At 35.4% G+C, this 57,671-nt stretch carries 57 protein-coding genes, 3 tRNA genes, 3 rRNA genes, 1 pseudogene and 1 riboswitch (2 of these 65 running past the window's edge); of the genes and pseudogenes, 52 read left to right on the top strand and 12 right to left on the bottom strand.

Annotation, left to right across the window (positions count from 1 at the left end):
• The 17 genes from A9CBEGH2_RS08535 to A9CBEGH2_RS08455 form a co-directional block, all read left to right on the top strand.
• Positions 1-1,435, top strand: partial view of a glycyl radical protein gene (locus A9CBEGH2_RS08535; RefSeq protein ID WP_118277967.1) — the 3' portion only. The gene continues 917 nt to the left of window position 1, outside the view; the window shows 1,435 of its 2,352 coding nt (coding positions 918-2,352); its start codon lies off the left edge, out of view; it ends in the stop codon at positions 1,433-1,435.
• Positions 1,435-2,343, top strand: a complete 909-nt coding sequence (locus A9CBEGH2_RS08530; protein ID WP_118277968.1) for a glycyl-radical enzyme activating protein — start codon at positions 1,435-1,437, stop codon at positions 2,341-2,343. Before A9CBEGH2_RS08535 ends, A9CBEGH2_RS08530 begins: the two co-directional genes overlap by 1 nt.
• A 42-nt stretch (positions 2,344-2,385) precedes the next feature.
• Entirely contained in the window at positions 2,386-3,051 is a 666-nt protein-coding gene (locus A9CBEGH2_RS08525) for a transaldolase family protein (protein ID WP_115716551.1), read from the top strand.
• A gap of 73 nt (positions 3,052-3,124) precedes the next feature.
• Positions 3,125-3,679, top strand: coding sequence for a TetR/AcrR family transcriptional regulator C-terminal domain-containing protein (locus tag A9CBEGH2_RS08520; protein ID WP_118278059.1), 555 nt, complete (start codon positions 3,125-3,127; stop codon positions 3,677-3,679).
• Positions 3,680-3,794: 115 nt separating this feature from the next.
• Positions 3,795-4,946, top strand: coding sequence for a lactaldehyde reductase (gene fucO, locus A9CBEGH2_RS08515; protein ID WP_118362052.1), 1,152 nt, complete (start codon positions 3,795-3,797; stop codon positions 4,944-4,946).
• Positions 4,947-5,077: 131 nt separating this feature from the next.
• The gene (gene mutY / locus A9CBEGH2_RS08510) at positions 5,078-6,145 is read left to right on the top strand and encodes an A/G-specific adenine glycosylase (RefSeq protein ID WP_232057266.1); all 1,068 of its coding nucleotides are present in this window, start codon (positions 5,078-5,080) and stop codon (positions 6,143-6,145) included.
• On the top strand, positions 6,138-6,707 hold the full coding sequence (locus A9CBEGH2_RS08505; protein WP_163104585.1) for an NUDIX hydrolase: 570 nt from the start codon (positions 6,138-6,140) through the stop codon (positions 6,705-6,707). Before mutY ends, A9CBEGH2_RS08505 begins: the two co-directional genes overlap by 8 nt.
• Before the next feature lie 49 nt (positions 6,708-6,756).
• Positions 6,757-7,425, top strand: coding sequence for an N-acetylmannosamine-6-phosphate 2-epimerase (locus A9CBEGH2_RS08500; protein ID WP_118277940.1), 669 nt, complete (start codon positions 6,757-6,759; stop codon positions 7,423-7,425).
• An 85-nt stretch (positions 7,426-7,510) separates the two neighbouring features.
• Positions 7,511-8,233, top strand: coding sequence for an amino acid kinase family protein (locus A9CBEGH2_RS08495; RefSeq protein ID WP_115716557.1), 723 nt, complete (start codon positions 7,511-7,513; stop codon positions 8,231-8,233).
• A 46-nt stretch (positions 8,234-8,279) separates the two neighbouring features.
• Positions 8,280-8,480, top strand: coding sequence for a hypothetical protein (locus tag A9CBEGH2_RS08490; protein WP_232057334.1), 201 nt, complete (start codon positions 8,280-8,282; stop codon positions 8,478-8,480).
• A 363-nt stretch (positions 8,481-8,843) separates the two neighbouring features.
• A complete protein-coding gene (locus A9CBEGH2_RS08485; RefSeq protein WP_118277943.1) occupies positions 8,844-9,830 on the top strand; it encodes a LolA family protein in 987 nt (328 codons plus the stop codon).
• Positions 9,830-10,162: a type II toxin-antitoxin system PemK/MazF family toxin gene (locus A9CBEGH2_RS08480; RefSeq protein ID WP_115716561.1), complete on the top strand. Its 333-nt coding sequence runs from the start codon at positions 9,830-9,832 to the stop codon at positions 10,160-10,162. Before A9CBEGH2_RS08485 ends, A9CBEGH2_RS08480 begins: the two co-directional genes overlap by 1 nt.
• 118 nt (positions 10,163-10,280) lie before the next feature.
• A tRNA-Asp gene (locus tag A9CBEGH2_RS08475) sits at positions 10,281-10,356 on the top strand.
• 21 nt (positions 10,357-10,377) lie between these two features.
• Positions 10,378-10,453 (top strand) — tRNA-Asp (locus A9CBEGH2_RS08470).
• A gap of 10 nt (positions 10,454-10,463) precedes the next feature.
• Positions 10,464-10,537, top strand: a tRNA-Gly gene (locus A9CBEGH2_RS08465).
• Positions 10,538-10,681: 144 nt separating this feature from the next.
• On the top strand, positions 10,682-11,116 hold the full coding sequence (locus A9CBEGH2_RS08460; RefSeq protein WP_115716565.1) for a DUF6568 family protein: 435 nt from the start codon (positions 10,682-10,684) through the stop codon (positions 11,114-11,116).
• On the top strand, positions 11,086-11,904 hold the full coding sequence (locus A9CBEGH2_RS08455) for an AAC(3) family N-acetyltransferase (protein WP_118277944.1): 819 nt from the start codon (positions 11,086-11,088) through the stop codon (positions 11,902-11,904). The genes A9CBEGH2_RS08460 and A9CBEGH2_RS08455 overlap by 31 nt, the downstream gene beginning before the upstream one ends.
• Here the strand turns inward: A9CBEGH2_RS08455 and A9CBEGH2_RS08450 are convergent.
• From A9CBEGH2_RS08450 to A9CBEGH2_RS08440, 3 genes are read right to left on the bottom strand one after another with little or no spacing between them, the layout of a single operon-like run.
• Positions 11,882-12,346 (bottom strand): free L-methionine (R)-S-oxide reductase MsrC, encoded by a 465-nt coding sequence (locus A9CBEGH2_RS08450; protein WP_115716567.1) that lies wholly within the window; start codon positions 12,344-12,346, stop codon positions 11,882-11,884. The genes A9CBEGH2_RS08455 and A9CBEGH2_RS08450 overlap by 23 nt on opposite strands.
• A 53-nt stretch (positions 12,347-12,399) precedes the next feature.
• Positions 12,400-12,675: a spore coat protein gene (locus tag A9CBEGH2_RS08445; RefSeq protein WP_118277945.1), complete on the bottom strand. Its 276-nt coding sequence runs from the start codon at positions 12,673-12,675 to the stop codon at positions 12,400-12,402.
• Positions 12,672-12,893, bottom strand: a complete 222-nt coding sequence (locus A9CBEGH2_RS08440; RefSeq protein ID WP_118277946.1) for an oxidoreductase — start codon at positions 12,891-12,893, stop codon at positions 12,672-12,674. The genes A9CBEGH2_RS08445 and A9CBEGH2_RS08440 overlap by 4 nt, the downstream gene beginning before the upstream one ends.
• Before the next feature lie 98 nt (positions 12,894-12,991).
• Between A9CBEGH2_RS08440 and A9CBEGH2_RS08435 the strand changes: the two genes are divergently transcribed.
• The 8 genes from A9CBEGH2_RS08435 (at position 12,992) to tsaD (ending at position 21,124) form a co-directional block, all read left to right on the top strand.
• Complete coding sequence (locus tag A9CBEGH2_RS08435) at positions 12,992-13,549, top strand: DUF402 domain-containing protein (protein ID WP_115716570.1); 558 nt, start codon at positions 12,992-12,994, stop codon at positions 13,547-13,549.
• Between the two features lie 194 nt (positions 13,550-13,743).
• Positions 13,744-15,284 (top strand): 16S ribosomal RNA (locus A9CBEGH2_RS08430).
• 182 nt (positions 15,285-15,466) lie between these two features.
• A 23S ribosomal RNA gene (locus A9CBEGH2_RS08425) occupies positions 15,467-18,362 on the top strand.
• A 43-nt stretch (positions 18,363-18,405) separates the two neighbouring features.
• Positions 18,406-18,519, top strand: a 5S ribosomal RNA gene (gene rrf / locus A9CBEGH2_RS08420).
• The 16S, 23S and 5S rRNA genes sit together here, the layout of an rRNA operon.
• Before the next feature lie 98 nt (positions 18,520-18,617).
• A complete protein-coding gene (tsaE, locus tag A9CBEGH2_RS08415) occupies positions 18,618-19,058 on the top strand; it encodes a tRNA (adenosine(37)-N6)-threonylcarbamoyltransferase complex ATPase subunit type 1 TsaE (protein ID WP_115716571.1) in 441 nt (146 codons plus the stop codon).
• Positions 19,058-19,660, top strand: coding sequence for a tRNA (adenosine(37)-N6)-threonylcarbamoyltransferase complex dimerization subunit type 1 TsaB (gene tsaB / locus A9CBEGH2_RS08410; RefSeq protein WP_118277921.1), 603 nt, complete (start codon positions 19,058-19,060; stop codon positions 19,658-19,660). The genes tsaE and tsaB overlap by 1 nt, the downstream gene beginning before the upstream one ends.
• Position 19,661: 1 nt before the next feature.
• A complete protein-coding gene (rimI, locus tag A9CBEGH2_RS08405) occupies positions 19,662-20,111 on the top strand; it encodes a ribosomal protein S18-alanine N-acetyltransferase (RefSeq protein WP_115716573.1) in 450 nt (149 codons plus the stop codon).
• Entirely contained in the window at positions 20,108-21,124 is a 1,017-nt protein-coding gene (tsaD, locus tag A9CBEGH2_RS08400; protein WP_115716574.1) for a tRNA (adenosine(37)-N6)-threonylcarbamoyltransferase complex transferase subunit TsaD, read from the top strand. The genes rimI and tsaD overlap by 4 nt, the downstream gene beginning before the upstream one ends.
• Before the next feature lie 54 nt (positions 21,125-21,178).
• Here tsaD and A9CBEGH2_RS12355 read toward each other — a convergent pair whose 3' ends face one another.
• The gene (locus tag A9CBEGH2_RS12355; RefSeq protein WP_164503368.1) at positions 21,179-21,343 is read right to left on the bottom strand and encodes a hypothetical protein; all 165 of its coding nucleotides are present in this window, start codon (positions 21,341-21,343) and stop codon (positions 21,179-21,181) included.
• Positions 21,344-21,443: 100 nt separating this feature from the next.
• Here A9CBEGH2_RS12355 and A9CBEGH2_RS08395 point away from each other — a divergent pair, with 100 nt between their 5' ends.
• The 6 genes from A9CBEGH2_RS08395 to A9CBEGH2_RS08370 all read left to right on the top strand — a co-directional run bounded on the left by A9CBEGH2_RS08395 (position 21,444) and on the right by A9CBEGH2_RS08370 (position 28,542).
• Positions 21,444-22,217: an HAD-IIB family hydrolase gene (locus A9CBEGH2_RS08395; RefSeq protein WP_118277920.1), complete on the top strand. Its 774-nt coding sequence runs from the start codon at positions 21,444-21,446 to the stop codon at positions 22,215-22,217.
• 103 nt (positions 22,218-22,320) lie between these two features.
• Positions 22,321-23,586: a diadenylate cyclase CdaA gene (cdaA, locus tag A9CBEGH2_RS08390; RefSeq protein ID WP_118277919.1), complete on the top strand. Its 1,266-nt coding sequence runs from the start codon at positions 22,321-22,323 to the stop codon at positions 23,584-23,586.
• Positions 23,586-24,959 (top strand): CdaR family protein, encoded by a 1,374-nt coding sequence (locus A9CBEGH2_RS08385; RefSeq protein WP_118277918.1) that lies wholly within the window; start codon positions 23,586-23,588, stop codon positions 24,957-24,959. Before cdaA ends, A9CBEGH2_RS08385 begins: the two co-directional genes overlap by 1 nt.
• Before the next feature lie 17 nt (positions 24,960-24,976).
• On the top strand, positions 24,977-26,311 hold the full coding sequence (gene glmM, locus A9CBEGH2_RS08380; protein WP_118277917.1) for a phosphoglucosamine mutase: 1,335 nt from the start codon (positions 24,977-24,979) through the stop codon (positions 26,309-26,311).
• Between the two features lie 187 nt (positions 26,312-26,498).
• Positions 26,499-27,158: a response regulator transcription factor gene (locus A9CBEGH2_RS08375; protein WP_115716579.1), complete on the top strand. Its 660-nt coding sequence runs from the start codon at positions 26,499-26,501 to the stop codon at positions 27,156-27,158.
• Between the two features lies 1 nt (position 27,159).
• A complete protein-coding gene (locus tag A9CBEGH2_RS08370) occupies positions 27,160-28,542 on the top strand; it encodes a sensor histidine kinase (protein WP_115716580.1) in 1,383 nt (460 codons plus the stop codon).
• A gap of 297 nt (positions 28,543-28,839) precedes the next feature.
• On the opposite strand, the gene A9CBEGH2_RS08365 is transcribed toward A9CBEGH2_RS08370, so the two are convergent.
• The gene (locus A9CBEGH2_RS08365; protein ID WP_157964931.1) at positions 28,840-29,007 is read right to left on the bottom strand and encodes a hypothetical protein; all 168 of its coding nucleotides are present in this window, start codon (positions 29,005-29,007) and stop codon (positions 28,840-28,842) included.
• Here A9CBEGH2_RS08365 and A9CBEGH2_RS12710 point away from each other — a divergent pair.
• Both A9CBEGH2_RS12710 and A9CBEGH2_RS08360 read left to right on the top strand, forming a co-directional pair.
• Positions 28,939-29,238 carry a DUF6431 domain-containing protein gene (locus A9CBEGH2_RS12710; protein ID WP_408609167.1) on the top strand — a complete coding sequence of 100 codons (300 nt, stop codon included), beginning with the start codon at positions 28,939-28,941 and terminating at the stop codon, positions 29,236-29,238. The two genes, A9CBEGH2_RS08365 and A9CBEGH2_RS12710, sit on opposite strands and share 69 nt — an antisense overlap.
• Positions 29,239-29,332: 94 nt before the next feature.
• Positions 29,333-30,778 carry an ISL3 family transposase gene (locus A9CBEGH2_RS08360; RefSeq protein ID WP_118277609.1) on the top strand — a complete coding sequence of 482 codons (1,446 nt, stop codon included), beginning with the start codon at positions 29,333-29,335 and terminating at the stop codon, positions 30,776-30,778.
• Positions 30,779-30,868: 90 nt separating this feature from the next.
• On the opposite strand, the gene A9CBEGH2_RS08355 is transcribed toward A9CBEGH2_RS08360, so the two are convergent.
• Positions 30,869-31,915 carry an immunity protein Imm33 domain-containing protein gene (locus A9CBEGH2_RS08355; protein WP_158572258.1) on the bottom strand — a complete coding sequence of 349 codons (1,047 nt, stop codon included), beginning with the start codon at positions 31,913-31,915 and terminating at the stop codon, positions 30,869-30,871.
• 156 nt (positions 31,916-32,071) lie between these two features.
• Between A9CBEGH2_RS08355 and A9CBEGH2_RS08350 the strand changes: the two genes are divergently transcribed.
• The 10 genes from A9CBEGH2_RS08350 to A9CBEGH2_RS08305 all read left to right on the top strand — a co-directional run bounded on the left by A9CBEGH2_RS08350 (position 32,072) and on the right by A9CBEGH2_RS08305 (position 43,920).
• Positions 32,072-32,836, top strand: a complete 765-nt coding sequence (locus A9CBEGH2_RS08350) for a threonine/serine exporter family protein (protein ID WP_115716582.1) — start codon at positions 32,072-32,074, stop codon at positions 32,834-32,836.
• Position 32,837: 1 nt separating this feature from the next.
• Positions 32,838-33,293 (top strand): threonine/serine exporter family protein, encoded by a 456-nt coding sequence (locus tag A9CBEGH2_RS08345; RefSeq protein ID WP_118277395.1) that lies wholly within the window; start codon positions 32,838-32,840, stop codon positions 33,291-33,293.
• A complete protein-coding gene (locus A9CBEGH2_RS08340) occupies positions 33,290-35,575 on the top strand; it encodes a U32 family peptidase (RefSeq protein ID WP_118277396.1) in 2,286 nt (761 codons plus the stop codon). The genes A9CBEGH2_RS08345 and A9CBEGH2_RS08340 overlap by 4 nt, the downstream gene beginning before the upstream one ends.
• Complete coding sequence (locus A9CBEGH2_RS08335) at positions 35,568-36,884, top strand: MATE family efflux transporter (protein WP_198668177.1); 1,317 nt, start codon at positions 35,568-35,570, stop codon at positions 36,882-36,884. The genes A9CBEGH2_RS08340 and A9CBEGH2_RS08335 overlap by 8 nt, the downstream gene beginning before the upstream one ends.
• Positions 36,885-36,994: 110 nt before the next feature.
• A riboswitch (purine riboswitch) is annotated at positions 36,995-37,096 on the top strand.
• A 107-nt stretch (positions 37,097-37,203) separates the two neighbouring features.
• Positions 37,204-38,037, top strand: coding sequence for an ABC transporter permease (locus tag A9CBEGH2_RS08330; protein ID WP_115716585.1), 834 nt, complete (start codon positions 37,204-37,206; stop codon positions 38,035-38,037).
• Positions 38,030-38,812 (top strand): ABC transporter permease, encoded by a 783-nt coding sequence (locus tag A9CBEGH2_RS08325; protein WP_115716586.1) that lies wholly within the window; start codon positions 38,030-38,032, stop codon positions 38,810-38,812. Before A9CBEGH2_RS08330 ends, A9CBEGH2_RS08325 begins: the two co-directional genes overlap by 8 nt.
• Before the next feature lie 12 nt (positions 38,813-38,824).
• Complete coding sequence (locus A9CBEGH2_RS08320; RefSeq protein WP_115716587.1) at positions 38,825-39,850, top strand: ABC transporter ATP-binding protein; 1,026 nt, start codon at positions 38,825-38,827, stop codon at positions 39,848-39,850.
• A gap of 23 nt (positions 39,851-39,873) precedes the next feature.
• Positions 39,874-40,923 (top strand): ABC transporter substrate-binding protein, encoded by a 1,050-nt coding sequence (locus A9CBEGH2_RS08315; RefSeq protein ID WP_115716588.1) that lies wholly within the window; start codon positions 39,874-39,876, stop codon positions 40,921-40,923.
• Between the two features lie 13 nt (positions 40,924-40,936).
• A complete protein-coding gene (locus A9CBEGH2_RS08310; protein WP_118277397.1) occupies positions 40,937-42,616 on the top strand; it encodes an adenine deaminase C-terminal domain-containing protein in 1,680 nt (559 codons plus the stop codon).
• Positions 42,613-43,920: an amidohydrolase gene (locus A9CBEGH2_RS08305; RefSeq protein WP_163104583.1), complete on the top strand. Its 1,308-nt coding sequence runs from the start codon at positions 42,613-42,615 to the stop codon at positions 43,918-43,920. The genes A9CBEGH2_RS08310 and A9CBEGH2_RS08305 overlap by 4 nt, the downstream gene beginning before the upstream one ends.
• Before the next feature lie 205 nt (positions 43,921-44,125).
• Here A9CBEGH2_RS08305 and A9CBEGH2_RS08300 read toward each other — a convergent pair whose 3' ends face one another.
• The 4 genes from A9CBEGH2_RS08300 to A9CBEGH2_RS08290 all read right to left on the bottom strand — a co-directional run bounded on the left by A9CBEGH2_RS08300 (position 44,126) and on the right by A9CBEGH2_RS08290 (position 47,967).
• On the bottom strand, positions 44,126-44,284 hold the full coding sequence (locus A9CBEGH2_RS08300) for a hypothetical protein (RefSeq protein WP_157964912.1): 159 nt from the start codon (positions 44,282-44,284) through the stop codon (positions 44,126-44,128).
• Positions 44,274-45,674, bottom strand: a complete 1,401-nt coding sequence (locus A9CBEGH2_RS08295) for an ISL3 family transposase (protein WP_174766936.1) — start codon at positions 45,672-45,674, stop codon at positions 44,274-44,276. The genes A9CBEGH2_RS08300 and A9CBEGH2_RS08295 overlap by 11 nt, the downstream gene beginning before the upstream one ends.
• Before the next feature lie 118 nt (positions 45,675-45,792).
• Positions 45,793-46,272, bottom strand: coding sequence for a DUF6431 domain-containing protein (locus A9CBEGH2_RS12705; protein ID WP_353511641.1), 480 nt, complete (start codon positions 46,270-46,272; stop codon positions 45,793-45,795).
• A 216-nt stretch (positions 46,273-46,488) separates the two neighbouring features.
• Entirely contained in the window at positions 46,489-47,967 is a 1,479-nt protein-coding gene (locus A9CBEGH2_RS08290; protein ID WP_163104581.1) for an FAD-dependent oxidoreductase, read from the bottom strand.
• Positions 47,968-48,096: 129 nt separating this feature from the next.
• On the opposite strand from A9CBEGH2_RS08290, the gene A9CBEGH2_RS08285 reads away from it, so the two are divergent.
• The 5 genes from A9CBEGH2_RS08285 (at position 48,097) to A9CBEGH2_RS08265 (ending at position 52,662) form a co-directional block, all read left to right on the top strand.
• Positions 48,097-48,516 (top strand): MarR family winged helix-turn-helix transcriptional regulator, encoded by a 420-nt coding sequence (locus A9CBEGH2_RS08285; RefSeq protein ID WP_163104579.1) that lies wholly within the window; start codon positions 48,097-48,099, stop codon positions 48,514-48,516.
• Between the two features lie 25 nt (positions 48,517-48,541).
• Positions 48,542-49,963, top strand: a complete 1,422-nt coding sequence (locus tag A9CBEGH2_RS08280; RefSeq protein ID WP_115716593.1) for an MATE family efflux transporter — start codon at positions 48,542-48,544, stop codon at positions 49,961-49,963.
• A 283-nt stretch (positions 49,964-50,246) separates the two neighbouring features.
• Positions 50,247-50,459 carry a FeoA family protein gene (locus A9CBEGH2_RS08275; protein ID WP_115716594.1) on the top strand — a complete coding sequence of 71 codons (213 nt, stop codon included), beginning with the start codon at positions 50,247-50,249 and terminating at the stop codon, positions 50,457-50,459.
• A 65-nt stretch (positions 50,460-50,524) separates the two neighbouring features.
• Entirely contained in the window at positions 50,525-52,531 is a 2,007-nt protein-coding gene (gene feoB, locus A9CBEGH2_RS08270; protein ID WP_118277401.1) for a ferrous iron transport protein B, read from the top strand.
• Complete coding sequence (locus A9CBEGH2_RS08265) at positions 52,528-52,662, top strand: FeoB-associated Cys-rich membrane protein (RefSeq protein ID WP_163052100.1); 135 nt, start codon at positions 52,528-52,530, stop codon at positions 52,660-52,662. Before feoB ends, A9CBEGH2_RS08265 begins: the two co-directional genes overlap by 4 nt.
• An 805-nt stretch (positions 52,663-53,467) precedes the next feature.
• On the opposite strand, the gene A9CBEGH2_RS08260 is transcribed toward A9CBEGH2_RS08265, so the two are convergent.
• A complete protein-coding gene (locus A9CBEGH2_RS08260) occupies positions 53,468-54,031 on the bottom strand; it encodes a DUF3793 family protein (RefSeq protein WP_163052099.1) in 564 nt (187 codons plus the stop codon).
• Between the two features lies 1 nt (position 54,032).
• Positions 54,033-54,386 (bottom strand): class Ib ribonucleoside-diphosphate reductase assembly flavoprotein NrdI, encoded by a 354-nt coding sequence (gene nrdI, locus A9CBEGH2_RS08255; protein ID WP_118277403.1) that lies wholly within the window; start codon positions 54,384-54,386, stop codon positions 54,033-54,035.
• 158 nt (positions 54,387-54,544) lie between these two features.
• Between nrdI and A9CBEGH2_RS12620 the strand changes: the two are divergent.
• The 4 genes and pseudogenes from A9CBEGH2_RS12620 to A9CBEGH2_RS08230 all read left to right on the top strand — a co-directional run.
• Positions 54,545-55,123, top strand: a pseudogene (locus A9CBEGH2_RS12620) (putative immunity protein).
• A 95-nt stretch (positions 55,124-55,218) separates the two neighbouring features.
• Entirely contained in the window at positions 55,219-56,007 is a 789-nt protein-coding gene (gene murI, locus A9CBEGH2_RS08240) for a glutamate racemase (RefSeq protein ID WP_118277406.1), read from the top strand.
• Positions 56,008-56,059: 52 nt separating this feature from the next.
• Entirely contained in the window at positions 56,060-57,436 is a 1,377-nt protein-coding gene (locus tag A9CBEGH2_RS08235) for an aminopeptidase (RefSeq protein ID WP_118277407.1), read from the top strand.
• Between the two features lie 97 nt (positions 57,437-57,533).
• Positions 57,534-57,671, top strand: the 5' portion of a protein-coding gene (locus A9CBEGH2_RS08230) for a hypothetical protein (protein ID WP_158572256.1). The gene runs 36 nt beyond the window's last position; the window shows 138 of its 174 coding nt (coding positions 1-138); the start codon lies at positions 57,534-57,536; its stop codon lies beyond the right edge, outside the window.

Raw genomic sequence — 57,671 nt, 5'->3', positions numbered from 1 at the left:
GTTGAAATTTAATCAAATCGTATATTTAAGAAATAAGAACAGTGCAAAATATTTTGCTGGTTTCCCTATTGGTTTTAATATTGCGATTGGTGGAATGGATGCGCATGGAAATGATTACTCTAATACCTTATCACATTTGTTTTTAACTGCACAGGAACATTTAGGACTTCCACAGCCTAATCTTTCTGTACGTCTGCATAAAAAAACAAATGATGATTTGTTGAAACATGCGATTCGTGTAGTCGCAAAAGGAAGTGGTATGCCGCAGTTTTTCAATGATGAAAGTATTATTCCTGCTTTGATGAAAAGTGGTATTCGTGAAGAAGATGCGAAAGATTATGCGATTGTTGGATGTGTGGAGGTAACAACCCAGGGAAATAATCTTGGCTGGAGCGATGCAGCAATGTTTAATTTAAACAAGGCATTGGAACTTACTCTTCATCATGGAAAATGTCTTTTAACAGGAAAACAATTAGGACTTGATTTAGGAAGTTTATCTACTTATAAAACATATGAGGAATTGGAAGATGCTTTTGGAAAGCAAATTCAGCATTTTATGGAACGTATGGTAAAAGCTTGTGAGCAGGTTGAAAAAGCACACATTGATACACTTCCTTCTCCGTTTCTATCTAGTGTTATTGATGATTGCATGGAAAAAGGAATGGATGTTACGCAGGGAGGAGCACATTATAATTTAAGTGGTATTCAAATGATTCAGGTTGCAAATCTAGCGGACTCATTAGCTGCAATTAAGAAACTTGTTTATGAAGAACATCGAATTTCAGCAAAGGATTTGGAGTCTGCATTAGAAGATAATTTTGAACATCAGCAAGTTATTCGTACTATGCTGTTAAATAAATGTCCAAAATATGGAAATGATGAAAGCTGGGTTGATGAAATAGGTGCAAAATGGGCGAGATTTTTCCAGCAGGGATTAAAACAATATAAAAACTATCGCAATGGACCTTATAATACAGGAATGTATACCGTATCTGCTCATGTTCCTATGGGAGAACATGTTGGAGCTAGTGCAGATGGGCGTTATGCGAAAAGTCCATTGGCAGATGGAGGAATGTCACCAGTATATGGAAGAGATATAAAAGGACCAACAGCTGTATTAAAATCCGTTTCGAAAATGGATAATGTTCTAACAACCAATGGTGGACTTCTGAATATGAAATTTTTACCTGAATTCTTTAAAACAGAAAGCGGTATTGATAAATTTGCGATGTTTTTAAGAACCTTTGTGGATTTAGAGATTCCTCATATTCAATTTAATGTTGTGCGTAAAGAAGATTTGCTTGAAGCACAAAAGAATCCGGAACAGTATCGTTCTTTAACTGTTCGAGTTGCGGGCTATACAGCTTACTTTGTAGAATTGGCGCAAGAACTGCAAAATGAAATCATAGCTCGTACAAGTTATGAGGGTGTCTAATGAAAGGGAATATATTTGATGTGAAACGTTTTGCCATACATGATGGGCAGGGAATTCGTACAACCATCTTTTTTAAGGGGTGTCCTTTGCGTTGTGTATGGTGTCAAAATCCAGAAGGTTTGGAAGGGGATGCACAGGTTTTATATATGGAAAAAACATGTATTCATTGTGGAATATGTGTAAAAGAAAGCAAAGCTCATGGAGTAGAATTAAAACATGGAAATCTTCAAATCTTTCGAGATCGAAAGGAAGACTGGAGACATTTGGCAGGCAGTTGCCCTAGTGGAGCATTATGTTTAGATACAAAAGAATATACGAGTGATGCGCTGGTAGAAGAAGCTTTAAAAGATAAAATGTTTTTCCGCTATGGCGGAGGAGTAACCATCAGTGGAGGAGAACCCTTTTATCAAAGTGATTTTCTGATAGAAGTATTTCAGAAATTAAAAGAAAAAGGAATACATACAACGATTGAAACGTCTTTGTTTGTGAAAAGAGAAATATTAGAAAAAGCACTTCCTTATATTGACCATTTATATGTAGATATAAAATTATTTGATGCAGAAAAACATAAACAATATACTGGAGTAGACAATCATATAATATTAGATAATGTAGCATGGCTTTTGCATAGTGATAGAAAAAAAGATGTAACCATACGTACACCATTGATTCCAGGAATGAGTGCAACAGAGGAAAATATTACTGCAATTTCGAGGTTTATAACATCGAATTATAAAGATGCTGCATATGAGCTTCTAAATTATAATCCTTTAGCAAAAGCAAAATACGCACTAACAGGGAAACAGTATTGTTTTAAGGAAAATCCTGAATTATATACATCAAAACAAATGGAAGAATTTTATACAATGGCAAAAAACGGTGGTATAACAAATCTAATTATTGTATGAATTATAAAATAAAGATACAATGAAAATAGGAGGAAATGGAATATGGAATTAATATTAGATTCATCAAATATTGAGCAGATTAAAGATTTAAATGAATTGCTTCATGTAAGCGGAGTAACAACAAATCCAACAATCATTACAAAAAGTGGAAGAAGCTTTGAAGATGTTGTAAATGATTTAATTGCAGTTTTGGATGAAGAACAAATGCTTTTTATACAAGCTGTATCTACAGATGTGGCAGGAATTGTAGAAGAAGCGAAATACATCGCTTCTCTTCGCAAGAAAAACATGTACGTAAAAATTCCTGTGACACATGAAGGGCTAAAAGCAATCAAAGAATGCAAGAAATTAGGGATTGGTGTTTTGGCAACAGCAATTTATACAGCAGACCAGGCATTTTTAGCAGCAATGAATGGAGCTGATTATTTGGCACCATATGTCAATCGCATGGATAATTACGGTGATGGAGTAGAAAATGTAAAAGATTTAATTACGATGTTAAAAGTAAATAACATGAATGCGAAAGTCGTAGCTGCAAGTTTTAAAAATACTAGACAGGTACATGAGCTAATCAAAGCAGGAATTCAAGCAGTTACGATACCATGTGATGTAGCATACAATATGATTGATCATCCAGGAACTGCAATTGCGGTAGATGAATTTAGTGAAAACTGGAAAAAGGCATACGGAAAAACAACATTAAGATAAAAGAAAGCTCGATTTTATCGAGTTTTTTTTAGATGAATATGGTATTATGAAACGGTATGAAGGGAGTGTCGACATGCAATCATTCAATAAAACAAAATATCGATTTGCACATGCTATGCTTGAAGTGATGAAAAAAGAACCACTTGATAAAATTACAGTAAAAGACATTGTGAAAGAAGCAGATATGACAAGACAAACGTTTTATCGTAATTTTCAAGATAAATACGATTTGGTAAATTGGTATTTTGATGTGCTCGCTCAAAAATCGTTTAAACAAATGGGGATAAGCTGTACGTTAAAGGAAGGATTAATCAAAAAGTTTTCCTTTATTAAAGAAGAACGTCTGTTTTTCACAGAGGCTTTTCTGCACGATAATCAAAACTCGTTGTTTAACTATGATTATGAATGTATTTTACAGTTTTATAAGGATATTATTGAGAAAAAACTTCAACGTCCTATAGATGAAGAACTGTTTTTTCTATTGCGTATGTATTGTAGAGGAAGTATTTATATGACGGTGGAATGGGTAAGAAATGGAATGGGAATGTCTTGTGAGGAAATAAGTGAATTGTTAATTCAGGCACTTCCTAAACCATTAGAATCTTTGTTGCTGGATCTGCAAGGGTGAATGTTACAAATGTGAGAAGATGTAACAAATGTTACATTTTTTCTTTTGTGTAACTTTGAGGGAAAACGGTTTCATTCTAAAATATAAATAAAGATATGACAGGAGGAATCGATATATGGCAAATCGTTTTATTTTGAATGAAACCAGCTATCATGGAGCTGGAGCAATTAAAGAAATCGTAACGGAGGTAAAAGCACGTGGATTTCAAAAGGGTTTGATTGTTACAGATGCAGATTTAGTAAAATTTAATGTTGTAAAAAAAGTAACAGATTTACTTGATGAAGCAAATTTACCATATGCTATTTATGATAAAGTAAAAGCAAATCCTAGTGTAAAAGTTGTAAAAGATGGAGTAGAGGCATTTAAAGAAGCTGGTGCAGATTATATCATTGCGATTGGGGGAGGATCTCCACAGGACACTGGTAAAGGAATTGGAATTATCATTAACAATCCAGAATTTAGTGATGTAGTGTCCTTGGAAGGAACAGCTGCTACAAAAAATAAAGCTGTACCAATGATTGCGGTTGCGACAACTGCAGGAACAGCGGCAGAAACAACAATTAACTATGTTATTACAGATGAGGAAAAACGCCGTAAATTTGTTTGTGTAGACCCTCATGACATTCCAGTAGTAGCAGTTGTAGATCCAGATATGATGAGTTCTATGCCGAAAGGATTAACAGCATCAACTGGATTAGATGCATTAACACATGCAATTGAAGGTTATACAACACTAGGTGCTTGGGAATTGGCAGATACTTTAAATTTAAAAGCAATTGAATTGATTTCCCGCTCTTTAAGAAGTGCGGTAGAAAATGATCCAAAAGGTCGTGAAGACATGGCACTTGGACAGTACGTAACAGGTATGGCATTTTCTAATGTAGGACTTGGTGTTGTACATGGAATGGCACATCCATTAAGTGCTTTCTATGATACTCCTCATGGAGTGGCAAACGCAGTGCTTCTTCCTTATGTTATGGAATTCAATAAAGATTACACTGGTGAAAAATATCGCGAAATTGCACGTGTCATGGGTGTTGAAGGTGTTGATGAAATGAGTCAGGAAGAATATCGCAATGCCGCTATTGAAGCTGTAAGACAACTATCAAAAGATGTAAATATTCCTCAGACATTAAAAGAAATTGGGGTAAAAGAAGAAGATCTTCCTGCTTTGGCACAAGCAGCTATGGCAGATGTATGTACAGGTGGAAATCCACGTCCATGTACGTATGAACTTGTACTGGAAGTATATAAAACAGCATTTTAATCAAGTGTTATAAATGGAAGTGATAGGAAATATAAGGTTAGGTTTACACTTTATATTTCCTTTTCTTTTGGGCAAATTGCATAAAAAGTATTTTCCTTTATGTGAACATGATTGCATGTTATAATGTCCACATGGAAAAAATACATGATAAGAAAAGATTAGTGATTAATTTATTGGATTGGTATGATGAGCATGCAAGGGTGCTTCCATGGAGAGAAGAAGCAACACCTTATCGAGTTTGGGTAAGTGAAATCATGCTTCAGCAAACAAGGGTAGAAGCAGTCAAACCATATTTTGAAAGATTTTTAAAAGCATTTCCTTCAATATCTTCTTTAGCCAATGCGAAAGATGATGAACTTAGCAAAGTTTGGGAAGGGCTTGGATATTATAATCGTGTAAAAAATATGAAAAAATGTGCACAAATGTGTATGGAGCTTTATGATGGAAAGCTTCCTTCAACTTATGAACAGCTGCTGCAGCTTCCAGGGATTGGAAGTTATACGGCAGGCGCGGTTGCAAGCATTGCGTTTAAAGAAAAAGCAGCTGCGGTAGATGGAAATGTTTTGCGTGTTTTTTCACGATTGCTGGTAAGCGAAGATGATATTTTGAAAGAAAGTACAAAAAAGAAATTTCAGAAAATTATTCTTGATTATATTCCAGAAGAAAGGTGTGATGCATTTAATCAGGCTTTGATGGAAATTGGGGCTTTGGTCTGTGTCCCAAATGCTGCCCCGCGCTGCAATATTTGTCCTTTAGCACAAGATTGCATTGGATATCAAAGCGGGAAAGCACATTTTTTACCGATTAAAAAAGCAAAGAAACAGCGCAGAATCGAAAAAAGGACAATTCTTGTAGTTGTGTGGAAAGATAAAGTGCTGTTGTATCAAAGACCGGAAAAAGGCCTTCTATCAAAGATGTACGAGTTTAAAAATCTAGAAGATCATTATTTGAAAAAGGATATTATAAATAGGATAGGAGCGAAACATGTGTTAACCTATAAGAAACTAAAAGATGCAAAACATGTTTTTTCTCATATTGAATGGCATATGAAAGCTTGTTTAATAGAAGTTGATGAACCGATAGAAGAAGGTGTATGGTGTACAAAAGAAGAATTAGAACATACGTACGCCATTCCTTCTGCTTTTCAAACATATAAAGAATCTCTATATGAATGGTGGAAGGAGAAATCCTATGAATGAGAGTTTTTATAAAGAAATACAGCAGTTTTCACCTTTTAATGAACAGGAAGAGCAAGATAAGAAAGTATTTTTAAAATATCTGGAAACGTTTGATGATATTTTTTATCGAGAAAATGAGTTTGCGCATATAACAAGTTCTCCTTGGATTCTCAATGAAACAAAAGATAAGGTGTTGATGATTTACCATAAAATTTATCGTTCATGGGGATGGTGTGGAGGACATTGTGATGGGAATGAAAATTGTGTGGAAGTTGCACTTCAAGAAGGCAAAGAAGAAACCGGTTTAAAGCATCTGCATCTTCTCAGTCCTGAGATTTTAGCAATTGATATTCTTCCTGTACCACCACATTATAAAAAAGGGAAATATGTTACTTCACATGTTCATTTAAATGTAACATATGCCTGTGTGGCAAAAGAAACAGAAACGATTTCTCCTAAGCTGGATGAAAATAGTGGGGTTAAGTGGATTCCAGTTGATGAAATAGCTTTCTGGGTAAAAGAAGAAGATATGAAACCTGTTTATAAGAAATTGATGGAAAAGATATTTCTTTTGGGTCATTAATAGAAATGGTGCTATAATGAAGATAATAAAGAAAAGGAAGGTAACTTATATGCTGGAAAAAATTAAACATGGACTTGTGGTTTCTTGTCAGGCTTTACCGGATGAACCTTTACATTCTTCTTTTATTATGGGGAGAATGGCATTAGCGGCAAAACAAGGTGGTGCTGTTGGAATTCGTGCACAAAGCAAAGAAGATATTGTGGAAATTAAAAAGAATGTGGATCTGCCTGTTATTGGAATCGTAAAAAGAAATTATCCTGATAGTGAAGTATACATCACGCCAACCAAAAAAGAGGTAGATGAACTTTTAGAAACAGGTTGTGAGATGATTGCTTTAGATGCTACAGAAAGAGTACGCCCTCATAATGAAAAGCTGGAGGATTTAGTTGCCTATATACATGCACATGGTGTTTTAGCTATGGCAGATTGTTCAACTTATGAAGAATGTATGCATGCAGAACGTATAGGTTTTGACTGCGTATCTACAACTTTATGCGGATATACACCATATTCTGAAGGAATTGATGGACCAAATCTTCCTTTATTGAAGAAATTATGTGAATCTTGCAAGGTTCCGGTTTTGGCAGAAGGAAAAATTAATACACCAGAAGATTTAAAGGCGGTATATGAAGTTGGAGTATACAGTGCTGTAGTAGGTGGTGCAATTACTCGACCAAAACAAATTACAGAACGATTTGTTGAGGTGTTGAAAAAATAGAAGGAAACTTCTATTTTTTTTATAAAAAAGCCTGCACAGTCCTCTTCGTTTTTGCATATCGTATAAGGAATGTGAGGGTAGAGTTATGAATATACGAGTGATGAAATTTGGAGGAACTTCTTTACGAAGTGAAGTAACGAGAAAATATGCATATCGTCATATATTAGAAGCAGGCAAATATGGAAAAGTTGTAATGGTAGTATCTGCGATGGGCAGATATCCAGACGCTTATGCGACGGATACACTTCTTTCTATGGCATGTGATTCTTTGAGTAAAGAGGAAAAAGCAAGACTTGTTTCCATTGGAGAGCAGGTGGCAAGTTTAAAAGTATGCAGCGAATTATTGGAAATGGGAATTTGTGCATATGCTATGTCTTTTATGGAAACAGGAATTCTTACAGATGAACAATATGAATATGCAAATGTATTGGAATTGCATAAAGAATCGATTATTAAAAGATTAAAACAGTATGATGTAGTAATCGTTCCAGGATTTCTTGGGGTAAGCAAACAAGGAAGAATTACAACTCTGGGAAGAGGAGGCAGTGATTTTAGTGCTGTTTTATTTGCGGATATGCTTGAGTTGAAAGAAGTAGAAATATATACGGATGTAGATGGTGTATATGATTCAGATCCAAAACTGCATGAATTTGCCCTTCGCTATGATCATTTGAGTTATGATGAAATGCTTAATATGAAATCACGCGTTTTACATGATCGATGTGTAGAGTATGCAAAACAGCACCATATTGAAATATACTTAAAGGGTACTTTTTCAAAAGGTGCGGGTACTTTAATTTCATCCTAAGAAAAACAATGAAATGTGCAGGAAATATGCTATAATAATTGTAGAGGTGATTCGTTTGAAGAGTATTCTAATGGTTAGAAATCTGAAAGATGAAGAGAGCGCAAAACAAATAAAACTTGCATTATCTGAAACTCGTGTGGATTTTGAAGTAAATCTGGAAAAACAATGTGTTATCGTAGATGGAGATTCTGATATGGTTGCTGTAGCCAGAAAAGTTATCAATGATTTAGGGTATATCATGTTTTAAGATTTTTTTGTTTATGTAAAAAACCAGCTGGTCTTTGGAATATCTTAAAGTACAAAAGGTATTCTATTGCAGCAGCTGGTTTCTTTTTATTTCTGAAATAAAAGCATATTGATAAATGCACTTAAAAGTAAGAGTAAAGCAAATACATTTTGTAAAAAAGAATGATTAGAGAAGGGATGGAAAGAAAAAGAAAAGATTATTTGTAATGCATATCCAATGCAAAATAGAATAGAAAATAATAAAGCTAGTTTTTGATATGTTTTCATTTGTATCACCTGTATCTACTTTATGAAAGGTAAATGATTTTATGAATGATTCTCAAGAAGAAAGCATAAATTAGGATGAGCAGGAGGAAAACAGAGTATGAAAACAAAAATCATTGCAGGTGCAGGAGCAATATTGCTGATTGCAGTTTTATTGGTAGTTCTTCGTCCGGCATCTTTTACATCAACGCTTCAAAAGCAAGTGGATAAGATGGATGGGTATGTATTAAAAGGTGATATGGAAATCAGCAAGGGAGAAAATTTAAAGACATATGCTTTGGAGGTAGGATATCATAAAGGGGATGTACAGCAGTTTAAAGTATCTTTGACAGATAAAGAATTAAATCAGGAGCAGCAGATTTTAAAAAACAAAGACGGGGTTTTTGTGATTACTCCAAGTTTAAATCAGATTTTCAAATTTGAAGGGGATTGGCCTTTGAATACGCCAAAGCCATACTTATTACAAACGATGAATGATATTGTTCAGCAAAAAGATACGAAAATTAAAAAGGAAAAGGAAGGATATTTGATAAGTGCCAAGGTAAATTATCCATCTAGTCAAAGTTATCATCATGAAGATATGCATTTTGATAAAGATGGAAAAATTCAATGGCTGCAAATTTATAATGAAGATAATGTTGTAGAATTGAAAATTGTGTTTAATAAAGTAGAATATAATACAAACTTTGAAAAAGATTACTTTAAAACACCGACTACATTAGAAAAAGAAAAATCAACCTCTGCGATTGCAGAAGAAGATTTGCCACTATATCCTGTGCAGGTATTTTCTTCAAAACTAGAAAACACAAGTGTTGTAAGCTCTGGGGGAGAAACCCGACATATTCTAGAATATAGTGGTGATAAGGATTTTACAGTCATTGAAACAAAGAAGAAAGCAAGTGATGAAACACAAACCGTAATTATGCCTTTGGATATGATGGATTCTATGGAGTTGATAGGTTTTTATGATGGAAGTCATATGAGTGTTATGTATGATAATGTGGAGTTTAGTGTGTATTCTGAAGATTTAGAACCAGAAGAGATGATGGATGTAATTTCCAGTATGCAGGTGGCAGTGATGAAGTGATGATAAAAAGAGGAGATGTGTATTATGCAGATCTTGCTGGTGTAAAAGGGAGTGAACAAGGGGGAATACGACCTGTTGTTGTAGTACAGAATGATAAGGGGAATCGGTATTCGAAAACGATTATCGTAGCACCTATTTCTAAAAAAATGTCAAAGCCTCCAATTCCTACACATGTTATATTTAGCAATTCTGCTTTAAGTTATGTATCTATGATTTTATGTGAACAACTTCGTACAATTGATAAAAGTAGACTAGGACAATGGATTTGTACGCTGGATAAGAAAACAATGGAAAAAATAGACCATGCAATTATGGTAAGTCTTTCTTTGTAAGATAAGGGCATTGCCCTTTTTTCTTTGATAAAATAGAAAAATAAATTTTTTTGGAAAAAATATTGACACTTGTAAAATCATTTGATATTATATACGAGCGTTAAGCGAGAATATAAATGGTCCAGTGGTGTAGTGGTTAACATGCCTCCCTGTCACGGAGGAGATCGTGGGTTCGAGTCCCATCTGGACCGCCATTTAATAAAATTTAATATTTTGGTCCAGTGGTGTAGTGGTTAACATGCCTCCCTGTCACGGAGGAGATCGTGGGTTCGAGTCCCATCTGGACCGCCATTTTTATTTTGCAGATGTAGTTCAATGGTAGAACACAGCCTTGCCAAGGCTGATACGGGGGTTCGATTCCCCTCATCTGCTCCAGGTTGATAAATAAAGGCTTATTTAAATGTTTGGCATAAGGCTAGCATAAAAAATGAGCCTTTTTTGTTATTTGTATGAATGTGTATATAAAATAAAAAAACTGTGATAAAATAATAATATATAGTATATAAAGAGGAGGTCGCCGTGAGAAAGGTTATATTAATATTAGGGATGATTTTTCTGCTTTGTGGGTGCTCTGAGGAAAAAGTGATAGATCATCCGCAGGAATTAAGTGTTAATGAAGTGCTAACAAAATTAAACTCTGAAAAAAGTGACTCTTTTCTTCTATATTTGACTAGCGATAATTGTTATTCTTGTGAAGAGTATGAAAAAGTGATTGAAGATTTAGAGGAAGAAGAACCTTTTGAAATCTATTATTTAAAAATTGATTTGGAAGAAAATGATGAAGCAACTTTACAGGCAATGAGAGAATTGGATGTGACGATTGGGGATATTAAAGAACTTCCTACTACATATTATTTTTATCAAGGGAATTTGTTGAAGGAAAACTGTAAATTAGGATACTTAAATAAAGAGGAATTAAGAGAATGGCTGAAAAGTTTACATATATTACATTAGAAGAAACTGCATCTGTACTGACAAAAGAGGAAATAATAGAACAATTAAAGTATTTGGGTGTTCAAAAAGGTATGACGTTGCTGGTGCAGGGGGATATGAAACAACTTGGCACAGTTGTTGGAGGAGAACAGAGTGTCATAGAAGCGTTGATGGAAACGGTTGGATTTGAAGGGACAATTGTAATGCCTTCCTTTACTTTTGGTTTGTTAGATCCTTCTTCACAGAAAAAAAAGGTGGAACGGCAGTATTGGAAAGCTTTTCGAAATGGATTAGAGCCTTTTGATCGAAGACTTAGTGTGGAGATGGATGAAGATACCTTAGTACAGCAGTTTTTAAGAAATGATGGAGTAGCAAGATCCTACCATCCGATTTATAGTTTTGCGGCCTGGGGAAAATATGCTCGTATTTTTTGTGACAAACATCCTTTGCATTTTGGTTTGAATCAGGATTCTCCTTTAGGGAAAATGGTGGATTTTAATGGATTTGTTGTATTGCTTGGAACTTCTTATGAAAAAAGCGTGATGTTTCAACTTGCAAAATATAAGGGTGATCAATTTCCAGTTAGAATCATCAGTGCACCTATTCGAAGTGGAAATAAAAAAGAATGGAAAGACTTGCTAGATATTTCATATGATTCTAAAAAAGGTATAAAAGAGGCAATGGAATATATGGAAGAAAAAAAAGTAGTAAGAACTACTTTTCTTGGTAAAGGTTGTTGTCGATTTTTTTCTTGCAGGGAAGCTCTGCAGGCAGCTGTATTAAGCTTTAGCTGTCTAGAGAGCTTATAAGAATTTCACAAAATTGCATCAGATAGTATTCATCTGTTTCGTCAAAATTTGAAAATTCATAGGAATCAATATCAAGGACGCCTAAAAGGGTGTCTTTTTTTATGAGTGGAATTACAATTTCTGAATTACTGGCACAGTCACAAGCAATATGCCCAGAGAATTTATGGACATCATCAACACGTTGAACATTTAAAGTTGAAGCACATGTTCCACATACACCTTTTCCTAATGGAATATGCATACAGGCAACTTTTCCCTGAAATGGTCCTAAAATTAACTCGTTATTTTTTAAAAGATAAAAACCAGCCCAGTTTATGTTTTCTAAATTGTGGAACAGAAGTGCTGATGCATTCGAAAAATTTGCAATCATATCATGTTCATTTTCTAGTAAAGCTTTTAATTGATCTAATAAAAGTTTATATGTCTTCTGTTTATCATTCATAAAAATCTTCCTTTCGTATTTTATATCCAATATAGTAACACAAAAAAAGCGAACTATGAGAGCTCGCTTTCCATATTTGCAAATTTTGTATAAGCTTTTGACACATTAGCAGGGGTATCTGGTTTCATAACATACCAGTTTTGATTGCACATCATATTAAAAACATCTCGCTGTAAAGTAGATACGCTTGTGTATAAATTCATAATGGAATCGTAAAGAGTATCGCTTCCTGCTTCTTGTGCAAATGTGTTAAATTCTGCTTTCATATGTTTAAGGCTTATTAGAAGATTGGTTGAAATCTCTTTTTCTGTATAATTGGATTTACTCATTTTTTTACTTCCTCCTGCAAAATGCTAACAAGTTGTTTGTAATTTTTACAAAGTTGTTTTTCTGTCTTTTGAAAGCAGGTAATGATTTCTTTTGTTTGTAGAAGAGTAGATTCATGTTGAATGCGTTTGTATAAAACAAAAGTTTGATCTAATAAATCTTGCATATATAAAATATCTTTTGATGTTAACATAGTATCACTTACATCTATTTGATGCATTCTCCTTTCTGTTATTAGCTTTCCCATTCATTGTGGATATATTCTAGGAAATATGAAAAGTTTTTGATATAATAAAAAAATATTGTGGGAGGTTACATATGCTGGAACAATTAAAAGAAGGAGAATATGTTTATATACAAAGTTTTAAACATGATGGTTCTTTGCATCGTACATGGGCGATGGGATATGTGATAGAAGCAAATGCAAAAAGAGCGGTAGTTGTGACGAATCATACTTTAGTTAGTGAGTCAGATGGCAGAAAGTGGATTACAAGGGAACCGGCAATTTGTTTTCTTTATCCTGATAAATGGTATAACGTTATTTGTATGATACGAAAAACAGGTATACATTATTATTGTAATTTAGCATCTCCTTCTCTGTATGATGGAGAAGCGATAAAGAATATAGATTATGATTTGGATGTAAAGGTAAATCCGGTAGGGAAAACTACACTTCTTGATGAAGATGAATATAGAGAACATATGATGCAGATGGGATATAGCAGTGCTCTTGATAAAGCTATTAATAAAGGACTAGATAAGTTAATGGTAGATATTCGTTTGAAAAATTCTCCATTTGATCACACGGAAATTTATCATTTATATGATAAGTATTTAGATATGATGGAACAATCACGTAAAGAAGGTAAAAACTAGTTTAAAAATAAAAATATAAAAAAAGAGTAAAAAAATGTTGACATAGGGAAGAGCGGGTGGTAATATATACGAGCACCAAGCGAGAGAGCTTGGCTCGGTCTTTGAAAACTAAACAGGAAACGTCAATTTCAAACAATGAAAAAGATAACAAAACAAAAGAAAAAACGTTAGCAGAAAACGTTTTGAGCTAAAATCAAATGGAGAGTTTGATCCTGGCTCAGGATGAACGCTGGCGGCATGCCTAATACATGCAAGTCGAACGGAGCGAATATGGAAGCTTGCTTCTGTAAGAGCTCAGTGGCGAACGGGTGAGTAACACGTAGGTAACCTGCCCATGTGCCCGGGATAACTGCTGGAAACGGTAGCTAAAACCGGATAGGTGAATAGGAGGCATCTCGTATTCATTAAAGGACCTGCAAAGGTGCGAACATGGATGGACCTGCGGCGCATTAGCTGGTTGGAGTGGTAACGGCACACCAAGGCGACGATGCGTAGCCGACCTGAGAGGGCGAACGGCCACATTGGGACTGAGACACGGCCCAAACTCCTACGGGAGGCAGCAGTAGGGAATTTTCGTCAATGGGGGGAACCCTGAACGAGCAATGCCGCGTGAGTGAAGAAGGTCTTCGGATCGTAAAGCTCTGTTGTAAGTGAAGAACGGTCAGTAGAGGAAATGATACTGAAGTGACGGTAGCTTACCAGAAAGCCACGGCTAACTACGTGCCAGCAGCCGCGGTAATACGTAGGTGGCGAGCGTTATCCGGAATCATTGGGCGTAAAGGGTGCGCAGGTGGTACATTAAGTCCGAAGTAAAAGGCAGCAGCTCAACTGCTGTTGGCTTTGGAAACTGGTGAACTGGAGTGCAGGAGAGGGCGATGGAATTCCATGTGTAGCGGTAAAATGCGTAGATATATGGAGGAACACCAGTGGCGAAGGCGGTCGCCTGGCCTGCAACTGACACTGAGGCACGAAAGCGTGGGGAGCAAATAGGATTAGATACCCTAGTAGTCCACGCCGTAAACGATGAGAACTAAGTGTTGGGGAGACTCAGTGCTGCAGTTAACGCAATAAGTTCTCCGCCTGGGGAGTATGCACGCAAGTGTGAAACTCAAAGGAATTGACGGGGGCCCGCACAAGCGGTGGAGTATGTGGTTTAATTCGAAGCAACGCGAAGAACCTTACCAGGCCTTGACATGGATGTAAATGCCCTAGAGATAGGGAGATAGCTATACATCACACAGGTGGTGCATGGTTGTCGTCAGCTCGTGTCGTGAGATGTTGGGTTAAGTCCCGCAACGAGCGCAACCCTTGTCGCATGTTACCAGTATTGAGTTAGGGACTCATGCGAGACTGCCGGTGACAAACCGGAGGAAGGTGGGGATGACGTCAAATCATCATGCCCCTTATGGCCTGGGCTACACACGTACTACAATGGCGGCTACAAAGAGAAGCGAACCTGCGAGGGGGAGCGGAACTCATAAAGGTCGTCTCAGTTCGGATTGGAGTCTGCAACTCGACTCCATGAAGTCGGAATCGCTAGTAATCGCAGATCAGCATGCTGCGGTGAATACGTTCTCGGGCCTTGTACACACCGCCCGTCAAACCATGGGAGTTGGTAATACCCGAAGCCGGTGGCATAACCGTGAGGAGTGAGCCGTCGAAGGTAGGACCGATGACTGGGGTTAAGTCGTAACAAGGTATCCCTACGGGAACGTGGGGATGGATCACCTCCTTTCTAAGGAGAAAGAGTGTAGAGAAAGATATTTCCTGTTTGGTTTTGGAAGGCTGAGAAGCATTCCGAATCGATCTTTGAAAACTGAATAACAGAAGACATAACAGAAGGTCTATAACGAAAAGTTGTAAGAAATTCACGAGTTGAAGTTAAACAAACAGAAAACTCAAAGCTAAGCTAATGGTGATTAAGTAAGAAAGGGCGTACGGTGGATGCCTAGGCACTTGAAACTGAAGAAGGACGCAACAAACGGCGAAACGCGGCGGGGAGCTGTACGTAAGCAAAGATCCGCCGGTATCCGAATGGGGGAACCCGGCATGCGTAATAGCATGTCATCCGCAGATGAACAAATAGTCTGCGAGAGAGGTACCCGGGGAACTGAAACATCTAAGTACCCGGAGGAAAAGAAAACAACAGTGATTCCCTGAGTAGCGGCGAGCGAAAGGGGAGGAGCCCAAACCAGACCGAGGTCTGGGGTTGAAGGACCGCGATACGGCAAGAATCATGGTAGGAGAACGGCATTGAAAGGCCGACCGGAGAGGGTGCAAGTCCCGTATCCGAAACCGTGAGGAAGCCCAGCGGGATCCTGAGTACGGCGAGACACGAGAAATCTTGTCGGAAGCAGGCGGGACCATCCGTCAAGGCTAAATATAAGCAAGTGACCGATAGTGAACCAGTACCGTGAGGGAAAGGTGAAAAGAACCGCGGGAGCGGAGTGAAATAGAACCTGAAACCGTATGCTTACAAGAAGTCAGAGCACGTTAAGGTGTGATGGCGTGCCTTTTGTAGAATGAACCGGCGAGTTATGTTATCGTGCGAGGTTAAGCAGGAGATGCGGAGCCGAAGCGAAAGCGAGTCTTAATAGGGCGGCAGTACGATGACATAGACCCGAAACCGTGTGATCTAGCCATGACCAGGTTGAAGTTCAGGTGAAACTGAATGGAGGACCGAACCGACCCCCGTTGAAAAGTTGGCGGATGAGTTGTGGCTAGGGGAGAAATTCCAATCGAACACGGATATAGCTGGTTCTCCCCGAAATAGCTTTAGGGCTAGCGTCGAGGATGAGTCTTGTGGAGGTAGAGCACTGAATGTACGATGGCCCCATCCCGGGGTACTGAGTATAATCAAACTCCGAATGCCATGAGATATTCCCGGCAGTCAGACCGTGGGTGATAAGGTCCATGGTCAAAAGGGAAACAGCCCAGACCGCCAGTTAAGGTCCCAAAATGTATGCTAAGTGGAAAAGGATGTGGGGATGCACAGACAACTAGGAGGTTGGCTCAGAAGCAGCCATCCTTCAAAGAGTGCGTAACAGCTCACTAGTCGAGTGACCCTGCGCCGAAAATGTACCGGGGCTAAGCATACTACCGAAGCTGCGGATTTGTAGTAATACAAGTGGTAGGGGAGCGTTCCATGCACGTGGAAGCCATACCGAAAGGAGTGGTGGAGAGCATGGAAGTGAGAATGCCGGTGTGAGTAGCGAGATGCAGGTGAGAATCCTGCACACCGATAGCCCAAGGATTCCAGGGGAAGGTTCGTCCGCCCTGGGTAAGTCGGGACCTAAGGCGAGGCCGAAAGGCGTAGTCGATGGAAAACAGGCAGATATTCCTGTACCCGCGATGGAAATGAAGGAATGACGGAGAAGGCTAGCATGAGCCACTTATTGGATTGTGGTCGAAGCGAATAGCAGGTGCATAGTCAAATGCGTGCACGGGATGTAAAACGTGACAGGTAAGCGAAACCCTAGGGGAGTAGCGAAGCATGCGAGGCCAGCTTCCAGGAAAAGTTTCTAGTGCTAATTCCATAGCGGCCCGTACCAAAACCGACACAGGTGGGCAAGGAGAGTATCCTGAGGTGAGCGAGAGAACTGTTGCCAAGGAACTCGGCAAAATGACTCCGTAAGTTAGCGAGAAGGAGTGCTTATGAAAGTAAGCCGCAGTGAAGAGGCCCAAGCGACTGTTTAACTAAAACACAGCTCTCTGCGAAGTCGCAAGACGAAGTATAGGGGGTGACGCCTGCCCGGTGCTGGAAGGTTAAGAGGATTTGTCAGTTTCGACGAAGCAATGAATTGAAGCCCCAGTGAACGGCGGCCGTAACTATAACGGTCCTAAGGTAGCGAAATTCCTTGTCAGGTAAGTTCTGACCCGCACGAAAGGCGTAACGATTTGGGCGCTGTCTCGGCAGCAGACTCGGTGAAATCTTAGTACCTGTGAAAATGCAGGTTACCCGCAACTAGACGGAAAGACCCCATGGAGCTTTACTGCAGCCTGATATTGGATTTTGATCAGAGATGTACAGGATAGGTGGGAGACGAAGAAGGATGCACGCCAGTGTATCTGGAGTCGACGTTGGGATACCACTCTTGTCTGATTGGAGTTCTAACCTGCGTCCATGAAGCTGGACGGGGGACCGTGTCAGGCAGGCAGTTTGACTGGGGCGGTCGCCTCCCAAAGAGTAACGGAGGCGCCCAAAGGTACGCTCAGATTGGACGGAAATCAATCGGCGAGTGCAAATGCAGAAGCGTGCTTGACTGTGAGACAAACAGGTCGAACAGGGACGAAAGTCGGGATTAGTGATCCGGCGGTGCCGAATGGAAGGGCCGTCGCTCAACGGATAAAAGCTACCCTGGGGATAACAGGCTGATCTCGCCCAAGAGTTCACATCGACGGCGAGGTTTGGCACCTCGATGTCGGCTCATCGCATCCTGGAGCTGAATTCGGTTCCAAGGGTTGGGCTGTCCGCCCATTAAAGCGGTACGCGAGCTGGGTTCAGAACGTCGTGAGACAGTTCGGTCCCTATCTGTTGTGGGCGTAGGAGATTTGAGGAGAGCTGTCCTTAGTACGAGAGGACCGGGATGGACCTACCGCTGGTGCACCGGTTGTTGTGCCAACAGCATAGCCGGGTAGCTAAGTAGGGAAGGGATAAGCGCTGAAAGCATCTAAGCGCGAAGCCTACTCCAAGATGAGATCTCCCATACGCAAGTAGTAAGACCCCTTGAAGACGACGAGGTAGATAGGTCAGGGATGGAAGCGCAGCGATGCGTGGAGTTGACTGATACTAATAGGTCGAGGACTTAATCAAATGTTGACTGTTGTTCAGTTTTGAAGGTTCGAACCTTCAGGGATCTGGTGATGATGGCGAAGTGGACACACCTGTTCTCATCCCGAACACAGAAGTTAAGCACTTCAGCGGCGACAATATCCAGACGTGCTCTGGTGAAGATAGCACGTCGCCAGTTCCTTTTGAGCCTTGAGGCTCTTTTTTTTGTTTATCCTTTTACCTTTTCTCTACTTCTATGTTATAATGTAGCGGCCTATATGAAAGGAGGCACTTTATATGAGAGAAATAAAAGTATCCTCTTTACAGGACACAGCAAATTTAGGAGAGAAACTTGGAAAACTACTAGAATCTGGCTCCTTAGTTACCCTATGTGGTGATCTAGGTGCTGGAAAAACAACTTTTACAAAATCAATTGGAAAAGCATTGGGTGTGAAAAAAGTTATTAATTCTCCTACTTTTACAATATTGAAAACTTATTATGGAAAAATGCCTTTGCATCATATTGATGCATATCGTTTGGAAGGAATAACTCAGGATTTAGGATTTGAAGAACTATTCGATGATGGGGTATGTGTTATCGAATGGCCTGCGTATATTATGGATCAGTTACCGAATGAACGATTGGAGATTGAAATAAAAAGAATTGGAGAATTTGAACGTTTGTTTTTATTTCATCCAATTGGTGATGTGTATGAAAAGATTGTGAGGGAATTATAATGAAAACATTATGTATGGATAGTGCACATAAAAATTTGCTTATCGCATTAATTGAAGATGGAGAAGTGAAAGCTTCTATTTGTGAGGAATGCTGGAAAAAACAAAGTGAAACATTATTTCCTGCACTTGTATCTTTAATGGAAGAGGCAAATTGGGAAGTCGATGATATCGAACATGTCATAATTACAGATGGACCAGGAAGTTATACTGGTGTGCGAATTGCAATGACTGTTGCGAAAGTTTTATGTACACGTAAGCAAATTCCTTTATCATGTATATCTTCTTTGCAGCTATATGCTGGTATGAGAGAAAATGTTTTTGTTTTATTAGATGCTAGAAGTAAAAGAGCCTATTGTGCAGCTTTAAATAAAGGGAACTTTACTATGGATGAGCAAATCTTGACATTGGATGAAATTAAACAGTTAACAGAAAATGCTCAATATACAGTTTTGGGAGATACGGAGTTACTTGGAATTGAAAAACCAGAAATTGACTTAGTTGAAAACTTTAAGCAGTTAATACCACTTGCTCGTCCTATTGATAATATTCATACACTTGTTCCTAGATATCTAAAAGATCAGGATTCTTATAAGGTAAAATAAAATGATACGTGAAATGAAAATAGAAGATTGTTCTATTGTTTCTCAAATAGATGCACAATGTTTTCCAGTTCCTTGGAGTGAAGAACAATATAAACGTGAATTTAATGAAAATGAATTTGCATATTTATATGTTTTAGAAGATCATAATGAAATTATTGGATTTATTGATTTCTGGATTACATTTGATAGTTGTCAGCTTGCTAAAATAGCTGTGTTGCCTTCTTATAGAGGAAAGCATTATGCACATTTACTTATGGATAAAATGATTGAAAGAGCACAGCAGGAGAATTGTGAAATTATATCTTTAGAAGTTCGTGTTTCAAATACTGCTGCTCATAAATTATATGAGGCGTATGATTTTATTAAAGTAAATGTTAGAAAACAATATTATCAGGATAATGGAGAAGATGCAGATTTTCTTATAAAAGCGATAGGAGGGAATTGTGAATGAAAGATACCTATATATTAGCAATTGAATCTAGCTGTGATGAAACAGCAGCATCCATTGTAAAAAATGCTAAAGAAATTGTTTCTAATGTTGTTGCGACACAGATTGATGTACATAAAGACTTTGGAGGAGTTATTCCCGAGGTTGCCAGTCGTATACATGTAGAAAACATATCAATGGTTATTGAAGAAACATTGCATAAAGCAAATATGAAGGTTGAAGATGTAGATGCTATTGCTGTTACGCAGGGACCTGGATTGGTAGGAAGCCTTCATGTGGGGGTACAAGCTGCAAAGACACTTGCATGGGCATATAATAAACCATTAGTTCCAGTACATCATATTGCAGGACATATTTATGCTAATCAACTTATTACAGAATTAAAGTTTCCTTTATTAGCATTGGTTGTATCTGGTGGACATACAGAACTTGTATATATGAAAGATGAATGGAGTTTTGAAATACTTGGAACAACACAGGATGATGCGATAGGTGAAGCTGGCGATAAAGTGGGACGTGTTTTAGGACTTCCATATCCTGGTGGTGTTTATGTGGATAAGATTGCGAAAGATGGTAAACCAATCTATTCATTAGCTAAACCAAAAACAGAAAATGAACTAGATTTTTCCTTTAGTGGATTGAAAAGTTCTGTATTACAGTTTATCGATCGATGTAAAAGAAAAAATGAAACATTTAGACCTGAAGATTTGGCAGCATCCTATCAGGAAACTGCTTTTGAAACTTTACTAAGCAGAGCTAAAATCGCAATTGAGAAATATAATCCAAAACAGATGGTATTAGCGGGTGGTGTAGCAGCTAATTCATGTTTAAGAAGCAAAATTACAGATGGCTTGGCAAAAGAATATTCTGATGTCGAATTTATTATTCCACCACTTTCCTGTTGTACAGATAATGCAGCAATGATTGCGGTTGCTGGAACAATAGCTTATCAGCATGGGGTTCGAGCAGATTATTCTTTAACTGCGGATCCAGGTATTGATTTAGAAGAATCTTAATAGAAAAAGCAGGAATCATTGCAATTCCTGCTTTTTCTTGTCTATAGACAAATCCTACTGTTCTTCGTAGTAGCATCCTTCTTCCTGAGATGGAGGAAAACGTCTACCTTTTTCAACATCTACATCTTTATACATTTCTTTGCCATTTGCATCATAGCAAGTGTATTTTCCGGTTTTTTCACAGTTCATTCCCGGACGATATTTTTTTGTTCGTGCCATTTTTAACACCTCCCGATAGTAGTATGAAGCTGCAATCAAAACTTATTCACTTTTTTAATAAAAATTGATAAAATGATAAAGTAGTGAAAGGATGAACAAAATGAAAATATTAGCAAGTGATTATGATGGGACTCTTCGCACAGGAGTTCTTGTTGATAAAAAAGATAGAGATGCAATTGTAAAGTTTCAAAAGGATGGAAATCATTTTGGAATCGTAACAGGACGTAGTATGGAATCTTTACAAAAAGAAATTGAAGTCAATAATTTAACATACGATTTCATTATAACAAATAACGGAGGAGTTATTTTTGACAAAAATGGGAATTTGCTGGAATGTCGTTATATGGATTTTGACAAAGCACTGGATATCATTAGTTATATTAAGAATCTAGAATGTGTATCTTATGTTATTAATGATGGATATCATCGTTTTAAATTTGATGTAGATAAGTCACAAGTTGATCATAAATATGCGAATATGGAAGATCATAGTGAACATGAGGAAGAAGTATTGGATAGAGGAAAAATTGCACAACTTGTAATTTCTTTGAATGATGATGCTTTAGCAGAGGAAATTGCTCAGCATATCAACACAAATTTTCGTGGTTATGCAATAGCTTATGTGAATGTGAATTGCGTAGATATTGTACCTGAAGGTGTATCGAAAGCAGAAGCTTTGTATTATATAGAAGATGAATTTGGATATGATCATGATGCGATTTATACAATTGGTGATTCTTTTAATGATGTACCAATGCTGGAAGAATTTCATGGTGTCAGTGTTGCACATGCAAAAGAGGCTGTACAGGGAAAAGCAGAAAAAATATGTAAGGATATAGAAGAATGTATTGATTGGTTAATGTCTTTACAATAAATAATAAAGAAACTAATATACGTTTTTGCTTTGATAGATTATAAAAGAATAGGTACAGAAGATAGAATATGGTATAATAAATAAACGAGAGGAGTGTTTATCTATGCTCAGTTATCTAACTTTATCCAACCTATGGGCACTGCTTAGATCTTTATTAGATATCCTTTGCTTATGGGCAATTGTATATTATTGTTTAAAGATCGTTAAAAATAATTCACGTACAATTCAAATTTTCAAAGGTATACTTCTTATTATCATTATCAAAGGAATTGCTTCTGTATCTGGACTTCATACAATGGAAAGTATTATGGCTTCTGTTATGTCTTGGGGAGTAATTGCCCTGATTGTTATTTTCCAGCCAGAAATTAGAAGTATGTTAGAGAAGATAGGAAAGACGAATGTTTTTTCACATATCAATACACTTACGATTAATGAAAAAGAAGATTTAGTGGAAGAACTTGTAAAAGCATGTTCTGAGATGTCTAAAACAAAAACAGGTGCTTTAATTTCAATAGAACAAGGACATTCCCTATCTGATTTTATTAAAACAGGTACAGCAATGAATTCTGTTGTTTCCAGTGAATTGCTGTGTTCTATTTTTCAATATGGAACCCCGCTGCATGATGGAGCTGTTATTATACAGGGAGTAAAGATTGCTTGTGCAGCAGCGTATTTCCCTCCTACAACAAGAGAACTGCCAACCAGTTATGGAGCTCGACATCGTGCGGCAGTTGGAATCAGTGAAATTACAGATTCTATTACCATTGTTGTTAGTGAAGAAACAGGAAATATTTCTATTGCGGAAGGTGGAAAACTAACGGTAATATCAGAAACAGGATTAAAGGAATTCCTGATGGAAGTTATATGCAGTTCCTCTAAATCAAAAGATGAATCTGAAAAAGAGAGTGAGCAGACAGAAAATACTTCAAAACATAGCGGAGTTTTTGCCCATTACTTTAAGGGTAAAAATAAAAAAGTAAAAACAGAAAAGGAAAATCGCTATACAAAGAAAAAGAAAGATCAACTTCCTGATGAAGTAGAAAGTGAAACAATCACACTTGATACAGGAAAGGAAATGGAAATTGCAAATTTGGTAGAAGAAGAACAAGCCCCATTTGATCACCTTTTTGAAAATATAGTGGAAACGGATAAAAAAGAAGAAAAGAAAGAAAAAAAAGCAGCAAAGCGCAAACCTAGAAAAAAAGAAGAGAAGAAAGAAAAAGAGAAAATAGAAGTTTCTAATGATATTACAAATATGGCTAATGATTTGTTTAATGATGTGATAGAGCCTGAGAAGATTGTTCTTCATTATGAAAAAGATGATGAGGAAGACTCCTTAAATAAAGATGAAGAAAGGAGTGGTATCTAATGGCAAAAAAGAAAAGAACTACACAAATGAGTTCTGAAGGGAAAACAGAACTGGCTAAGGCAATTGCGGAGAAAAGTGAATCTTTCGCAAAACATTATGAGAATGTAGAGTTAAAAGTAAGTAAGTTTTTTCGCTGGATAAGTGGATGGTTAGATAAATTATTATTTAATCAGAAACATGGTAAAATTGTGGCTTTAATTCTTGCGGTATTGTTTTTTGTTATTTTAAATGCAGACAGTGATGCAATTTTTGAAAAAAGTTTAAAAAATGCGGAAACATTAGGAGATTATCCAGTAAGTGCAATCATTTCAGATGAAGCCTATGAAGTTACAGGACTTCCAGAACAGGTTAAGGTTCGAGTCATTGGGGATATTAGTGATATAAAAAATGTGAAACAGCAAAAAAATTTAAGAATTATTGCGAATATGACAGATTTAACAGAAGGAATGCATGAAGTTAAACTGACGACTGAAGGTGCTCCAAGTGGTGTAGATGTTGTTTTGGAACCAAGCAATGCGGTAGTTACAATAAAGAAAAAATCAATACGAAGTTTTACTTTGGGGTTTGATTATGTTAATCGTTTCAAAATGGACAGCATTTATGATTTGAGTGAACCAGAGCTTGAACAGGGAGAAGTCTATGTTCGAGCGTCTAATGAAACATTAGATAAAATTTCTTATGTGAAAGCGTTGATTAGTGTGAAAGAGGATTATACGAAAGACTTTGAAACAATGGCAACCATTGCTGCCTATGATGAAAATGGAGATAAAATGGACGTAGATATTATCCCATCAAAAATGAAGGCAAAGGTAAAAGTAACAAAACCATCTAAAAATGTACCTGTTACTTTAGTACCAAATGGAGTAATTCCTAATAATAAGGCAATAGAGTCTTATACTTTAAATCATCCTAAGGTTGACATTTTTGCGAAACAAAGTGTTTTGGATAATATAACTGAATTACCAATCTCAATACCGGCGTCTACATTGACTTCCGATCGAGAGTTTTCAATGCCATTGATTGCTCCAAATGGTGTAACAAAAATAAGTGAAAGCTTTGTTAATATCTCAGTTAAGCTGGCGGATGCAAAAGAAACTATATTAAGTGGGATACCAATTCATATTATAAATACACTGGATGGATTTAGCGCATCTTTTGTAAATGAAGAAAATAAATCAACTTCTGTTACAGTAATAGGGGCAGAAAAGGTAATTAAAGAAATTAAAAAAGAAGATATTAAAGTGTATGCAGATATGAGTAAGGTTGATAAGCCAGGTACTTATGAAATAGAGTTGTTTGTTGAAGGCAAGAATAAGCTTGCAAGTTATAAGACAAAAGAAGGAAAAGTAACGATTAAAGTAGAGGAAAAATAAAGAAAGAGGTAGAAGACATGGGAAAATATTTTGGAACAGATGGTGCTAGAGGGCGTGCAAATGATACACTTACGCTTGATATGGCTATTAAAATTGGACAGTATGTTGCGTGGCATTATGGCAAAAATCGACATGCAAAGATCCTAATTGGAAAAGATACAAGACTTTCCAGTGATATGTTTGAAATGGGATTAGCTGCAGGAGCTGCATCATGTGGAGCAAATGTATATTTGCTAGATGTATGTCCTACTCCAGCAGTGGCTTATCTGGTTCGCAAAGAAAATTTTGACTGTGGGATTATGGTAAGTGCTTCACATAATCCATTCCACGACAATGGAATCAAATTGTTTAACCATGAAGGATATAAGATGAATCCGGAAGTGGAAGCAGAAATTGAAAAATATATTGATGGTGAGATAAGTGTTGAAGTTGCTAAAGAAGAACATATAGGTAGTGTAATTAACTGGAATGAAGGATTGGAACTATATGAGTCTTGGTTAAAATCTATTGTTCATATGGATTTAAGCGGAATGAGAATTGCACTTGACTTAGCTAATGGCAGTGCAACAAGCTGTGCTGCAGAAACTTTAAGTTCTTTAGGTGCTACTGTAGAAGTTATTCATTCTGCACCAAACGGTATCAATATTAATACAAAATGTGGTTCTACACATCCAGAAGAGTTACAGAAGATGGTTAAAGATGGGGATTTCCATGCTGGTTTTGCCTTTGATGGTGATGCAGATCGTTTGATTGCGGTTAATGAAGATGGAGAACTTATTGATGGTGATCATACAATGTATATTTGTGGAAAATATATGAAAGATCATGGAAAATTAAACAGCAATGTAGTTGTCACAACTGTTATGAGCAATTTAGGATTATATCATGCATTAAAAGAGAATGGAATTGATTATGAACAGACAGCTGTTGGAGATAAATATGTGTTTGAATGCATGAGAGAGCATAACTATTCTGTAGGAGGAGAACAGAGTGGACATATCATTTTCTATGAACATGCAAATACTGGAGATGGTTTGTTGACAGCTTTAAAATTATTAGAAGTTATGGTATCAACAGGGAAATCCTTAAAACAATTAAGTGAAGGTTTATTCATTTATCCACAGTTATTGATTAACACACCGGTAAAAGACAAACATGCTGCTTTGGAAGATAAAGAACTTCTTGCGGTAATTAAAGAAGTGGAAGAAGAACTTGGGGATGAAGGAAGAATCCTGGTACGCCCAAGTGGTACTGAGCCATTAGTTCGCGTTATGGTGGAAGCAAAAACAGATGAACTTTGTTCTTGCTATGTAAATAAAGTTATTGATTTTATCAAAGAAAAAGGTATGTAGATATAAAAAGATGTTTTCGTAAATGAAAGCATCTTTTTAACATTTTAATAGGAAGAAATGTAAAAATTTATAAAACTGAAAAATTATGTGATAAAAATGTAAAACAGAAAGGAAATTAAAGGAAAGGGAAAAATCTCTTTTTTTTTCACATAATTTGTTCTAAAATAAGAGTTAAGAGGTGAATCAAATGAAAAAAGTTATCTGTGTAGTAGAAGATGAAAAGGCAATAAATGACCTTGTAAATCAATATTTGAAAAAAGAGGGCTATGAGGTTCGTTCTTATTATACATATGAAGAAGCAAGTGCACATGTAAGTGATGATGATGTGCATTTATGGATATTAGATATCATGCTGGATGATAAGAGCGGTTTTGATTTGATTGAAGAAATTCGTCTGCAGGGAAAAGATATACCTGTTATCTTTATGTCCGCAAGAGATAAAGAATTTGATCGTATCATTGGTTTGGAAAAAGGAAGCGATGACTATATTACAAAACCGTTTTCTCCAAAAGAATTGGTTCTTCGTGTAAATAATGTAATAAAACGTGTATATAAAAATGATTCTAACAGAATTATGGTAGATGGATATGAATTAGATGAAGAACAGCGTAAAGTATTTGATGGTGGAAAAGAGATTGACTTAACAACAAAGGAATTTGACTTGTTAATGATGTTTATTAAAAATAAAGGGATGGCATTTAATAGGGATAAAATTCTTACTAATGTGTGGGAAGAAAACTATTTTGGAAGTGATCGCGTGGTAGATGATACTCTTCGTCGTTTACGTAAAAAACTTCCCAATTTAAATATTCATACGATTTATGGATATGGATATCGATTAGGTTAGTATGAAACAGTTTAATCAGTTTATTAAAGGTTTATCACTGACACAGCAGCTGTTTGCGCTCATTGCATTTTTTGTTACTTTTTTCTCTGCTTTTTTCTTTATATATATCAATAATAGTGTGGATAACGCTATTAAAGAACAAGTATTTGAAACATTGGATAATACACAATTGGCTTTGTTAGGAGCTAGTAATGCGATTGGCGATGATTCTATTTATAGTGAAGCTGACCAAACTATCACTTATACAATTGTTGTGAAAGGAAACAACTTGGTCTTGGCCTATAACAATGCTTATTCAAACAAGCCGGATTTGAATTCTAATGAGTGGCAGCAGATTTGTCAAGATGTTTTAAAGTGTTATAATCACAATGATGGAAAACCATATCACGGTATTTATAAAAATAAAGAAACAGGTGTAGATTCTTATTATGTAATTCGTAAATTTAAAGAGGATCGCCTTGTACTTACAAAAACATATAGTGATAATACTGTAAAAATGGAAGATATGCTCATCAATAGTGTTGTTTATATAACAATTATTGTTGTTGGTTTCTTCTTTATCATTTTAATGATGTGGGTAGTTACTTTGATTCATCCATTAAATCAGATTCGAAATTATATAGAAAGAGTAAAACTTGGAAAAGATGCAGAACTGCATGTCAACCGTAAAGATGAAATAGGAGAACTTGCAGATGCACTTGTTAGTATGAGAGAAGAACTTCTTCGTCAGGAAAAGACAAAAGAAGAAATGATTCATAACATTTCTCATGATTTGAAAACACCAATTGCGACAATTAAATCATATGGTGAAAGTATAAAAGATGGTATATATCCATATGGAACACTGGAAAAAAGTGTAGATGTTATTATTGAGAATGCGGATCGATTGGAACAGAAGGTACATTCTTTATTATTTATGAATCGTGTAGAATACTTAATTTCTCAAGATAGTGAGGGTATTCGCTCTAATATGAAAGATATAGTAGAAACCGTTGTACAAAATACACGTTTGATAAAACCAGAAATTGAAATTAAAACAGACTTAGAAGAAATTTATTTTGATGGATTGGATGAACCATGGCGTGTTGCAGTTGAAAATATAATTGAAAATGCATTGCGTTATGCAAATACTGTGATTGATATCCATTTAAATGAGCAGGAAGGATTAACAATTGCTAATGATGGACCTTGTCTTGAAGAAGACCGTATCAAAACTTTGTTTAAACCATATGAGATGGGAAAAGGTGGAAAGTTCGGTTTAGGTTTAAGTATTGTATCAAAAGTTGTACAGGCAAATGGATATAGTGTTTGTGGTGAAAATACAGCTTATGGAGTCATCTTTAGGATTCATAAAAAGGAATGTTCAAAAAAAGGACGTAATTAAAAGGAACCCTTAAAAGGTTCCTTTTATGCTTTTTTAACGGTTATCCAAGAATGGTTAGGGTTAGGGGTTTACCCAAGATTACTTGGGGCAAGGAACTTACCTGCCCTTTTTTTGTTCCAAACTTTTTGGGGTTTCGTATTATACTATGATCGAAAGGATAATAACAGGCATTAAAAAAAGCAGTTACCATATTTTCTCACCCCGGCAACCGCTTTTCTGTGGCCCTGTTCGGTACCACTCATGTTACATCTATATTGTAATCACAATGAACAATTTAATCAACGCTCATATGACAATTTAATCAATAAATTTAATATTACGATCCATACCATGGAATGTCCTCGTTGTCATGCGAAGGGTTCTTTGATTTTTTATGGACATCGTGTTCGTAAATTTATCTTTGTGACTCGCACTGTTTTGATCAATGCCCAGCGATGTCGGTGTAAAGAATGTGGTGCTATTCATATCATTCTTCCTTCTTTTGTAGTTCCAGGATTCAATCATGTCTATTTATCCATCCGAAAGGTTTTGAATAAAGAGCCTGACCGATCATTAGAAGATTCTTATTTCTACAGATTCATCAAAAGTTTTTTCCCACCTTTTCCAAAATCTTCAGAAGATTCGGATTATCTTGCCTTCTTACGCCGGAGCTCGCTTTTTCGAAAATTCGGTTCTTATGCATTTTTAAGTCGATAAAAACAGCGACCAACCCGATATGTATATCCAGATATGCCTGCTTCGCTTATAGTTAAGGTGTACGAAGACTTGCTTTATCAGGAGGTGACACAATATGCAAGACTTTATCAATTGCGAAGCTTCTATTTGCACAATCTTCAATCTGGATTCATCGATTTTAGAATCCTGTTCCTGTATTAGACGAAATGAACAGACGATCATCGATGTAAAGCTTTTAGATTCTCGACCAGCTTGTCCTGAATGTGGAAATCCCATCACGAAGATCAAGGGATATGTGACCAAGACAATCCAGCACTCGTTACTGGCCGATAAAAAATGTGTTCTTCAATACCATGCCAGGCGATATATCTGCCCAATATGCCACAAAACGTTCTATGAATACAATCCTTTCGTCTTCCAGAACATGAAGATTTCTTCAGATCTGATGCTTCAGATCCTCAAGGACTTGCAAGAACCTGGCGAAACCTTTACCCACGCAGCTAAGAGATATCATATTTCTCCAACTTCTGTTTCATCGATCTTCGATTCGGTTGTTTCGATTCCAAGGGCAAAACTGCCAGAAATCATGTGCACAGATGAAAACTATGCCTTTCATTCCAAAACACAAAACAGTAAGTACATCTGTCTTTTGATCGATCAGACCAATGGGCAGCCAATCGATATCTTGCCTAGTCGACGATATGAATATTTAGATAAATACTTCTCAAATATACCAAAATATGAAATAGATCAGGTCCATATCATGATTACGGATATGTACGAACCATACCGCAGGATTATTAAAAAACATTTCAAAAATGCGATTCATGTGGTCGACCATTATCATGTTTCACAGGAACTGCACCGCAGAGTGGACAGGGTTCGCTTAAGGATCATGAACCCCCTGCGATGCATCAACACATCGAAACGCACCCAGGAACAAGAAGAAAACTATTATCTGTTAAAACACAAGAACGGACTCCTGTTCAAGCACTTTACAAGATCTAAAGGCGCCGATGGAAAACCACTTTTCGATATTTTAAGACCAAAAGAATATAATAAGGTTCTAAAACGATATATGAACCCATACGATTATGCCAATGCGCTTGTATCTATTCATCCGGATATAAACACGGCCTGGGAATTAAAGGATGAACTTACGGATTTCTATGTCTCGAACACACTTGAAACGGCACCTGCTGCTTTGAAAAAAGTCATTACCGATTTCAGAGAAAGCAATGTAGAAGAAATGGTCAAGTTTAGTTACACATTAGCCAACTGGCAAACCGAGATCATCAATTCTTTCTACATAGCCAAAACCGAATACAAGCTCTCGAGAAAGACAGGACAAATCACTGTCGGATATAAAAGGCTCAACAACGCACTGATGGAACGACTCAACGGAACCGTCAAGCTGATTACCAAGGCAGCCAACGGATATACCAATTGGGAACGATTCCGTAACCGATGCATGTTGGTCCTTGAAAAAGGCATAGAATTTGCGATCGACGAGAAAGACAAAAGCGTAAAGATGGTCGAAAAAAAGGAGCCCACCACCTAGGACAGGTGATGAGCCCTTTAGACCCTCTCAACGAAATAGGGTATATGCCGCCCCCAAGTAATCTCGAAGATCAAATTCAGCTAACCCCAACTATTTTTGGAGCACCTTTTTAACTTCAACTTTTACAAATGTACCATCTTTTGTTCTTCTATAAGCGGTTCCTACTGGGGAATCCAGTAAAGGAATGATGGATGAATCCATATTGCATATAACATTTAATTGAAATAATTGTGTATTTGATACATTTTCTAAATATTCTTTTGATTCATCTCCATGGAAGAATTGCCATCCACTATCTGTTGTTCCTTCTACTGGCTGGATACGAACCATATAGTTAATGTTTCCTCCATCAATACTAATACGATCACTTACAAGGCCTGCTTCCTTGCTTTCAATCACTTTTTTAACATCTTTTAAAAATCGAAAATAACGTTTACCTTTTGGCCATGCACTTTCTGCCCATAGACCATTTTCTTTATAAAGTTCACGTATGCCACCCATAAGTGTTTCACACATTTTTTTCGCAAACTCTTCATTTCCTCCAGATTTACAATATAAATAATAAGTTCCTCCACATACATAACTTAAAGCATAATCTTCCCAGCTATCAAATGTGTAAAAAGCACGATTTGCAATATCATTAAGCATAAAATGATATCCCTCTTCACTTAAATACCCAACACTATAACATTCTTTTGCCATGCGAATAGCTTCTCCAAAATCAAAGCCACAAAACCCTCTATCTAATACTTCTGGATATAGTTCTTTTGCGAATGCCTGGCATTTTTTAAAGAAGTCTTTGGTTTTCTCATCCGCATCATCTAGATTTTTTGCTTGCCCTTGCCAATATTTCAGACAATATTCAAACTGTGCCTGGGTGTTGTTGAAGACAAAGCTGTGAATATTTTCTACCGCACTTTTTTCATCGTGAATTCCAAAACGTTCATGAACATACTTCTCTAAATCTTCTCGCTCTATTTTATTAGAAAAGACTGGATAATTTGCTAGTAGGCATGGTAAAGCAGAAAGAAGATGAGGAAAATCTTTTTGTTCAATTTCCTTTTTATCTTTTTTTGACAGAGCTTCGATTTCTTCTCGAAAATTCTGCATAACTTCTCCATAATTAATTTTTGTCATATACGATCTCCTTGTATTTCTAACTACTATTAAGTATATCATAAAACATGTTCTTTCCATGATTTTCTTCTTTAAACATTATCTATTTAATAAAAAAGAGTTTCTTTTTTTTAGGCTGTCCGTTATACTGTATAAAGGAAATAAAGGGGTGCTGTTATGGATACAAATAGACTGTTAAATACGGTTGGCTTTGCAGGGAAACTGCTTATTCAAAGTGGTGCAGAAATATATCGAGTAGAAGAAACAATGGTTCGTTTATGCAAGAGCTTTGTAGAAGTTCAAGATGCAGATAGTTTTGTTACTCCTACTGGTATCATGTTTTCTATAACAGTAAATGATCAAACTTTTACGAAGATCATGAGGGTGCATAGTCGAAGTGTTGATTTAAATTGCATTGATAAAATTAATGCATTATCTCGCAAGGCAAGTGTTACACCTTATACTTTAGAGGAATTGGAAACAGAGCTTGATGAAATAAGGAAACAAACTCGTTATTCTTTTCTAGTGACAATGTTATTTGGAGCGATTGGGGCAGCAGGATTTGCTATTTTTTTTGATGGCACATGGAAAGAAGCTATTTGTGCCTTTATTATTGGAATTTTCATTAAATGTGTTTGCTGGTGCCTAGAGAAAATACAACTGAATTCTTTTTTTGTGAATGCTGTTTCTGCAGGTGTTGCGGCATTTATTGCTGTTTTTCTTCATTTATGTTTTCAAGATACAGATATGGATATTATGATCATTTCCAGTATTATGTTGCTTGTGCCTGGTCTTGCGATTACAAATGCAGTACGTGATACTGTAGCAGGCGATTATTTATCTGGGGTTGCTCGTGCAACAGAAGCTATTTTAGTTGCGATTGCGATTGCGGTAGGAGTTGGCTTTGTGTTAAGTATTTCGTTAAGACTTGGAGGTATGTGATATGCTGCAGATAATGTTTAGTGGTTTATTTAGCAGTTTTCTGGCAAGTCTTGGTTTTGGTATTTTATTTAATATTAAAGGAAAAAACTTGATTCTTGCTGGAATTGGTGGAGCTATTGGTGGAATGGTTTATAAACTTGTGCTATTTCTTGGAGGCAGTGAAATGATTGCTATGTTTTCAGGATCTGTTGTCTTCTCGCTGTATTCTGAAATTTTAGCTCGTGTTTGTAAAACACCAGTTACAACGTTTATTATTTGTGCCTTAATTCCTTTGGTACCTGGTGGAGGTATGTATCGAACAATGCAGCAGGCTATTGCAGGAAATATCGATAAGGCATTGGCAATAGGATTAAATACGATTAGCATCGCAGGGGTACTTGTTTTAGGAATCTTACTTGTATCAACACTTATGCGTGCATTTTATCATATGCAGAAAGAAAGGAAGGCAAGAGTATGAAAAAAGTAGAACTTTTATCTCCGGCAGGTTCTTTTGATGCTTTGCGCTCCGCAGTACAAAATGGCTGTGATGCCGTGTACTTAGGTGGAATGATGTTTGGGGCAAGAGCATTTGCGAATAATTTTGATGAAGAAGAGCTAAAAAAAGCGGTCGCTTATGCACATATATATGGAGTACGTGTATTTGTAACTGTAAATACACTTTTATATGAGGAAGAGTTAGAGACTTTTAAAGAATATGCGATAAAACTGCAGGAGGCCGATGTAGATGCTTTGATTGTTCAGGACATGGGAGCTTTTGTGTTGTTGAAAGAGTTGCTTCCAGATATGGAACTTCATGCTTCTACGCAGATGCACATCCATAATCATGATGGTATTTTAATGATGAAAGAAGAAGGGGCTAGTCGTGTAGTCGTTCCTAGAGAAACAACAATTGAAGAAATAAGGGAATATGCAAAATTAGGATTGGATTTGGAAGTGTTTGTACAGGGAGCACTGTGTGTTTCTTATTCTGGACAGTGTTTGATGAGTTCACAGACTTTGCAAAGAAGTGGGAATCAAGGAGAATGTGCACAAAACTGTCGTATGCAGTATACCTTGGAAAAAGAAGAAAATGGAATTCGAAAAGATGTTTCTACAAAAGGCAGCTATCTTCTTTCCTGTAAAGATTTAAATACATTAGAGGAAGTCCCAAGACTGATTGAAGCGGGAATTGCTTCCTTTAAGATTGAAGGAAGAATGAAGCGACCAGAATATGTAGCTCTAATGACTTCTTTGTATCGTAAAGCGATTGATGCCTATTATGAAAAAAAAGAGTTTCATGTAGATAAAGAAATGAAGGAAGAAATGCAAAAGATTTTCCATCGAGGCTTTACAAAAGGACATCTGTTTCATCAGATGGGAAGTGCATTAATGAATCCTGTAAGACCAAATCATATAGGAATAGAAATTGGTATTGTGGAAAATGTACATAAAGGAAAAATGACGATTCGTTTACATCACGATTTAGCACAGGGAGATGGAATTCGCATTCTTAGTAAGAAGGAAGATGCAGGTTTTTGTGCAAACCGAATTTATAAAAATGGCTTGCTGGTTAACAAAGCCTATGCAAATGACAGGATTCAGATGGATGTAAATACTTATGTGGAAAAAGGCAGCAAGGTCTTGAAAACAAGCGATGTAGTACAGTTAGAAAATCTTCGACAAAGCTTTGAAAAAGGAAAACGAAAAGTGGAAATTACAGGTCAGTTTTCTATGCATATTGGGCAGCATCCATTACTTGTAGTAGAAGATGGCATACATAAAGTAGAAATTGCAAGTGAATGTGTTTGTGAATTGGCAAGAAAAACAGCATTAGATCCAGATAGAATTCAAACACAGTTAAGAAAGACCAACGATACTCCCTTTATATTTAAAGATATTACATTGGATACGGATATACAGGGGATTTTTCCAATCAGTGAATTAAATCGAATGCGAAGAGATGCTTTAAACAAGCTGGAAGAACTTCGAAAGAATGTAAATGGAAATAGAAGAGTACAGACACCTAAGTTTACATGTTTGCCTGTTCAAAATCGACAAGAACTTTTAGTAGTTGTTTCGACTCAAAAACAGTATGAAGTCTGTAAAGAAATGGGAATTACAAATATTTATGTGGAAAATGAAGCTTTATATCATCAACTTCATCAAATCGATGAACATGTTTATAAAAGAGAAGCCCGTGTTATGAAAGAGGATTATGAACCCTATACGATGATTCAGGAAAATGGTGGTATGCATCATATGAAACATGGGATAGGAGATACTTCTTTGAATATAACGAATTCTCTTTCTGCCGGGTTTGCATTTTCTCATGGGTTGGATATTGTAACGTTGTCTATCGAACATGATGAAAATAGTATAAAAAATCTTTGTGATGGATTTGAAAAGCATTTCCATCAGAAAGGAAATTTTGCTTTGCAGGTATATGGGCATGTGGAATTGATGCTGAGTGAATATTGTCCTGTCAATGCATGCATCAAAGATAACAATAAGCAAAACTGTGCATTATGCAGAGGAAATACCCGCTATTCCTTAAGAGATATAAAAGGACATCGTTATCCATTGATGAACGATATCCATTGTCGAATGCATTTATTGAGTGAAGAACCAATAAAAAATTATAAAGATATATCAAAATATAAACAGCTTGGTATTACTTCTTTCTTATGTGTATTTACCATAGAAGATGAAACAGAATGCAGAAACGTATTACATGATCTTTTGGAGGTTTATCATGCATAGTACGGCTTTATTTGAAAAGAAGGTATCAAGTTTATATGCACATTATTTACTTCCAACCTTATTGGCAATGGCAAGCAATTCTTTGTATTGTTTAGCGGATGTATATTTTGTTTCAAAAGGTGCTGGAAGTACAGCTTTAGCGGCAATGAACATTGCGATACCTTTATATACCATATATTCTGCGATAGGGTTAACCTTTGGTGTAGGGGCTGCAACTGTTATGTCTGTTGCGGAAGGAGAAAAACAGCCAAAAGTAAGAAATAAAGCCTATACATATGGTGCGCTTGGAATGGTAAGTATTGGCTTATGCATTGCCTTTTTTGGAAATCTATTTGTGGATGATTTTGCGTATTTGCTTGGCAGCAGCGAAGAGCTTTTACCACTTGTAAAAGCATATATGATTCCTGTAAATGGAATGGCTATGGCTTTTATTGTGAATTATGCAGGAAGTGTGATTTTAAGAAATGATCATGCCCCTCGCCTGGCAATGATAGCTACCATGGCAGGAAACTTTTCCAACATCTTCTTAGATTATGTCTTTGTTATTCAATTTAATATGGGAATTTTTGGAGCTGCCGTTGCGACAGCAATCGGACCAGTAATCTCTCTTGGTATTATGAGCCTTCATTTCATACGTAAGAAAAATACCATTCATCTGACAAAAGATATATTTGATACCAAAATATGGAAACGTATTTTTTCAAATGGCTTTGGAAGTGGAATTTTAGAAATAAGTGCAGGTGCAGTCATTGTTATTTTTAATTATGTAATATTAAAAAAGGCAGATGCTATGTTTCTGGCAGCTTATGCCATCATCACTAACATTGCCTATGTAGGAAAAGGATTGTTGAATGGATTTGCGCAGGCCTCTCAGCCTATCATTTCCGCTAATTATGGGGCGATGCATACAAAACGAGTAAAAGAGGCTTTCTCTATATCGATTCAAACAAGTCTTATATTTTCTATTGTTGCGTATTTGCTTTGTTTTATTTTCTCTAAAGAGCTGGCAGCTTTATTTGCAAACAATGATGCAGCTTTAATAGAAAATGCTTCAAAAGGGATTCAGTTTTATTTTTTGAGTTTGCCATTTACTGCACTTATTACGATGTTTCTATATTTCTTTCAGTCTATTGAATATGGAAAAGTGGCAACCTTACTGGCATTTTTAAAAGGCTTTGTGTTTATTCTGCTTGGTTTATTTTTACTTGTATCTTTATTTGGCATTGATGCCATTTGGTTTACCGTAGCGTTTGCGGAAGCGTTTGGTGTATTGTTTGCTTTATTGTTTTACAAGAAAAGGTTATCTTAAAGATTACTTGAAAATACAATATTAAAATAAGAATATAGGTAAACTTTATAATAATAAATTGTGGGTGTACTATGTAATTTTTGTGTACAAATAAATTGTTTTTTGTTATAATACAAAAGGTTTTAATAAGTCATATATGGCGCAAATATGGTGCGTTAAGTTTCTACCCGGTAGCCGTAAATTATCGGACTATGATGATATTAGAAATGTCTTTTAGCTTCTATATCATATAGAAGCTTTTTTATCTTTTCAAAGAAAGCTTTGACAAGGAGAAGGAATAATGACTTTAAAAACTAATATAAAGACGAGGAGGAAAACGATGAAAAAAAGAATTCCTTATGTATTTCTTTTTCCAGGAATCGTATTGTTGATTTTCTTTCTGATGATGCCTTTGCTATCTGTTTTATGGCCAACAATATTTCCAGATGGATTTTCATTATCGGCCTATACGGCATTTTTTCAGGATGAATATTATATTGAAATTTTGATTAGAACGATTCGTATTGCACTTATTGCAACATTTGTCTGTATTCTGCTTGGTGTTCCAACAGCGTATTTTATTTCTCGCTGCAGTGCTAAATGGAAAGGCATCTTAATCGCAATATCTATTTTTCCAATGTTAACAAATTCTGTAGTTCGTTCATTTGCGTGGATTAATATTTTGGGAAAGAACGGAGTAATTAATAACCTTTTAATGAGTCTTGGTGTAATTGATGAACCAATTAGTATGCTTTATACAGAGTTTTCGGTTTTAATAGGAACAATTTATTTGTTTTTGCCTATTATGATTATGACACTTGTAGGGGTTATGGATCATATTGATAATGATATGATGGAAGCTGCAGAGAGTCTAGGGGCAAGCAAGCTAAAAGCTTTTATAAAAGTGGTTCTTCCTATGAGCGTTCCAGGAATTTTAACTGGTGCTGTACTTGTGTTTACTGGGGCACTAACAGCCTATACAACGCCACAATTGCTAGGTGGAAACAAATCTCTTGTGCTTGCTACGCTGATTTATCAAAGAGCTATGACATTAAATGATTGGGTTGGTGCAGGAGTGATTGCAGCTGTAATGATAATTATCACGTTAGTGGTAATGAAAGTGTTGAATGTAATAGCTGCGCAGTTAGACAAAAGAGGTGAAATAAATGCGTAGATATAAAGGATTAAGTATTATTTCTATATTTGTATTTGCATTTTTGTTTATTCCATTGCTCATCATTGCAGTAACTGCTTTTGGAAGCGAGCCAACAATTACTTTTCCTATTCATGGTTTTACATTTGACTGGTTTATAAAAGCAATCAATTCTGAATCTTTTCAAAAAGCGTTTATATTAAGTATGGAAATTGCTTTAATTGCAACACTTTTAGCTTTGATAGTAGGAATTCCTGCTGCTTATGCACTATCTCGTTATAGTATCAAAGGGAAAAAGATTATTAAAAGCTTTTTCTTATCACCAACGATAGTTCCAGGAATTGTGGTTGGCTACGCTTTATTTCAATTTGTAATTATTAAGTTGAAATTTCCTGTTTATGAAGGCCTTTTACTTGGACACTTTTTGGTTGTGCTGCCTTACATTATTCGCGTTGTAGGTGGCTCTTTGGAACAATTCGATTATTCTATTGAAGAAGTTGCATGGAGCCTTGGATGTAATAAATTTAAAGCATTTTTCAAAGTGGTATTACCGAATATTTCTAGTGGAATCATATCTAGTTTTTTACTAGCATTTATTAATTCATTTAACAATATACCGGTATCTATGTTTTTAAGTGGCCCAGGAATTACGACTTTACCAGCATCTTTGATGAGCTATGTCGAATACAATTATGATCCAACAGTATCAGCGGTATCTGTACTGCTTATGTTGGCAACAATTTTTATTATGTTTATTGTAGAAAAAACATTGGGTATTTCTGCCCTTGCCAAGTAAAAGGAGAAGGTTATGTCATTTGTTGATTTAAAAAATATATGCGTAAGTTATGATGGTAAAACAAACATATTAGAAGGTTTGAACTTGCAAATACAGGAAGGAGAACTTGTTTCTTTATTAGGACCCAGCGGATGTGGAAAAACAACAACGCTTCGTGTTATTGCTGGTTATATTGATACAAAAAATGGAGAATTTTTGGTAGATGGAGAAAATTTCACAAAGATACCTGTACATAAACGTAATTTTGGTATCGTATTTCAAAGCTATGCACTTTTTCCACATTTAACTGTTAGAGAAAATGTTGCATTTGGACTAAAAATGAGAAAAATGGATAAAGCAGAAATAACAAAAAAAGTGGATGAAATGCTGGAAATTTGTGGATTAAGTGAATATGCTAATCGTTTACCAAAACAAATGTCTGGTGGACAGAGACAACGTGTCGCTTTGGCACGTGCACTTGTTATTGAACCCAAACTGCTTTTATTGGATGAACCATTATCTAATTTAGATGCTAAATTACGTATTCAAATGAGGGTGGAAATTAAACGTTTGCAGAAAAAGTTAGGTATAACTACAGTTTTTGTTACACATGATCAGGAGGAATGTTTCTCTATTTCTGACCGCGTTGCAGTTATGAATGGTGGAGTTATTGAACAATATGATACGCCGGAAAACATCTATGCACATCCAAAAACAGAATTTGTTGCACGTTTTATTGGATTTGAAAATTTCATTGATGTTGTACGTGAAAATAAGAATATCTATGTAGCACAAGGAGAACAGTTTCATGTAGAAGAAGGATGCGAAAAGGAAAATGCAAAGATTACAATTCGTCCTGATGATATTGAAATTGTAGATGATCCCGCTTTGGAAAATGGTTTAGAGGGTGTTGTCCAAGTACATACTTTCCTTGGAAAAAGTTATCAGTATGAAGTTTCTACAAAGCTTGGTACACTTTTAGTTAATGGAAATAAAGTGTATGAAACAGGAAGTATATTGCATTTATATTTACCTGCTCATAAAATTGTTTTAGTTTAGTGGTTAAGGAGGATAAAAAGAATATGAAAAAATTATGTGGTTTATTATTATGCGGTTTTCTTCTAGTATCTGTTAGTGCTTGTTCATCTAAATCAGAGAAAACAGAAGGATGTAAACTTACAGTTTCTACATTCCAATTAAGTGAGGATATTGTAAATGATGATGTAGTTAAACCTTTTGAGGAAAAATACAATTGCGATGTTGTAACAGATTTGGGAAATTCAGCTGATCGTTTTACAAAATTGGAAAATAATCCAGAATCTGGGATCGATGTAATAGAATTAAATCAGTCTACAGCAGCAAAAGGATATGAAGAAGGATTATTTGATAAACTGGATACATCTAAAATTGAAAACTTGAAGGATTTGATTACCCCAGCTAAAAATATGCAATCTGAAAGTGGCTATGGTCCTGCTTATGTTATTCAAAGTGTAGGAATTGTTTATGATAAAGAAGCTGTAGGTTTTGAAATCACTTCTTGGGATGATTTGTGGAAAGCAGAATTAAAAGGTGCAATTGCCCTTCCTGATATTACTACTACTTTTGGACCAGCAATGGTGCATATTGCAAGTGATCATGCTGGAGTTGATATTAAAAAGGATAATGGTGAAGCTGCATTTAAAGCATTGGAAGCTATTAAACCTAATGTAGTAAAAACGTATACAAAATCTTCTGATTTAGCAAATATGTTTGCTGCAGGCGAAATTAAAGCTGCAGTTGTAGGAGATTTTGCCGTACCAAATATTCAAAAGGCAGCACAGGATGTTGTATATCTAGTGCCGAAAAGTGGTACTTATGCAAATTTCAATACCATTGATGTTGTAGCTAATTCAAAAAACAAGGACATGGCTTATAAATATATTAATTGGCGAATTTCACAGGAATTGCAGTCAGTAACAAGTAAGTCATTAAATGAAGGTCCAACAAATGCAAAAGTTGAATTGAGTGAAGATGAGGCAAAAAAACTTACATATGGTGAAATTGCAGAGAATGCAAAAGCTATTGATTATACATTTGTAAATCCTTTATTGGCAAATTGGACAGATCAGTGGAATCGTATTTTAAATCGTTAATTGAGGCAAATTTATGAATTATGATATGATTATTCAAAATTGTAAGGTATATAATTCTTTTACAAAGTCTTTTGAGTATACAGATGTAGCAGTAAAAAATGGTATATTTACACATATTGAAAAAAATATTATGTTAGATAATACATATGTCGTGGATGGTAAAGGAAAGTATATGATACCTGGTTTAGTGGATATTCATATGCATATAGAAAGTTCAATGAGTATTCCTTCTCGTTTTTCTGATGCGGTTTTAGCGCATGGGACTACAAGCGTTGTAGCAGATCCTCATGAGATCGCAAACGTTTTTGGAAGAGAGGGAATACTCTCCTTTTTATCTCAAGATACGCTCTTAGATATTTTTTACGGAATTCCATCTAGTGTTCCATCTACAAATTCTAACTTAGAAACAACAGGTGGTGCGATTGGAATAGAAGAAGTAAAAGAATTACTAATGAATAATAAAATCGTTTGCTTGGGAGAGGTTATGAATTTCTATGATGTATGTTATGAACCAGAATCATTAAGCGCAAAAATCATTGGAATTTGTAAAAAATTAAGGCCTATATTGCCATTGGAAGGACATTGTCCTAAAATAAAAGGTAGAGAATTATCAAATTTTATATCAAAAGGTATTAGTGCAGATCATACACATCAGACAAAAGAAAGTGTTATAGAAAAGATTACAAATGGAATGTTCCTTGAAATTCAAGGAAAATCAATGACACAAGAAGTTTTGGAGACTTTAATAGAACATGATTTTTATGAATATTTTTGTTTTGTTACAGATGATGTCATGGCAGATCATTTGCGATACGGACATTTGAATACATTGGTACAAAAAGCTATTGAAATGGGAATGAAGCCTGAAATGGCTATTTATTGCGCTACTTTTACTCCTGCAAGACGTATGCATTTAGAAGATCGAGGAACAATAGCACCGGGAAGAATTGCAGATTTTATAATGTTAGATGATATTTATAAGTTTCATATTACTGATGTGTATAAAAACGGGAAAAAAGTCATAAAAACAAAAAAGGAAACAAAGAAACAATTTCCTGAACATTTTTATCAATCTATTCAATGTCGTGAAGCTGAAAAAAAAGATTTTAAAATTAACTTAAAAGGAACATCTGCTTTATGTAATATTATGGAGATAGAACCACATTCAACATTTACAAAACATATACAAAAATGGCTTCCAGTTACGAATGGATTTTTGGATTTAGAAAATTATGCGTTACTTACGGTGTATGAACGTTATGGAAAGAATGGGAATATTTCACATGGTATTGTAGGGAATACAATAAAGAAAAAAGGTGCTATCGCAACTTCGTGGGCTCATGATCATCATAATGTCATGGTATTAGGGAATGATGTAGATGATATGGTGTTGGCACAAAAAGAAATTATAAAGATGCAAGGTGGGTATGTCGTTGTTAAGGAACATAAAATAATTGCTTCTGCAGCTTTAGAAGTTGGAGGAATCGTAAGTGAGCGTACCATTGAAGAAATAGGAGAAGATATTGATAATGTTCGTAAAGCAATGCAAGATTTAGGTTATGTACATGATAATGAGATTATGTCTTTTTCTACTTTATCTTTACTTGTGTCACCACAATTAAAAATAAGTGATAAAGGAATGATAGATACGACAAAACAAAAAATAATCAAAATGGTGGAGGAAATACGATGAGAACATTAATAAAAAATGCATGGATATTAACGATGAATGAAAAAATGCAGGAATACAAAGATGGTCAGATTGTTATCGAAGATGATAAGATTCTTTATGTTGGAAAACCTAAAGAATTTGATAGTATAGATAATATCGTTGATGCGAAGAATTGTCTTGTTCTTCCTGGTATGGTGAATACACATTGTCATGTTTCTATGCTTCCTTTTCGTTCTTTACAGGATGATTGTCCTAATCGTTTACGGCGCTTTCTATTTCCATTGGAAAATGCATGTATGAATGAAGATTTAGCTTATTATGGGGCTTGTTATGGTACAGGAGAAATGCTTTTATCAGGAATTACAACATTTGCTGACATGTATTATTTTATGGATAAAGTAGCACTTGCTTGTGAAAAAATGGGAATACGTGCTGTTCTAGGAGAAACGATTATTGATCAGCCAACCTGTGATGCAAAAAATGCAGTTGAAGCATTAAAAATAGGAGAAAAATTTATTGAGGAATGGAAGCATCATCCTCTTATTACTCCTATGTTAGCACCTCATGCGACAAATACAAATACTGAGGAAATTTTTAGAAAAGCGATGGAAATTGTTAAAAAACATGATACTTTGATGATGACTCATGTGGCAGAAATGGATTATGAAATGACGTATTTCAGAAATAAATACAATATGACACCAATAGAATGGTTAGAATCTATTTCTTGTTTAAATCAACATGTTCTCGCAGTTCATTGTATTCATATAAATGAGGCTGATATACAATTGATGAAGAAACATGATGTTAAGGTTTCTCATTGCCCTGTATCAAATTTAAAAGCAGGGAAAGGAATTGCACCTGCAAAGGATATAATGGAAAATGGTGTTGCTATGGGATTTGGAACGGATGGTGCGAGCAGTGGGAATACGTTGGATTTATTCATACAGATGCGGATGTTTGCAGGAGCACAAAAAACAAAATATCATGATCGATCTTTATTCCCTGCAAAGGAAATTGTGAGAATTGCGACTATTGAAGGTGCAAAAGCATTGAGAATTGATGAACAGATTGGCTCTTTGGAAGTTGGAAAAAAAGCAGATATAGTTTTGATCTCTTTAGAATCTGCACATATGTTTCCAGTTTATGACCCGTATTCTATTCTTGTTTATAGCGCAAATGCCAGCGATGTAAAAGATGTGTTTGTAAATGGGAAGCAGGTTGTTTCAGACAGAAAGTTAAAAGTAGACCTTTCTATACTTCGTGAACAATTACAAAAAGAAATGAAAGAATTCTCTAAAAAAGCAGAAGAGTTAAGTAAATAATATGATGCACATATAAAAAAGAAGAATAAATCTTTTTAACGTATAACATGAGGATCACATTTGTTTTTATCGGCTTTGTAAAATTACGTGTGGTAAAACTAACAAAGGACAATAAAATAACTTGTGGGCATCAGTACCCCAAAGATGTTTATTGAAAACAAGATGTAAAGGATGAGAGAGCTGATCAGCTCTCTCGTTTTTAATATCAGAATGGAAGAATATTTTTGTTTTTTTCTTTTTCCAAAAGAAGTTTCAATCGTAGATTTTCTACTTCCAGCTCCAGCATCATAAGGCGCTGCTTTTTAATGTAAAGTTCTCTTTTGAGCCATCTTTCTTTACGTTGGTAATAAATTTTATTGTTCATTTTCATTTTCTCCTTCCTTAGGGTATAAGTGATAAGTGGTATCTTTATTCAGTACATAAAGCACTCTGTTTCGGAATCGTTTCCAATTGGTATATCCATTGGAATTGTGCTTGATACATTTGATCGTCCTGTTTCTGTTTTCTATGATCCCGCTGTTTATCTTTCTTCCATGTTCATTCGTGACGATAAAAGAATTTATTATTTCAGTCTTCCATCTGGTCATCGTATTCGCAAAGGATGATATTTCAGGTACTTTACAATCCCTGAAAGCACTGATCAGTTCATTGATATCTTTTCTTGCATTATCAAGATCACTGTTCTTATAGAAATATATCATCCTGTCTTTCAGATTCATGGCTTCTTCAAGTTCAGGGTTATACAAACACATATAATGCAGGATATCGTTATAGTTATAGTATCCCTGAAGTACTTTATTATATTTCTTTTCTCTATTTGGATCTGTATATGCAGGATCGTTTGTGAAGAGAAGCCAGTTGAATTTTTTATAAAGGTAATACTGTTTACGCATTCTTTCAGCTTTTTCTATCGAAGCTGCATCTGCATTTTTCAGATCCATGAGCTTATAGTTCTTTAACTGATTCATCGTACGCAGACGCACCTTGTCTACTCTTCTGTTCAGTTCCTGGATGAGATGGAATTTATCCGCAGCTATGGCGGCATTGGGGAACATCATCTTTGCGACGATCCTGTAGGTTTCCCATAAATCAATAGATACGGCCTTTACAGCACATCTTTCTTCTCGGGGAATGAAAGAAAAGTAATTGATGAGTTCGGACTTTTTCCTGCCTGGAAGAAGATCGATGACATTTTGGGAGTTGAAATCCAGAAGGACACATACATAGGAACTGTTTTCAGATTTGAAACTGTAGACTTCGTCGATATTCAGATATTCAGGAAGTTTTCTTCTGGATATCTGGACATGCCTGTCAAAGATGGACATGGCAGAAGTAGAGGATATATGATTTCTCTGTGCAACGCTTTTAAATGTATCGGCAGGGTTTTTCAGATCTCGAAGGACATTATATACGGTCAATAAAGAGATCTTCATTCCCTTGAAAGTAAAAGGATTGTCCTCATAGAAAGTCTTATTACATGCAGGGCAGATATAGCGTCTGGCCTGGTAATCGATATAGCAGGCTTCCGTATTCAGCATGGAATGTGTTATGCGTTTATGTACATAGCTTTTTACCTTGGAAGTGGGAAAGCCGCAGACAGGACATGAAGTAGTCTTTGGGGTAAGCTTGATCCTTACATGAACACCATCATCCTGATGATTTACCTGGAAAGAATCTATCTGTTCTTTCTGGAGATGAAAGAGATGAAGGATATAGTCGTCACTGATGGACGCAGAAGTAGTATCGTTTTTCATAAAAATCAAAAGAAAACATCAAGAACTGAAAATACAATGGATGTTTTCATCAACCTCCAGTCTATAATGATCATTACAGTGTCATTATGAAGGCAAAATGGAAGGCAGGAAAGGAATCCTATGTGGGAATGAAAAGAAAGCCGCGCAACTGAGCAAAATTTCTATGAAATCTATGAATATGAAAGACGAAAAAATCAGTAATTGAAGGGAAATAGGAAATATTCAGTAAAAAGGAATGATATCGATGAAAGATGGAGTAAAAGTAAACTGGATCAAGAAAAAGGTTAGAATGATCTTTATCAGTATCGTGATCGAGAATGATTTCTATTACATCAGAAGCCAGGAGTCTGGTGTAAGGAATTAAAGAAACAGGAAGGATGGCGTGAGTCTTGTGACAGTGAGGACAAATAATCCTGCATATCTTTAAGGTAATAATACCATTATGTGTAAGTAAAGATCTTTTATAATAAGCATGAAAATGAAATCCAAGATGAGAACAGCATGGACATGTGATGGAAGAAAGTTCGATCTTAGAAATATAGTCGTCATAAGATTTTTGAGATATGTACTTGAGAGAAAAGTTATTAAATGTTATCATAAAGATGCCTACTTTGGGTAAGTAAGAACCTAGGTCGCTAAACTTTGTGGTTCTTACTTTTTTTATATATTGATTTAAAGATATGATAACATAAATGATGATCGAAATAATGAGGAAATATCAGAAAAGGTACCCCAAAGATGATGAGAGCATGAAAAAAGCTGCAGTCACTAAGACCACAGCATAAAGTGTTGTCCTTTCAAACACCACGTAATTTTAGATTACCTTTTTATCTTCATGAATGGAGGATAGTGAACAAGTTGCTGGTCCTTTTATTATGTCTCCTTTATAAGTAAATCGAGAGCCATGACATGGACAGTCCCAGGATTTATCTTCTTTGTTGAATTGTGCAATACAGCCAGCATGAGGACAAGTAATATCTACGATAAATAATTCATTATTTTCATCTCGATAGGCACCATAAATATGATGATTGATCCATACAGGTTTTCCTTCTTCTTTTTCTGGCATTTCATCGTCCATATGAATCCATCTGCTTCTAAAAAACATAGCAGCATTTTGTAAGTTTAATTTTACATAATTCCATGAAAAAGTACCTTTCTTTCGTTGAGGAGAAAATAACATACGTAAAGAAGATGGCTTGTTTTGTACACAAGAAGCAAGAATCTTTCCTGCTACTATACCTGTTGTATTTCCCCATTTTGAAAAACCGGAGGCAAATAATAATTGATCGTTGTATTTTTCTAGTTTTCCAATAAGAGGAAGGTGGTCGATGCTTACAAAGTCGCTGGATGTCCATGGTGTTTGCAGCTGATTAGGAATCATAGTATGAAAAGAAGAAGGAAATCGAAAGTTAGGTTCATATCCGTTTCGATGGGATTTACAGGCAATGATATGTTTATCTTGATGATTCCCAATAGAAATTGGATATGTATCTGTAGATAAGGAAACCATTCGATCTGTTTTTTTCTGCTTTGCAGTATATAAGGTTTGCTGTTCACAGTACATATAGGAAAAATATAAATTTCCATAATCGACAATAGGATATTGTGTTGCAAGAATAACATAGCGGGCATGAACAAAAGTACCATTTACACTTACCTTATAAAGACCATCCTCTGTTTTAGAAAGTTCACTTACAGGAGAATGTTCATAAATAGAAACGCCTTTTTCTGATACAACTTTGGAAAACTGTACCACAAAAGAATAAGGATCAAAGACAGCTTGATGCATCATTTGTAATCCTGCCTGAAGTTGTGGATAATCTTGATGAGAACTTATATAGGAAGAAGGAATATGCAAGGTTTCATATGCTTCATATTCTTTCTGATAAAGAGGAACTTGCTGTTTTTCTTCTGTATATAAAAGAGTGTCACATCGCTTGAAATCACAATCAATATCGTACGTAGCAACCAATTTTTCAATCGTATCAATCGCTTTTTGATGGCTTTCATAATACAATTGTGCCATTTCTTTACCATGTTTTTCTATGAGTTCATGATAAACAATTCCATGTTGTGCGGATACTTTTCCAGTGTTTCTTCCACTTGCACCATATCCTATGCAATCGGCTTCTAACAAAATAACATCATTGCCAGTTTCTGCTAGATAATAGGCTGTAGAAACACCGCTGATACCTCCACCAATAATCAAAACATCACAATCACATTCCTTTTCTAAGGCAGGATAAGATATTGTATTTTTTTTATTTTTCATCCAATAGGAAACATTCATGTTCGTTCACCTCGTCTACAGTATGATGCATAATTTTCTTCTTAAACACATTTTGTAAAAAATAATTGCAAATTATAAAAGAGGTGCTTATAATATAATAGTTGTTTATGCAACTATTAGGAGGGGACTATGCCAACGATTAGTAAATGTGCTTCTATTGTTTATCGATTTGGACATATGTTTTTTGATGAACACCTTGAAGAAAATCATATAGGAAGCGGTCAGCAGTTTTTTCTCTTACATATTTATGAACATCCTGGAATCAGTCAGGAAGAATTGGCACATATCGATCATTATGATAAAGGGACAACGGCACGAGCTGTTAAAAAACTGGAGCAGGAAGGATATATTCTTCGTAAAAGTGATGAAAGAGATCGTCGTTTTATGAAGCTGTATGTAACAAAAGAGGGAGAAGCTCTTGTGTTTAAGATTCAGAAAATAATCAAGCAATGGAATGAAATGTTAAGTGCAGGATTAGAGGAAGAGGAAAAGACTCTTGTTTCTAAATTGATGGAAAAAATAGCACACAATGCACAGCAGTATGGATAACAAAAGTGATTGGAGGAAAGTTTATATGAGTGAAACGATACGTACAAAAAATCCACTTGGATATCAGCCGATAGGAAGATTGTTAATGAGGTTTGCAATTCCCTCTGTGGTATCTATGCTGGTAAATGCACTTTATAATATTGTCGATCAGATTTTTATAGGACAGGGCGTAGGGTATTTGGGAAATGCAGCTACTACGGTTGTATTTCCACTCATGACAATTATCTTAGCAGTAGGAACGATGCTTGGGGCTGGGGGGAGTGCTTATGCAGCTATCAAACTTGGGGAAAAAGATGAAGATGAAGCAGAGAATACATTAGGAAATCAATTCTTAATGCTAGTTATCATTGGAATCTTTATTACGGTAGTTGGGTATGTATTTTTAACACCTATTTTAAATCTATTTGGAGCAACACCACAAAATATGGCTTATTCGAAACAGTATGCAAGTATTATTTTGTTTGGGACAACGTTCAATCTTCTTGGTATTGGTTTAAGCAATATGGCAAGAACCGATGGAAGTCCAAATGTAGCAATGTATAGTATGCTTGTAGGTGCTGTGTTAAATACAGTCTTAGATCCATTTTATATTTTTGTTTTGCATTGGGGAGTAAAAGGTGCAGCAATTGCCACAGTTACATCTCAAGTGATAGGTGCTGTTATTCTTGTGTATTATTTTACAAGAAAAGGAAATTTAAGATTAAAAAAAGAACATATGAAATTAAAACCAAAATTATGTTTAACTATTTTTAATTTAGGTATTTCCAGCTGTATTACACAGACAGCCGCAACCATCATGCAAATTGTAATGAATAACTCCTTGGTCATTTATGGGAATATGACTACAACCGGTGGAGATGTGGCATTAAGTGCGATGGGAATTGTATTAAAAGTAAGCATGATCATTACTTCTGTATGTGTGGGTATAGGAATTGGAGCACAGCCTATTTTAGGGTTTAATAAAGGCGCAAAACAGCCAAAACGTATTAAAGCTACATATAAAAGAGCAGCTCTGATTGCGACATTAACATCGATTGGCGGATGGATTTTATGTGTTAGTTTTCCAAGTGTTATCTTAAGTTTATTTGGAAAAGAAAATGCAGTCTTTACCGAATTTGCGATAAAATGTATGCGTACATATATGTTTGGTATTTTCTGTGCTGGTTTCCAGATTACCGCAACTAGTTATTTCCAGGCTACTGGACAACCTTTAAAGGCTAGTATCTTGTCGATGATGCGACAGTTGATTTTACTGATTCCTTTACTTATTGTTCTTCCGATGTTTATGGGACTTGATGGAATACTATACGCAGGGCCTATCGCAGATATTACCAGCGGTATCGTTGTTTTCTGTTTTATATCACATGAAATGAAGAAATTAGATAAACAGATTGCGATGGAAACAGAAGAAGAATTAGGTGTTTTTTCCGATACGATGACAGCATAAAACATGTTTATGTTATATTAATAACTTAGATTATTATAAATAGTCCTCATTCCGCTTGGATGAGGATTTTTTTATTTAATAAGAATGCATTCAAAATCTGTGGTGTTATTTTTATGAATCCTAAATTTAAAGAATACTATATTAATTTGTTAAAAAAATATCAAAAAGTATTGACTAAAAGTTAACTAAGGTTTACTATATGATTGGTTAGATTAAGCTAACATATATTCTGCTGAAATTTTTATTGGTAGAAGCTAATATATGTTGAAAGGGGGTAAAGATTATGAAGTTAGTCGATGGATTAGAAGATAAAGAATACATTATAAAAACGATTGATACAGATGATGAAGAAATGAAATCTTTTTTATTTACTTTAGGCTGCTATGAAGGAGAACCCATTACAATCATTTCACGTTTGAAGGGTGGTTGTGTGGTATCTATAAAGGATAGCCGATACAATATTGACAATGCTCTTGCCAGTATCATCAATGTTTAATATTTGATTCTAATGATTAACAATCATAACCATTACTAAGTGGCTTGAGAAGGAGGAGAAAATTTATGCGTATAGCATTGACAGGAAACCCAAACTCTGGAAAAACAACAATGTTTAATGCTTTAACAGGAAGAAACGAAAAAGTGGGAAACTGGGCAGGTGTAACTGTTGAAAGAAAAGAACATTCTATTAAGAAAAGTTTTAATACCAGTACAGAAACATTGATTGCAGTTGATTTACCGGGGGCTTATTCGATGTCACCTTTTACATCAGAGGAAAGTATTACAAGTTCTTATGTAAAGAATGAACATCCAGATGTAATTATTAATATTGTAGATGCAACCAATCTTAGTAGAAGTTTATTTTTTACAACACAGCTTTTGGAATTAGAGATTCCAGTTGTTGTAGCTTTAAATAAAAGTGATATTAATAAGAAAAAACAAACGATAATTCATGTAGAAAAATTATCGAAAGAACTAGGGTGTCCAGTTGTGGAAACTGTTTCAACAGAATCAGAAGGATTGAAAGCTGTTATTGATGCTGTTATTTCTTCTAATGGAAAAAAACAAAAAGCTCCTTATACAGAAGGGAATATAGATTTAAAAGACAAACATGTAGTAGAAGAAGCAGATCGTAAACGTTTTGAATATGTCAATCAGCTTGTAGCAAAAGTTGAACAAAGAAAAGTGTTGACAAAGGAAAGAAACGCAAATGACAAGATTGACGCTGTATTAACAAATAAATATATTGGAATTCCAATTTTCGCTGTTGTCATGTATCTTGTTTTTGAAATATCGCAAGTTTGGGTAGGACCATTTATTGCGGATAGTCTTGTTGCTTGGATTGAAACATTCCAGGCTTATGTGAGTGAGCTTCTAGCTGATGCAAATCCATTGTTAACAGCATTATTAGCAGATGGTATTATTGGTGGTGTTGGAGCAGTTGTTGGATTCCTGCCATTAGTTATGATTATGTATTTTTTAATTGCATTATTAGAAGATTGCGGATATATGTCTCGTGTTTCAGTAGTATTAGATCCTATTTTTAAGAAAGTTGGTCTTTCTGGAAAATCTGTAATACCTTTTGTTATTGGTACAGGATGTGCTATTCCTGGTATTATGGCGAGTAGAACAATTAGAAACGAAAGAGAACGTCGTGCTACAGCAATGTTAACACCTTTTATGCCGTGTGGTGCTAAAATACCAGTTATTGCATTGTTTGCTGGTGCATTCTTTGATGATGCAGGATGGGTAAGTTTCTTGATGTATTTCACAGGAATTTTGTTGATTTTCTTTGGAGCTTTATTAGTAAATAAAATTGCAGGTTATAAAAGTCGTAAATCTTTCTTTATTATAGAACTTCCAGAATACAAGGTGCCTTCTTTATGGTTTGCTTTTAAAGCAATGTGTGCACGTGGATGGGCGTATATAGTAAAAGCTGCTACTATTATTTTGTTATGTAATACTGCAGTACAGATTATGCAGACATTTGATTGGAGCTTTCAAGTTGCAGAAACAGCAAATAGTTCTATCTTAGCTTCTATCGCAGGACCATTTGCTTATTTATTAGTACCTATTGTTGGGGTATTAAGCTGGCAATTAGCGGCAGCAGCAGTTACAGGATTTATCGCAAAAGAAAATGTAGTAGGTACATTAGCTGTTTGCTTTGTTGGACTAGAAAATTTAATTAATGTTGATGAGCTCGCTATGATAGAAGGAACGGGGGCTGAAATCTCAGGAATTATTGCCATTACAAAAGTCGCAGCCCTTGCATATCTGATGTTTAATCTTTATACTCCTCCTTGTTTTGCGGCAATTGGTGCTATGAATTCAGAAATGAGAAGCTCAAAATGGCTTTGGGGTGGCATTGGATTACAATTAGGTACGGGTTACACTGTTGGTTATTTAGTTTACCAAATAGGAACACTTATAACAACTGGATCCGTTGGTGCTGGATTCTTGCCTGGTTTAATCGCAGTAGTTATTTTTGTAGCAGTGATTGTCTATTTATGTATAAGAACAGATAAAAATCTTGCGAAAGAATATGCTTTGAATGGAGATGATAAAAAATGACAAATATTCTAATCATAAGTATTATTTTGTTGATTGTAGGATTATCATCCACTTATATTTATAAAGCAAAGAAAAGTGGAAAGAAATGTATTGGATGTCCTGATTCATGTAACTGTAAAAAAAATAAATAGATTTTTGATGGTTGTAACATAGATTAGGATTTTAAAGAAACAGTGAAAAATTAAATTTATAGATGCTTTAAGAATGGTTAGATAAGCAGAAATAAATCTTTATTCAAGGGTGGTATATGACCCAAAACGATTTGAAATACAAACTTGGGAGCTGATAGCTAAACATGCTATCAGACTCCTTTTTTTAGTGTAAAAAATCAATGTAGCATCTTATTTAGGATACTTAAAAGAGAAGAGGATATTGTTGATATTTGAAAAGGGCTTTTATATGGATACAGAAGGAAAAAACAAAATAATATGAGAACATATCTAAACAAAATTGCAGGAAGACAAACATTTTAAATCAAATGAGGATGAAGAAATTTATCGACCCATTTATGTGCTAGTTGTATCAGATTTCAATGATTCAAAAGATCATGCATAACCATCGAGCTTTATAGGGGAAGCGTATACTACCTGTTTTATAGGCAGTTTTGAATCTTTTATACGTTGACCATTAAAAGGTTTAGATAAGATATAATCCCATTCATTGATATAGAGTTAATTAGACTACTGGGGATGGCAAATTGTCTTAGAATTGATTTAGAAAGATAGATCATAAATATAAAACTTGATAAGATGTTTAACATTATAGATAAACTAATATATGATAATAATATAAAAAAATCAGCCTGTTAATTTTTTCATCAACAGACTGAAACGCCTCTTTAGGCTTTATACAAAAAATATAGCTAAGCAAATGATTAAGTTTATGAGGAATGAATTAAAAGGATTTGTAAGGAATATAACTAAATAAGTTCTTTGCTTAGTATACTATCAAATTTTCAATTCTTTTACCGTTGTAAATGCCATTTAATAATTTATCACGACATAAATCATATTGATTAAATAACTGTTTTGCTTTTTCGGGATTGCCATAAACTTTCCAGTACCCAGTAAGATTACATGGACGGTTTTCTATAAATCCTTCTATATCTTCTAAGGGATAACCTAAAAATACACCGATTTCATGCGGGTATTCCTTCTGCTCATCCAATCGCTTATTTAAATAATGTAATGAACGATTTAAATTACCATCAGATGGATATCCAAGTTGTGTTAAAAAAGAATGAATAGCAGAATTTTTAAGGTGTAACAATAATGCTTTTTTTCTATACACAAAAACAGTTATGATTTTGTTTTCACTTTGAAATAAGCAAAGTTCAATTCCAAAATTATTGAGTTTACATTTAAATTTCTTTATTAACTCATTTAAATTGTTAAATTGTTTGCTTCGAATATGAAACATATTTGCAATTTTTTTGCACATTAACATTGGTGCACAATACATTGCAAGTAATGTCTCAAATTCCATCTCATCTTTAGACATTTTATAATTTCTCAAGAATTTCTTTAATGGCAATTACATCACTGTCAGTTCCACTATTTTCTACTTTGTATAGACATGGAACATCATATGTTTCAGCAATTTTATCACCAGCAAGGCAGTAAGCTTCACCATAACTTTGATCTCCGGAAACAATGACTCCTTTAAGGTGTGAAGAATTCGATATCAAAAATGTCTCCACTTCAGCTGGAACATCACCATATCCATCCGTATAGGTAAATAAAACATAGTCTGTATCCATTGTTTCATTTCCATTTTCAATAAATACGGAAGAAATTCCAAGGGACTGAACTATAGATTCAACGTTTCCAGTTCTAGATGCGTATGCAATTTTCATAATCATATCTCCTTTCAGTTAGTTTAATCTAACTTTTGTACCTATATGTTAGCATAGACTAACATATAAATCAATAGAGTATTTCAAAAATAATAAAATAACATGATTTTTTAGAAAAGCATGAAGAAAGAACTGTTATAATATGCAAGAGGTGTTTTATGGAGTTTAAAGATGTAGAGGTAAAATTAAAAAAGAAAAATAAAATATTATTTACAAGAGAAAGTGCATGTCTACAAGAGTTGTTGAAAGAAATTCGTCTTCAAAAACATAGGACTTTGGTTTTGTGGATTTTTCGTATATGCAAGGATGCGGAAAGCTATGTGAAAAATAGAGACAAAGAAGATACAAGAGTAGAAACCGCAAGAGAGCTGTGTTGGAAATGGGCACAGGGAAAATGTAAAATGTAATCAGCTAAAAAAGCATTGTTAGAGGTACATGCAATTGCGAAAGAAACAAATGATCCTGTTTTAGAAGCATATTGTCATGCACTTGGGCAGGGATATGCCAGTGTTCATGTCGAAACACATGCGATTGGTTTTGTGATGTATGAACTTAGCGCATTTGTACGAATGTATGGAATAGATAAGAAAAGATTAGAAGATAGAATACAGTATTATCATCAAGAATTAAAAAGATGTGAAAAAGATATTGAAAACTATAAAGAATGGGCATCATTTTTATTGGATGATACACGTGAAAATAAAGAAATGTGTCTATATGTAAGAAAACATAAGTAATTAAATGAAAAAAGTTTGTTTTCTTGTGTAAAAATGATGAAAGAAGTTTTGAAAAAGGGTATAATACATACGTGTGAAACAAGGAGGAGGATCTTGTGAACGCAAAAGAAAAAGCAATTGGAGTTTTTGATTCTGGTTTAGGTGGTATTAGTGTTTTAAGAGATTTAAAAAGATTTATGCCGCATGAACATTATCTGTATTATGGAGATTCTTCTTTTGCTCCTTATGGGGAAAAAACCAGAGAAGAAATAACAAAGCGATGTGAAGAAATCTGTGCTTTTTTTATTCATCAGGGAGTAAAGGCTATTGTCATTGCATGTAATACGGCAACAAGCGCTTGTGTTAAAGAACTTAGAGAAGAGTATCCTAATCTTCCTATTATAGGGATGGAACCTGCTGTCAAAGTAGCAGTGGATGGAAAAGAAAACCAGAATGTATTAGTAATGGCAACACGCTTTACATTAAAAGAAAAGAAGTTTGAAAATCTGTTATCGCGTTACAGTAAGCAGCATGTGATTTATCGTCAGCCCTGCCCTGAGCTGGTAGAACTGGTGGAACATGATGAACTTGATCAGCAGGATAAAGTGGAAAACACACTTCGTGAGTATTTTTCACATTATGATATGGATGAGATTGACAGTATCGTACTTGGCTGTACCCATTTTATTTTCTTTAAAGAAACAATTCGAAAACTATGTGGAGATCGAATACAAATCGTAGATGGCAATGCGGGAACGATTCGTCATGTAAAAGAGCTTCTAGCTGAAAAAAATGAACTTTGTGATGATACGAAACAAGGCAGCATACAGATTTTTAATTCTTCAAAAGATCCTTACTATAAGACACTTTCTCAAAAACTGCTGGAAAGTACATTGGGATTATAAGATGTTGAAAAACACTTTATAATACATAAATACGAAATGGAGGAAAAGAAACATGAGAGAAAATGCATGGAAAACGTATGATAGCGAAACTATGAAAAAAGTATTTGAATTAAGTGAAGGCTATAAGAAATTTATTTCTGATTGTAAAACAGAAAGAGAATGCGTCATTGAAAGCATTGCAATGGCAAAAGCAAAAGGATATCGTGATTTAGAAGAAGTTATCGCGAATGGAGAAACTTTAAAAGCTGGTGATAAAGTATATGCTAACAATATGGGGAAAACAGTTGCGTTTTTCTTAATTGGGAAACAGCCATTAGAAAATGGAATGAATATTTTAGGGGCGCATGTAGACAGTCCTCGTTTGGATATTAAACAAAATCCATTATATGAAGATAATGAACTGGCATTACTAGATACGCATTACTATGGAGGTATTAAAAAATATCAGTGGGTAACTCTTCCATTGGCACTGCATGGTGTATTTGCGAAAAAAGATGGAACTGTAGTAAATGTAAACATTGGTGAAGATGATAATGATCCTGTTGTAGGTATTTCTGATTTATTAGTTCACTTGTCTGCAGATCAGCTTTCTAAAAAAGCAAATGTAGTAATTGAAGGAGAAGATTTAAACGTTACTGTTGGAAGTATTCCTGTAGAAGGAGAAGAAAAAGATGCAGTTAAGAAAAATATCTTACGTATTTTAAAAGAAAAATATGATGTAGAAGAAGATGATTTTGTTTCTGCGGAAATTGAAGTTGTTCCTGCAGGAAAAGCAAGAGATTATGGTTTAGATAGAAGTATGGTCATGGGATATGGTCATGATGATCGTATTTGTGCATATACATCTTTAGTTGCTTTACTGGAAATGGAAGAAACAGAAAAAACAAGTGTTTGCTTATTAGTTGATAAAGAAGAAGTTGGAAGCATCGGTGCTACTGGTATGCAGTCTTTATTCTTTGAAAATACAGTGGCAGAAGTGATGGATCGTATGCAGGAATATTCTGAATTAAAAGTACGTCGTGCTTTGAAAAATTCAAAAATGTTAAGCAGCGATGTGAGTGCAGCTTATGATCCAAACTATGCATCTGTCAATGAAATGAAAAATACAGCATTCATGGGAAAAGGAGTTGTATTTAATAAATATACTGGTTCTCGTGGAAAAGGCGGATGTAACGATGCCAATGCGGAATATATTGCAGAACTTAGAAGAATTATGGATGAAGAACATGTAGTATACCAGACTGCAGAACTTGGAAAAGTTGATCAGGGTGGTGGAGGAACCATTGCCTATATTCTTGCACAGTATGATATGCAGGTGATTGACTGTGGTATTGCATTACATAACATGCATGCACCTTGGGAAATTGCATCGAAAGCAGATATTTTTGAGGCAACAAAAGGATATGTTGCATTCTTAAAACACGCTTAATATGGAAAAGATACAATCTTTTTCTCTGGCGTTGGAATATCTAAAACAGCAGGAGATTCTTGTTTCCTTTCAAAAGGGAAACAAGGTTCTCTACTGTATGAAAAAAGAAAAAATACAGGTACAAAGCAAAAATGCAGCATACGTACTTACAATAGAAGATTTTCAGGAATTATTTGAAAAGGAAGTCTTTTATTTGTATGAACCAAAAGATAGCGGGTTTGAAATATCAAAAGAA

The sequence above is a fragment of the Amedibacterium intestinale genome (assembly GCF_010537335.1).
In the GTDB taxonomy this organism is placed as follows: Bacteria; Bacillota_I; Bacilli_A; order Erysipelotrichales; family Erysipelotrichaceae; genus Amedibacterium; species Amedibacterium intestinale.
This window is presented reverse-complemented; position numbering and strand designations above follow the sequence as displayed.

Bases quoted from the DNA above. Each gene is read 5' to 3' on its own strand.
- A9CBEGH2_RS08500 (WP_118277940.1), top strand. From the start codon at position 6,757: ATGCTGGAAAAAATTAAACATGGACTTGTGGTTTCTTGTCAGGCTTTA.
- rimI (WP_115716573.1), top strand. From the start codon at position 19,662: ATGATACGTGAAATGAAAATAGAAGATTGTTCTATTGTTTCTCAAATA.
- A9CBEGH2_RS08260 (WP_163052099.1), bottom strand. From the start codon at position 54,031: ATGTCTAAAGATGAGATGGAATTTGAGACATTACTTGCAATGTATTGT.
- A9CBEGH2_RS08305 (WP_163104583.1), top strand. From the start codon at position 42,613: ATGAGAACATTAATAAAAAATGCATGGATATTAACGATGAATGAAAAA.
- tsaB (WP_118277921.1), top strand. From the start codon at position 19,058: ATGAAAACATTATGTATGGATAGTGCACATAAAAATTTGCTTATCGCA.
- A9CBEGH2_RS08265 (WP_163052100.1), top strand. From the start codon at position 52,528: ATGACAAATATTCTAATCATAAGTATTATTTTGTTGATTGTAGGATTA.
- A9CBEGH2_RS08355 (WP_158572258.1), bottom strand. From the start codon at position 31,915: ATGACAAAAATTAATTATGGAGAAGTTATGCAGAATTTTCGAGAAGAA.
- glmM (WP_118277917.1), top strand. From the start codon at position 24,977: ATGGGAAAATATTTTGGAACAGATGGTGCTAGAGGGCGTGCAAATGAT.
- A9CBEGH2_RS08505 (WP_163104585.1), top strand. From the start codon at position 6,138: ATGAATGAGAGTTTTTATAAAGAAATACAGCAGTTTTCACCTTTTAAT.
- A9CBEGH2_RS08455 (WP_118277944.1), top strand. From the start codon at position 11,086: ATGGCTGAAAAGTTTACATATATTACATTAGAAGAAACTGCATCTGTA.
- A9CBEGH2_RS08285 (WP_163104579.1), top strand. From the start codon at position 48,097: ATGCCAACGATTAGTAAATGTGCTTCTATTGTTTATCGATTTGGACAT.
- tsaE (WP_115716571.1), top strand. From the start codon at position 18,618: ATGAGAGAAATAAAAGTATCCTCTTTACAGGACACAGCAAATTTAGGA.
- A9CBEGH2_RS08315 (WP_115716588.1), top strand. From the start codon at position 39,874: ATGAAAAAATTATGTGGTTTATTATTATGCGGTTTTCTTCTAGTATCT.
- A9CBEGH2_RS08530 (WP_118277968.1), top strand. From the start codon at position 1,435: ATGAAAGGGAATATATTTGATGTGAAACGTTTTGCCATACATGATGGG.
- nrdI (WP_118277403.1), bottom strand. From the start codon at position 54,386: ATGAAAATTGCATACGCATCTAGAACTGGAAACGTTGAATCTATAGTT.
- A9CBEGH2_RS08295 (WP_174766936.1), bottom strand. From the start codon at position 45,674: ATGAAAAACGATACTACTTCTGCGTCCATCAGTGACGACTATATCCTT.
- tsaD (WP_115716574.1), top strand. From the start codon at position 20,108: ATGAAAGATACCTATATATTAGCAATTGAATCTAGCTGTGATGAAACA.
- A9CBEGH2_RS08235 (WP_118277407.1), top strand. From the start codon at position 56,060: ATGAGAGAAAATGCATGGAAAACGTATGATAGCGAAACTATGAAAAAA.
- A9CBEGH2_RS08350 (WP_115716582.1), top strand. From the start codon at position 32,072: ATGGATACAAATAGACTGTTAAATACGGTTGGCTTTGCAGGGAAACTG.
- mutY (WP_232057266.1), top strand. From the start codon at position 5,078: ATGGAAAAAATACATGATAAGAAAAGATTAGTGATTAATTTATTGGAT.
- A9CBEGH2_RS08385 (WP_118277918.1), top strand. From the start codon at position 23,586: ATGGCAAAAAAGAAAAGAACTACACAAATGAGTTCTGAAGGGAAAACA.
- A9CBEGH2_RS08395 (WP_118277920.1), top strand. From the start codon at position 21,444: ATGAAAATATTAGCAAGTGATTATGATGGGACTCTTCGCACAGGAGTT.
- A9CBEGH2_RS08495 (WP_115716557.1), top strand. From the start codon at position 7,511: ATGAATATACGAGTGATGAAATTTGGAGGAACTTCTTTACGAAGTGAA.
- A9CBEGH2_RS08340 (WP_118277396.1), top strand. From the start codon at position 33,290: ATGAAAAAAGTAGAACTTTTATCTCCGGCAGGTTCTTTTGATGCTTTG.
- A9CBEGH2_RS08280 (WP_115716593.1), top strand. From the start codon at position 48,542: ATGAGTGAAACGATACGTACAAAAAATCCACTTGGATATCAGCCGATA.
- A9CBEGH2_RS08365 (WP_157964931.1), bottom strand. From the start codon at position 29,007: ATGAATAGCACCACATTCTTTACACCGACATCGCTGGGCATTGATCAA.
- A9CBEGH2_RS08485 (WP_118277943.1), top strand. From the start codon at position 8,844: ATGAAAACAAAAATCATTGCAGGTGCAGGAGCAATATTGCTGATTGCA.
- A9CBEGH2_RS08320 (WP_115716587.1), top strand. From the start codon at position 38,825: ATGTCATTTGTTGATTTAAAAAATATATGCGTAAGTTATGATGGTAAA.
- feoB (WP_118277401.1), top strand. From the start codon at position 50,525: ATGCGTATAGCATTGACAGGAAACCCAAACTCTGGAAAAACAACAATG.
- A9CBEGH2_RS12355 (WP_164503368.1), bottom strand. From the start codon at position 21,343: ATGGCACGAACAAAAAAATATCGTCCGGGAATGAACTGTGAAAAAACC.
- A9CBEGH2_RS08330 (WP_115716585.1), top strand. From the start codon at position 37,204: ATGAAAAAAAGAATTCCTTATGTATTTCTTTTTCCAGGAATCGTATTG.
- A9CBEGH2_RS08310 (WP_118277397.1), top strand. From the start codon at position 40,937: ATGAATTATGATATGATTATTCAAAATTGTAAGGTATATAATTCTTTT.
- A9CBEGH2_RS08520 (WP_118278059.1), top strand. From the start codon at position 3,125: ATGCAATCATTCAATAAAACAAAATATCGATTTGCACATGCTATGCTT.
- A9CBEGH2_RS08290 (WP_163104581.1), bottom strand. From the start codon at position 47,967: ATGAATGTTTCCTATTGGATGAAAAATAAAAAAAATACAATATCTTAT.
- A9CBEGH2_RS08360 (WP_118277609.1), top strand. From the start codon at position 29,333: ATGCAAGACTTTATCAATTGCGAAGCTTCTATTTGCACAATCTTCAAT.
- fucO (WP_118362052.1), top strand. From the start codon at position 3,795: ATGGCAAATCGTTTTATTTTGAATGAAACCAGCTATCATGGAGCTGGA.
- A9CBEGH2_RS08450 (WP_115716567.1), bottom strand. From the start codon at position 12,346: ATGAATGATAAACAGAAGACATATAAACTTTTATTAGATCAATTAAAA.
- A9CBEGH2_RS08480 (WP_115716561.1), top strand. From the start codon at position 9,830: ATGATAAAAAGAGGAGATGTGTATTATGCAGATCTTGCTGGTGTAAAA.
- A9CBEGH2_RS08375 (WP_115716579.1), top strand. From the start codon at position 26,499: ATGAAAAAAGTTATCTGTGTAGTAGAAGATGAAAAGGCAATAAATGAC.
- A9CBEGH2_RS08435 (WP_115716570.1), top strand. From the start codon at position 12,992: ATGCTGGAACAATTAAAAGAAGGAGAATATGTTTATATACAAAGTTTT.
- A9CBEGH2_RS08325 (WP_115716586.1), top strand. From the start codon at position 38,030: ATGCGTAGATATAAAGGATTAAGTATTATTTCTATATTTGTATTTGCA.
- A9CBEGH2_RS08440 (WP_118277946.1), bottom strand. From the start codon at position 12,893: ATGCATCAAATAGATGTAAGTGATACTATGTTAACATCAAAAGATATT.
- A9CBEGH2_RS08300 (WP_157964912.1), bottom strand. From the start codon at position 44,284: ATGAACAATAAAATTTATTACCAACGTAAAGAAAGATGGCTCAAAAGA.
- A9CBEGH2_RS12705 (WP_353511641.1), bottom strand. From the start codon at position 46,272: ATGATAACATTTAATAACTTTTCTCTCAAGTACATATCTCAAAAATCT.
- A9CBEGH2_RS08445 (WP_118277945.1), bottom strand. From the start codon at position 12,675: ATGAGTAAATCCAATTATACAGAAAAAGAGATTTCAACCAATCTTCTA.
- A9CBEGH2_RS08335 (WP_198668177.1), top strand. From the start codon at position 35,568: ATGCATAGTACGGCTTTATTTGAAAAGAAGGTATCAAGTTTATATGCA.
- A9CBEGH2_RS08370 (WP_115716580.1), top strand. From the start codon at position 27,160: ATGAAACAGTTTAATCAGTTTATTAAAGGTTTATCACTGACACAGCAG.
- A9CBEGH2_RS08345 (WP_118277395.1), top strand. From the start codon at position 32,838: ATGCTGCAGATAATGTTTAGTGGTTTATTTAGCAGTTTTCTGGCAAGT.
- cdaA (WP_118277919.1), top strand. From the start codon at position 22,321: ATGCTCAGTTATCTAACTTTATCCAACCTATGGGCACTGCTTAGATCT.
- A9CBEGH2_RS08275 (WP_115716594.1), top strand. From the start codon at position 50,247: ATGAAGTTAGTCGATGGATTAGAAGATAAAGAATACATTATAAAAACG.
- A9CBEGH2_RS08525 (WP_115716551.1), top strand. From the start codon at position 2,386: ATGGAATTAATATTAGATTCATCAAATATTGAGCAGATTAAAGATTTA.